Source organism: Kangsaoukella pontilimi (assembly GCF_009830125.1).
Classification (GTDB): Bacteria; Pseudomonadota; Alphaproteobacteria; order Rhodobacterales; family Rhodobacteraceae; genus Kangsaoukella; species Kangsaoukella pontilimi.
In genome coordinates this window covers 52,889-109,376 of the sequence record NZ_WUPT01000001.1, presented here as the reverse complement: position 1 = coordinate 109,376, position 56,488 = coordinate 52,889, and the positions used below count along the sequence as shown (strand labels likewise).

55 protein-coding genes and 1 pseudogene (2 of these 56 cut by a window edge) are annotated in these 56,488 nt (G+C 63.2%); 28 read left to right on the top strand and 28 right to left on the bottom strand.

What is annotated here, in order from left to right; translation table 11 throughout:
- The 7 genes from GQ651_RS00630 to GQ651_RS00600 form a co-directional block, all read right to left on the bottom strand.
- Positions 1-591: the 5' portion of a tetratricopeptide repeat protein gene (locus GQ651_RS00630; RefSeq protein WP_160762286.1), read on the bottom strand. The gene continues 399 nt to the left of window position 1, outside the view; the window shows 591 of its 990 coding nt (coding positions 1-591); its start codon is at positions 589-591; the stop codon falls past the left edge of the window.
- 108 nt (positions 592-699) lie between these two features.
- Positions 700-1,293, bottom strand: a complete 594-nt coding sequence (fdh3B, locus tag GQ651_RS00625; protein WP_160762285.1) for a formate dehydrogenase FDH3 subunit beta — start codon at positions 1,291-1,293, stop codon at positions 700-702.
- A 15-nt stretch (positions 1,294-1,308) separates the two neighbouring features.
- On the bottom strand, positions 1,309-4,293 hold the full coding sequence (locus tag GQ651_RS00620; protein ID WP_160762284.1) for a formate dehydrogenase subunit alpha: 2,985 nt from the start codon (positions 4,291-4,293) through the stop codon (positions 1,309-1,311).
- A 94-nt stretch (positions 4,294-4,387) separates the two neighbouring features.
- Positions 4,388-4,576, bottom strand: coding sequence for a twin-arginine translocation pathway signal protein (locus GQ651_RS00615; RefSeq protein ID WP_160762283.1), 189 nt, complete (start codon positions 4,574-4,576; stop codon positions 4,388-4,390).
- A 44-nt stretch (positions 4,577-4,620) separates the two neighbouring features.
- Positions 4,621-5,238 (bottom strand): TorD/DmsD family molecular chaperone, encoded by a 618-nt coding sequence (locus tag GQ651_RS00610; RefSeq protein WP_319637268.1) that lies wholly within the window; start codon positions 5,236-5,238, stop codon positions 4,621-4,623.
- Between the two features lie 104 nt (positions 5,239-5,342).
- Entirely contained in the window at positions 5,343-5,960 is a 618-nt protein-coding gene (locus GQ651_RS00605; RefSeq protein WP_160762281.1) for a DUF3306 domain-containing protein, read from the bottom strand.
- On the bottom strand, positions 5,957-6,541 hold the full coding sequence (locus GQ651_RS00600; protein WP_160762280.1) for a DUF3305 domain-containing protein: 585 nt from the start codon (positions 6,539-6,541) through the stop codon (positions 5,957-5,959). The genes GQ651_RS00605 and GQ651_RS00600 overlap by 4 nt, the downstream gene beginning before the upstream one ends.
- Before the next feature lie 92 nt (positions 6,542-6,633).
- Between GQ651_RS00600 and GQ651_RS00595 the strand changes: the two genes are divergently transcribed.
- Entirely contained in the window at positions 6,634-8,610 is a 1,977-nt protein-coding gene (locus tag GQ651_RS00595) for a 4Fe-4S binding protein (RefSeq protein WP_160762279.1), read from the top strand.
- A gap of 195 nt (positions 8,611-8,805) precedes the next feature.
- Here GQ651_RS00595 and ggpS read toward each other — a convergent pair whose 3' ends face one another.
- From ggpS to GQ651_RS00580, 3 genes are read right to left on the bottom strand one after another with little or no spacing between them, the layout of a single operon-like run.
- The gene (ggpS, locus tag GQ651_RS00590) at positions 8,806-10,311 is read right to left on the bottom strand and encodes a glucosylglycerol-phosphate synthase (RefSeq protein WP_160762278.1); all 1,506 of its coding nucleotides are present in this window, start codon (positions 10,309-10,311) and stop codon (positions 8,806-8,808) included.
- 21 nt (positions 10,312-10,332) lie between these two features.
- Positions 10,333-11,109 carry an HAD family hydrolase gene (locus tag GQ651_RS00585; RefSeq protein WP_160762277.1) on the bottom strand — a complete coding sequence of 259 codons (777 nt, stop codon included), beginning with the start codon at positions 11,107-11,109 and terminating at the stop codon, positions 10,333-10,335.
- Positions 11,106-12,182 (bottom strand): NAD(P)H-dependent glycerol-3-phosphate dehydrogenase, encoded by a 1,077-nt coding sequence (locus GQ651_RS00580; protein WP_160763898.1) that lies wholly within the window; start codon positions 12,180-12,182, stop codon positions 11,106-11,108. Before GQ651_RS00580 ends, GQ651_RS00585 begins: the two co-directional genes overlap by 4 nt.
- A 260-nt stretch (positions 12,183-12,442) precedes the next feature.
- Between GQ651_RS00580 and GQ651_RS00575 the strand changes: the two genes are divergently transcribed.
- From GQ651_RS00575 to GQ651_RS00560, 4 genes are all read left to right on the top strand, one after another.
- Positions 12,443-13,501 carry a UTP--glucose-1-phosphate uridylyltransferase gene (locus GQ651_RS00575; RefSeq protein WP_319637267.1) on the top strand — a complete coding sequence of 353 codons (1,059 nt, stop codon included), beginning with the start codon at positions 12,443-12,445 and terminating at the stop codon, positions 13,499-13,501.
- Positions 13,502-13,592: 91 nt separating this feature from the next.
- Entirely contained in the window at positions 13,593-14,360 is a 768-nt protein-coding gene (locus GQ651_RS00570) for a FadR/GntR family transcriptional regulator (protein ID WP_160762276.1), read from the top strand.
- A gap of 309 nt (positions 14,361-14,669) precedes the next feature.
- On the top strand, positions 14,670-16,325 hold the full coding sequence (gene ettA, locus GQ651_RS00565) for an energy-dependent translational throttle protein EttA (RefSeq protein WP_160762275.1): 1,656 nt from the start codon (positions 14,670-14,672) through the stop codon (positions 16,323-16,325).
- 425 nt (positions 16,326-16,750) lie between these two features.
- Positions 16,751-17,125 carry a hypothetical protein gene (locus tag GQ651_RS00560; RefSeq protein ID WP_160762274.1) on the top strand — a complete coding sequence of 125 codons (375 nt, stop codon included), beginning with the start codon at positions 16,751-16,753 and terminating at the stop codon, positions 17,123-17,125.
- On the opposite strand, the gene GQ651_RS00555 is transcribed toward GQ651_RS00560, so the two are convergent.
- A complete protein-coding gene (locus GQ651_RS00555) occupies positions 17,126-17,749 on the bottom strand; it encodes an ImuA family protein (RefSeq protein ID WP_160762273.1) in 624 nt (207 codons plus the stop codon).
- A 101-nt stretch (positions 17,750-17,850) separates the two neighbouring features.
- On the opposite strand from GQ651_RS00555, the gene GQ651_RS00550 reads away from it, so the two are divergent.
- The 5 genes from GQ651_RS00550 (at position 17,851) to GQ651_RS00530 (ending at position 21,246) form a co-directional block, all read left to right on the top strand.
- Entirely contained in the window at positions 17,851-18,897 is a 1,047-nt protein-coding gene (locus tag GQ651_RS00550) for an aldo/keto reductase (protein ID WP_160762272.1), read from the top strand.
- A 69-nt stretch (positions 18,898-18,966) separates the two neighbouring features.
- Positions 18,967-19,314, top strand: coding sequence for a hypothetical protein (locus GQ651_RS00545; protein WP_160762271.1), 348 nt, complete (start codon positions 18,967-18,969; stop codon positions 19,312-19,314).
- Complete coding sequence (locus GQ651_RS00540; protein WP_227257915.1) at positions 19,302-19,841, top strand: lipocalin family protein; 540 nt, start codon at positions 19,302-19,304, stop codon at positions 19,839-19,841. Before GQ651_RS00545 ends, GQ651_RS00540 begins: the two co-directional genes overlap by 13 nt.
- Complete coding sequence (locus GQ651_RS00535) at positions 19,838-20,350, top strand: 3-hydroxyacyl-CoA dehydrogenase NAD-binding domain-containing protein (protein WP_160762270.1); 513 nt, start codon at positions 19,838-19,840, stop codon at positions 20,348-20,350. Before GQ651_RS00540 ends, GQ651_RS00535 begins: the two co-directional genes overlap by 4 nt.
- A gap of 8 nt (positions 20,351-20,358) precedes the next feature.
- Positions 20,359-21,246: a DMT family transporter gene (locus GQ651_RS00530; RefSeq protein ID WP_160762269.1), complete on the top strand. Its 888-nt coding sequence runs from the start codon at positions 20,359-20,361 to the stop codon at positions 21,244-21,246.
- Here GQ651_RS00530 and GQ651_RS00525 read toward each other — a convergent pair.
- Together GQ651_RS00525 and GQ651_RS00520 are read right to left on the bottom strand one after the other, a co-directional pair.
- Positions 21,243-21,911 (bottom strand): NUDIX hydrolase, encoded by a 669-nt coding sequence (locus tag GQ651_RS00525; protein ID WP_160762268.1) that lies wholly within the window; start codon positions 21,909-21,911, stop codon positions 21,243-21,245. The genes GQ651_RS00530 and GQ651_RS00525 overlap by 4 nt on opposite strands.
- 1 nt (position 21,912) lies before the next feature.
- Entirely contained in the window at positions 21,913-22,341 is a 429-nt protein-coding gene (locus GQ651_RS00520) for a DUF983 domain-containing protein (RefSeq protein ID WP_227257914.1), read from the bottom strand.
- A 165-nt stretch (positions 22,342-22,506) separates the two neighbouring features.
- Between GQ651_RS00520 and GQ651_RS00515 the strand changes: the two genes are divergently transcribed.
- Genes GQ651_RS00515 through GQ651_RS00500 form a run of 4 tightly spaced genes read left to right on the top strand, consistent with a single transcriptional unit; the run spans position 22,507 to position 24,480 of the window.
- A complete protein-coding gene (locus tag GQ651_RS00515; protein ID WP_160762267.1) occupies positions 22,507-23,004 on the top strand; it encodes an EF-hand domain-containing protein in 498 nt (165 codons plus the stop codon).
- Between the two features lie 54 nt (positions 23,005-23,058).
- On the top strand, positions 23,059-23,658 hold the full coding sequence (locus GQ651_RS00510; protein ID WP_160762266.1) for a sigma-70 family RNA polymerase sigma factor: 600 nt from the start codon (positions 23,059-23,061) through the stop codon (positions 23,656-23,658).
- A complete protein-coding gene (locus tag GQ651_RS00505; RefSeq protein ID WP_160762265.1) occupies positions 23,651-24,004 on the top strand; it encodes an anti-sigma factor in 354 nt (117 codons plus the stop codon). Before GQ651_RS00510 ends, GQ651_RS00505 begins: the two co-directional genes overlap by 8 nt.
- Positions 24,001-24,480, top strand: coding sequence for a periplasmic heavy metal sensor (locus GQ651_RS00500; RefSeq protein ID WP_160762264.1), 480 nt, complete (start codon positions 24,001-24,003; stop codon positions 24,478-24,480). Before GQ651_RS00505 ends, GQ651_RS00500 begins: the two co-directional genes overlap by 4 nt.
- A gap of 15 nt (positions 24,481-24,495) precedes the next feature.
- Here the strand turns inward: GQ651_RS00500 and GQ651_RS00495 are convergent, their stop codons facing one another.
- Positions 24,496-25,896: a diguanylate cyclase gene (locus GQ651_RS00495; RefSeq protein ID WP_160762263.1), complete on the bottom strand. Its 1,401-nt coding sequence runs from the start codon at positions 25,894-25,896 to the stop codon at positions 24,496-24,498.
- 85 nt (positions 25,897-25,981) lie between these two features.
- Here GQ651_RS00495 and GQ651_RS00490 point away from each other — a divergent pair, with 85 nt between their 5' ends.
- Positions 25,982-26,269 carry a DUF3572 domain-containing protein gene (locus GQ651_RS00490; protein ID WP_160762262.1) on the top strand — a complete coding sequence of 96 codons (288 nt, stop codon included), beginning with the start codon at positions 25,982-25,984 and terminating at the stop codon, positions 26,267-26,269.
- A gap of 6 nt (positions 26,270-26,275) precedes the next feature.
- Here GQ651_RS00490 and phaZ read toward each other — a convergent pair whose 3' ends face one another.
- Positions 26,276-27,541: a polyhydroxyalkanoate depolymerase gene (phaZ, locus tag GQ651_RS00485; RefSeq protein WP_160762261.1), complete on the bottom strand. Its 1,266-nt coding sequence runs from the start codon at positions 27,539-27,541 to the stop codon at positions 26,276-26,278.
- A gap of 131 nt (positions 27,542-27,672) precedes the next feature.
- Here phaZ and phaC point away from each other — a divergent pair, with 131 nt between their 5' ends.
- Both phaC and GQ651_RS00475 read left to right on the top strand, forming a co-directional pair.
- Positions 27,673-29,472, top strand: coding sequence for a class I poly(R)-hydroxyalkanoic acid synthase (gene phaC / locus GQ651_RS00480; RefSeq protein ID WP_160762260.1), 1,800 nt, complete (start codon positions 27,673-27,675; stop codon positions 29,470-29,472).
- A 141-nt stretch (positions 29,473-29,613) separates the two neighbouring features.
- Positions 29,614-30,057, top strand: coding sequence for a Phasin (locus GQ651_RS00475; RefSeq protein WP_160762259.1), 444 nt, complete (start codon positions 29,614-29,616; stop codon positions 30,055-30,057).
- 76 nt (positions 30,058-30,133) lie between these two features.
- On the opposite strand, the gene GQ651_RS00470 is transcribed toward GQ651_RS00475, so the two are convergent.
- The 8 genes and pseudogenes from GQ651_RS00470 to GQ651_RS00435 all read right to left on the bottom strand — a co-directional run bounded on the left by GQ651_RS00470 (position 30,134) and on the right by GQ651_RS00435 (position 40,716).
- Positions 30,134-30,514, bottom strand: coding sequence for a response regulator (locus GQ651_RS00470; protein ID WP_160762258.1), 381 nt, complete (start codon positions 30,512-30,514; stop codon positions 30,134-30,136).
- Positions 30,492-33,977 carry a chemotaxis protein CheB gene (locus GQ651_RS00465; protein ID WP_160762257.1) on the bottom strand — a complete coding sequence of 1,162 codons (3,486 nt, stop codon included), beginning with the start codon at positions 33,975-33,977 and terminating at the stop codon, positions 30,492-30,494. Before GQ651_RS00465 ends, GQ651_RS00470 begins: the two co-directional genes overlap by 23 nt.
- A gap of 111 nt (positions 33,978-34,088) precedes the next feature.
- A pseudogene (locus GQ651_RS00460) lies at positions 34,089-34,934 on the bottom strand (ABC transporter permease); the annotation flags it as partial.
- A 13-nt stretch (positions 34,935-34,947) separates the two neighbouring features.
- A complete protein-coding gene (locus tag GQ651_RS00455; RefSeq protein WP_160762255.1) occupies positions 34,948-36,684 on the bottom strand; it encodes an ABC transporter permease in 1,737 nt (578 codons plus the stop codon).
- Positions 36,684-36,971 (bottom strand): DUF1330 domain-containing protein, encoded by a 288-nt coding sequence (locus GQ651_RS00450; protein WP_160762254.1) that lies wholly within the window; start codon positions 36,969-36,971, stop codon positions 36,684-36,686. The genes GQ651_RS00455 and GQ651_RS00450 overlap by 1 nt, the downstream gene beginning before the upstream one ends.
- Positions 36,972-37,028: 57 nt before the next feature.
- A complete protein-coding gene (locus tag GQ651_RS00445) occupies positions 37,029-38,144 on the bottom strand; it encodes an extracellular solute-binding protein (RefSeq protein WP_160762253.1) in 1,116 nt (371 codons plus the stop codon).
- A 108-nt stretch (positions 38,145-38,252) separates the two neighbouring features.
- A complete protein-coding gene (locus GQ651_RS00440) occupies positions 38,253-39,344 on the bottom strand; it encodes an ABC transporter ATP-binding protein (protein ID WP_227257913.1) in 1,092 nt (363 codons plus the stop codon).
- Positions 39,345-39,501: 157 nt separating this feature from the next.
- A complete protein-coding gene (locus tag GQ651_RS00435) occupies positions 39,502-40,716 on the bottom strand; it encodes an aminopeptidase P family protein (protein WP_160762251.1) in 1,215 nt (404 codons plus the stop codon).
- A 188-nt stretch (positions 40,717-40,904) separates the two neighbouring features.
- Between GQ651_RS00435 and GQ651_RS00430 the strand changes: the two genes are divergently transcribed.
- The 9 genes from GQ651_RS00430 (at position 40,905) to GQ651_RS00390 (ending at position 49,135) form a co-directional block, all read left to right on the top strand.
- On the top strand, positions 40,905-42,089 hold the full coding sequence (locus tag GQ651_RS00430) for a M24 family metallopeptidase (RefSeq protein WP_160762250.1): 1,185 nt from the start codon (positions 40,905-40,907) through the stop codon (positions 42,087-42,089).
- Between the two features lie 130 nt (positions 42,090-42,219).
- A complete protein-coding gene (locus GQ651_RS00425; protein WP_160762249.1) occupies positions 42,220-43,644 on the top strand; it encodes a cytochrome ubiquinol oxidase subunit I in 1,425 nt (474 codons plus the stop codon).
- Positions 43,645-43,649: 5 nt separating this feature from the next.
- A complete protein-coding gene (gene cydB / locus GQ651_RS00420; RefSeq protein ID WP_160763894.1) occupies positions 43,650-44,657 on the top strand; it encodes a cytochrome d ubiquinol oxidase subunit II in 1,008 nt (335 codons plus the stop codon).
- Positions 44,657-44,761, top strand: coding sequence for a DUF2474 domain-containing protein (locus GQ651_RS00415; RefSeq protein ID WP_160762248.1), 105 nt, complete (start codon positions 44,657-44,659; stop codon positions 44,759-44,761). The genes cydB and GQ651_RS00415 overlap by 1 nt, the downstream gene beginning before the upstream one ends.
- Positions 44,762-44,810: 49 nt before the next feature.
- On the top strand, positions 44,811-46,253 hold the full coding sequence (gene hydA / locus GQ651_RS00410; protein ID WP_160762247.1) for a dihydropyrimidinase: 1,443 nt from the start codon (positions 44,811-44,813) through the stop codon (positions 46,251-46,253).
- Entirely contained in the window at positions 46,250-46,639 is a 390-nt protein-coding gene (locus GQ651_RS00405; protein ID WP_227257912.1) for a VOC family protein, read from the top strand. The genes hydA and GQ651_RS00405 overlap by 4 nt, the downstream gene beginning before the upstream one ends.
- Positions 46,636-47,310 carry an aspartate/glutamate racemase family protein gene (locus tag GQ651_RS00400; protein WP_160762246.1) on the top strand — a complete coding sequence of 225 codons (675 nt, stop codon included), beginning with the start codon at positions 46,636-46,638 and terminating at the stop codon, positions 47,308-47,310. The genes GQ651_RS00405 and GQ651_RS00400 overlap by 4 nt, the downstream gene beginning before the upstream one ends.
- Complete coding sequence (locus tag GQ651_RS00395; RefSeq protein WP_160762245.1) at positions 47,303-48,214, top strand: dihydrodipicolinate synthase family protein; 912 nt, start codon at positions 47,303-47,305, stop codon at positions 48,212-48,214. The genes GQ651_RS00400 and GQ651_RS00395 overlap by 8 nt, the downstream gene beginning before the upstream one ends.
- Positions 48,215-48,325: 111 nt before the next feature.
- On the top strand, positions 48,326-49,135 hold the full coding sequence (locus GQ651_RS00390; RefSeq protein ID WP_160762244.1) for a division plane positioning ATPase MipZ: 810 nt from the start codon (positions 48,326-48,328) through the stop codon (positions 49,133-49,135).
- Here GQ651_RS00390 and GQ651_RS00385 read toward each other — a convergent pair.
- Positions 49,119-49,496 (bottom strand): hypothetical protein, encoded by a 378-nt coding sequence (locus tag GQ651_RS00385; RefSeq protein WP_160762243.1) that lies wholly within the window; start codon positions 49,494-49,496, stop codon positions 49,119-49,121. The two genes, GQ651_RS00390 and GQ651_RS00385, sit on opposite strands and share 17 nt — an antisense overlap.
- Before the next feature lie 347 nt (positions 49,497-49,843).
- Between GQ651_RS00385 and cueR the strand changes: the two genes are divergently transcribed.
- Both cueR and GQ651_RS00375 read left to right on the top strand, forming a co-directional pair.
- Positions 49,844-50,227, top strand: coding sequence for a Cu(I)-responsive transcriptional regulator (gene cueR, locus GQ651_RS00380; RefSeq protein ID WP_160762242.1), 384 nt, complete (start codon positions 49,844-49,846; stop codon positions 50,225-50,227).
- A 67-nt stretch (positions 50,228-50,294) separates the two neighbouring features.
- Positions 50,295-51,563, top strand: a complete 1,269-nt coding sequence (locus tag GQ651_RS00375) for a glycerate kinase type-2 family protein (RefSeq protein ID WP_160762241.1) — start codon at positions 50,295-50,297, stop codon at positions 51,561-51,563.
- Positions 51,564-51,573: 10 nt separating this feature from the next.
- On the opposite strand, the gene GQ651_RS00370 is transcribed toward GQ651_RS00375, so the two are convergent.
- The 4 genes from GQ651_RS00370 to GQ651_RS00355 form a co-directional block, all read right to left on the bottom strand.
- Complete coding sequence (locus tag GQ651_RS00370) at positions 51,574-53,541, bottom strand: tripartite tricarboxylate transporter permease (RefSeq protein WP_160762240.1); 1,968 nt, start codon at positions 53,539-53,541, stop codon at positions 51,574-51,576.
- A 111-nt stretch (positions 53,542-53,652) separates the two neighbouring features.
- A complete protein-coding gene (locus GQ651_RS00365) occupies positions 53,653-54,603 on the bottom strand; it encodes a tripartite tricarboxylate transporter substrate binding protein (protein WP_160762239.1) in 951 nt (316 codons plus the stop codon).
- Positions 54,604-54,743: 140 nt separating this feature from the next.
- A complete protein-coding gene (locus tag GQ651_RS00360) occupies positions 54,744-55,670 on the bottom strand; it encodes a hydroxyacid dehydrogenase (protein WP_160762238.1) in 927 nt (308 codons plus the stop codon).
- A gap of 5 nt (positions 55,671-55,675) precedes the next feature.
- On the bottom strand, positions 55,676-56,488 hold the 3' portion of the coding sequence (locus GQ651_RS00355) for a UxaA family hydrolase (RefSeq protein WP_160762237.1). Its footprint extends 369 nt past the window's final position; only the last 813 of its 1,182 coding nucleotides appear in the window; its start codon lies off the right edge, out of view — the gene reads right to left on this strand; it ends in the stop codon at positions 55,676-55,678.

The following is a 56,488-nucleotide window of genomic DNA, read 5'->3' as shown; positions in this document are numbered from 1 at the left end:
GGCATGTTCAAGCGCATGCGCGGGCGCGTCGTCGGCCTGCATCCATCGGGCGACATTGTGCTCCACCCGCGCCAGTTCGGCACCTTCCGCAAGGCTGCGCGCCTTGCCAAGGATCTCTCCCGCGCTTTGGCGATTGCCACCGTGCCGCTGAATCGTCGCCAGTGTCGTCAGCAGGTCCACATGCGCCGGCTCGCTGTCCATGTGCGCGACCAGCATCAGGCCGCGCTGAACCGAGCAGTCCGCAAGATCGAGCCGGTGGCGCGAATAGTGAATGACGCCGAGAACAGAATAGATATGCGCGCGTTCGACAGGAAAAGCGTCTTCGGGCAGGGCGCCCTCGACTCTCAGCGCCTCTTGCATGGACAGGTCGAAATCGCCGCGCCATTTCGCCTGCCAGGAAAGACACATCAGCGCGAGACCGCGTTGCGTAATAGCTCGTTGGGATTTCTCGCCCTTCAGGATCGCAAGCGCGCGTTTGGCGTACTCAACGCTTTGCGTCCGGCGGCACCACCGCGACGTCCATGCGACCCGCGTCAGCAAGGCGGGGTCGCCGAATGTCAGCGCATTGTCAGGTTCCGCCTTCTGGTCCATCCGGGGCTTTGACGAGTGTTCAGATGCTACTTAATCAAGAGCGCCCCGGCCTGAGCCGGAGCGCCCAATGTCACAACGCACGCACGGCGCCACAGCAAAGGTGCGGGATCAGCCGCCCTTCTGGCCGTAGGCGGTGCCCCAGCCCCATGCGCCCGAGCCGAAGCCGCGGGCCACCACGCGCTCGCGGTAGATATCCGACACGTCGTCGCCATCGCCCGCCAGAAGCGCCTTGGTGGCGCACATTTCGGCGCAGATCGGCAGCTTGCCTTCCGCGATCCGGTTGCGGCCGTACTTGTTGAACTCGACCTGCGTCATGTCCTCTTCCGGGCCGCCGTTGCAGAAGGTGCACTTGTCCATCTTGCCACGGCTGCCGAAATTGCCGGCCTGCGGGAACTGCGGCGCACCGAAGGGGCACGCATAGAAGCAGTAGCCGCAGCCGATGCAGAGGTCCTTCGAGTGAAGGACCACCCCGTCGGCGGTCTGGTAGAAACAGTCGACCGGGCAGACCGCCATGCAGGGCGCGTCCGAGCAGTGCATGCACGCGACTGAGATCGAGCGCTCGCCCGGCGAGCCGTCATTGATGGTGACGACGCGGCGACGGTTGATGCCCCATGGCACCTCGTGCTCGTTCTTGCACGCGGTGACGCAGGCGTTGCATTCGATGCACCGTTCGGCGTCGACGAGGAACTTTGCTCTAGCCATTCTTCAATCCTCCCCTCAGGCCGCAGTGATCTTGCAGAGCGTGGCCTTGGTCTCCTGCATCTGCGTCACGGAGTCGTAGCCATAGGTCTGTGCGGTGTTGCAGCTTTCGCCAAGGACGTATGGGTCCGCCCCTGCCGGATATTTGTGTCTCCAGTCCTCGCCCTGGAAATGCCCGCCGAAGTGGAAGGGCATGAAGGCGACGCCTTCGGCGACCCGCTCGGTCAGCATGGCCATAACCTTGACCTTGCCGCCTTCGGGGCCTTCGACCCAGACCTGAGCCCCATCCCGAATACCGATGTTGTTCGCGGTGCGCGGGTTGATCTCGACGAACATGTCCTGCTGAAGCTCGGCCAGCCACGGGTTCGACCGGGTCTCGTCCCCGCCGCCCTCGTATTCGACCAGACGGCCCGAGGTCAGGATGATCGGGTAGTCCTGGCTGAAGTCGTTCTGCTGGATCGATGCGTACATGGTGGGCACGCGCCAGAAGGTCTTGTCGTCGTAGGTCGGGTAATCCGCCACCAGATCGCGCCGGTTCGAGTAGAGCGGCTCGCGGTGCGTCGGCACCGGGTCGGGGAAGGTCCAGACCACGGCGCGGGCCTTGGCGTTGCCGAAGGGCGCGCATTCGTGGGCAATCGCCACCCGCTGGATGCCTCCGGAAAGGTCGGTCTTCCAGTTGACGCCGCCGATCTTCGGCTGCCAATCCGACGGGTATGGCCCCTGCTGGGACTGTTCACCGACCTCTGCCGTGCCCTCGCGGACATAACCGGCGACGCGCTCGATCGAGGCCCGCTCTTCAGCAGTCAGATCGGCATCCCAGCCCAGGTCCTGCAGCATCTGCATGGTGAACTCGGGATAGCCGTCCTGGATTTCCGAACCCTGGCTGTAGACGCCTTCGGCGAGAAGGTTGTCGCCGTCCCGCTCGACGCCGAAGCGCGCCCGGAACGTCAGACCACCCTTCGAGACCGGCAGCGACATGTCGTAGAGGTTCGCCGTGCCCGGATGGTTCATCTCAGGCGTGCCCCAGCAGGGCCACGGCATCCCGTAGTAGTCGCCATCGGCAGGACCGCCATTCGCCCGGAGCGTCGTCCGGTCGAAGGTGTGCTGGTTGGCCATGTGCAGGCGCATCCGCTCGGGCGACTGGCCGGTATAGCCAATCGTCCACATGCCGCGGTTGAACTCGCGGGTGATGTCCTCGATCTTCGGCTCGGGGCCACGGTCGGTCTCGACCACCTCGATATTGCGGAAGAACTTGTCATCAAAGCCGAACTTCCGGGCGAACATCGCCATGATGTTGTGGTCCGGACGGCTCTCGAACAGGGGCTCCACGACCGTCTCGCGCCACTGGAGCGAGCGGTTGGACGCGGTGACCGAGCCATAGGTCTCGAACTGCGTGCACGCCGGCAGCAGGTAGGCGCCGTCGGTCCGGTCATGCAAAATCGCCGAGACGGTCGGATACGGGTCCACCACGACCAGAAGGTCGAGTTTTTCCATCGCCGTCTTCATTTCCGGCAGACGGGTCTGTGAGTTGGGCGCATGGCCCCAGAGCACCATCGCCCGCGTGTTGTCGGGCTGCTGAAGGGCCTCGCGGTCTTCCAGAACACCGTCGATCCAGCGGCTGACCGGGATGCCGCGCTCGTTCATCATCAGGCGGTCTGCACCATCGGTGCCGGCACCTTCCATCACGTCGAAGCGGCCCTTGAGCCAGTCGAGATCCTCTTCCCAGACGCGCGCCCAGTGGGCCCACGAGCCCGGCGCAAGACCGTAGTAGCCCGGCAGGGTGTCGGCGAGGACGCCAAGGTCCGTCGCACCCTGCACGTTGTCATGGCCGCGGAAGATGTTCGTGCCACCACCCGAGGTGCCCATGTTGCCGAGCGCAAGCTGCAGCACGCAATAGGCGCGGGTGTTGTTGTTGCCGTTGGTGTGCTGGGTGCCGCCCATGCACCAGATCACGGTGCCGGGTCGGTTGTTCGCCATCGTGCGCGCGACGCGCTCGAGCTGGCTGCCCGGCACCCCGGTCACACGCTCGGTTTCCTCTGGCGTCCAGCGGGCGACCTCTTCCTTGATCTGGTCCATGCCCCAGACGCGGGTGCGGATGAATTCCTTGTCCTCCCACCCGTTCTCGAAGATGTGCCAGAGAATGCCCCAGATCAGCGCAACGTCCGAGCCCGGCCGGAAGCGGACATACTCGTCGGCATGGGCCGCGGTCCGCGTGAAGCGCGGGTCGCAGACGATCAGGGGCGCGTTGTTCTGCTCTTTCGCGCGCAGAACGTGCAGGAGAGACACGGGATGCGCTTCGGCAGGGTTGCCGCCGATGATGAAGATCGCGCGGCTGTTGTGGATGTCGTTGTAGCTGTTGGTCATGGCGCCGTAGCCCCATGTGTTCGCCACACCGGCAACCGTCGTCGAGTGACAGATACGCGCCTGATGGTCGATGTTGTTCGTGCCCCAGTAGGCGGCAAACTTGCGATACAGGTAGGCCTGCTCGTTGTTGTGCTTGGCCGAGCCGAGCCAGTAGACCGAGTCGGGGCCGCTTTCCTCGCGGATCGACAGCATCTGGTCGCCGATCTCGTCGATGGCCTGCTCCCAGGAGACGCGCTTCCACTCGCCGCCTTCCAGCTTCATCGGATACTTCAGGCGACGCTCGCCATGGGCGTGCTCGCGGACAGCCGCGCCCTTGGCGCAGTGGGCGCCCAGGTTGAAGGGGCTGTCCCAAGCCGGTTCCTGACCGGTCCAGACGCCGTTTTCGACCTCGGCCAGAACGGTACAGCCGACCGAGCAGTGGGTGCAGACCGACTTGACGATCTCGACCCGGCCCTGTGCCGCTGCCTGAGCTGCCGCCGGGGCGACGCGCCCGCCAACGGTCGCCAGCGCTGCGAGGCCACCTACGGCCAGACCCGAGCCGCGGAGGAATCCGCGGCGGTCCACCTTCTTCTCACCAACCTGGGAAAGGATCGACCGGGACCGTATCGCCGACGCCCCGCCTGTCTTTTTCCTGAGCATATTCCTGTCTCCCTATTGCCCGGCCCGTTGCCTCGCCGGGACTTTTCGTCCGAGGGCGGACGTCGTCACGCCCCCTTGCGAAATCTCCGCTGTCTCAGAATCGCGCTGTATCGAGGTACTGCTTGACGTGACCCGTCTTTTTCATACCGAGGCTTGTCGGCGCCTCTTCGGCGGCGGCTTCAGTCGCGCCCGTGGCCATCGCCACGGCGGCAACCGGCGCAGCCGTGCCCGCAAGTTTCAGGAAGTCCCTTCGGCTGCTCTTCTGCTTCTTTTCGTCTTCCAAGGTGATCCTCCCTTTCTATCGTCTTGGCGACGCCGCGTCCGGCGTCAGGTGTCCATCCTGAAGGCTTCGATCTCGATCTCCATGAAGGCGCGGCCGATCTTGCCGACAGGCGCATAGAAGACCGAGTTCTCGGCGGCTTCGAGGTCGGTAAAGAAATGTCCCGCCCATGTGGCGAGATGTGTGTTGAAGAAGGCGTGCTGATCGTCGAGCGACAGCGGGTCGCCATAGGCGCCACGGATCAGACCCGCCATCATCTCGCAGAGCGTGGCGATGTGATCCTCCGGCTCTTTCACGTCGGGGTTCCGCTCGATCCCGAGCTGGGCCATGTGCCCGCGCAGCCGCGCCAGCGGCTTCTCGTTCAGGAAACCGGTCAGGTAATAGCTGGCATAGGGCAGAAGCTCGCCGCGTCCGAGACCGATGAAAAGCGTGTTGTATTCGCGTTCGACGCCCGAAGGCGCCGCAGAGGCCGCCACCTTTGCCAGGGCGGCCACGCCCTGCCCGAGGTCAGAGCCGTCTCCACCCAGTTTCGAGGCGCTTTCAAGCGTCGCGGTGTCGGGCGGTCCTGCCAGAAGACGTGCGAGCATGGCATAGAGGTCTGCGCGAAGAAGATCTTCCTCGGCAATCTGCACATCAAGCCCGGCCGTTTGGCTCTTTTGGCTCACTCGCGGTTCCCAGTATTCCGTTGCACACATTCACGCTACGGCAAGTTTTTTGTCTGGGCAAATAAATTTTCCAATCCGGCGCCTGTGGAACGTGCGCCCCGCTCTCAGGTTCGAAAGCGCATCCGTTGGGGGCGGGCCGGCGCGGGTTCACGAGCCTCCGCAGGCGCTTCCGTCGGTGCCGGATGGCCTGTGCCTTCGGGCGCGGCATGAGGCGCGTCTTCATGGGTCTCGGCCCCGGCGGCCACGGCATCATCTGTCGTCTCGTCAACGACGCTCGCCGAATCTGTTTCAGAGTCCGTCGATTCGGGCTCCGGCCTCAGGAATCCGCGCCCGACCTGATAGGCGGTCTTGAGGATCTTCAATGTCTCTTCAGGCGAGTTGAAATCCTCATCGTAGTCATTCAGCCCGTCGACATTCGCCAGAACGGGATTGCTGCGCCAGAGACGTCGAAGCGCACGTTTGCGAATCAGATCGGGTACGCCCGCCCGCATGAAGCCCGAGAAATCGTCCCCCGCCCCGAGCGTGTCGGGATCGGGCAAGCCAAGCCGCGCAAGGACCACGTCCTCTGGCTCATCCTCAAACGGTTCCGGCATGGCCCCGACGGCAGCATCGTCACTTCCGACCGCCTCAGGCATAGGCTTTTCTTCGACCCGCGCCTCTTCGGCAACGGCCCTTTTCCTTTTGCTCCAACGGGATAGAAGGCTGTCGTCGTCGCCGCTCATTTCGACGCTCCGGGCTTCAGGCCGGCCGGAGCGCGATAGACGTCCGACTCCTGGCGGATTCGCGGATCGCCCTTGCCGTCCTGCGTCAGGTCCACCCGAGCCCTGTCGCGCCGGCGTTTCTTGAATTCGGTTTCCCTGTAATGCGCCTCGCAGAAATCTCGGATCATAGCGACAAGCGCATCGGGCATCGCCACCGGCTCGACCAGCACCTCGGCGCTATCGGTGTAATCGCCCGCGATGTCCGCCGATGCCGTCACGACATGGACGTCGACTCCATGCTCGTTTTCCACATGCGCGCCCTTGTCGAGAACGACGAAGATCGACGGAGGCGTCATCATCAGTGACGTGCGGTATGAGCCCACCTCGGTCGCGTGAAGCTCCAGCCGCGCGACAGCGGCGAGGTATTCGGTATGGCCGTTTTCCTCGCGAAGAACGCGCCAGCCCGCCTCGGTGGCGCCGGGAATCAGCGCAACCGCTTTCCACGCCCATTTGGCCCAGCGCGTGACACCCGGGCTGCGGCGCAGAACGACGCCGAGCGGGATCACGATCTCCTTGGAAGCGATGTCGGTCGTTTTGCTCATGACATGACTAAACGCAGCTTGTTTGCCATTGTCAAAACAACTGACCAGTATGCCGCCGCAAGGTCGGGATTCGGAGGGAGGAGTCCGAGGTCATGGCGAAGATCGAACGGGTTATTCTGTGTTCCTGCGAAAGCACGATGGAGACCGATCCCGAAAGCGCGTCGGCGGCGCTGGCCGGGGCCAGCGTCCTCCGCGCAACGCGGGCCTGCACTGGCGATACGGACGTCGCGGCCAAGGCGCTGGCCGAAGACGGAACGACCCTGATCGCCTGCGGCCAGATGGCAGGCTTTTTCGAGGAGTTGGCCGATGAGCTGGGTGCGGGCGACCGCCTCGCCACGGCCGATATCCGCGACCGGGCCGGCTGGACGGCGGATGGCCGCGCCTTCGCCAAGCAGGCCGCGCTTCTGGCAGAGGCCGCCCTGCCCCGCCCGGCCACGCCGCTGCGCGACATCGACTCCTCGGGCACCTGCCTGATCCTCGGCGCGCCCGACGTCGTGCTCGACGCGGCCGAAGTGCTGTCCGACACGCTGGCCGTAACAGCGCTTCTGGACAGCGCGCCAGACGACATGGTGCCCACCGACCTCTTCGACGTGGCGCTCGGACGGCTGAAATCTGCGAGCGGCTCTCTCGGCCGGTTCGAGGTCGTCGTGGACGGCTATCGCCAGATGCTCCCCGGCGGACGGGGTGCCGCGCGCTTCGGCGATGCCGCGGACGGCGCCCGGTCGGGCTGCGACATCATTCTCGATCTCCGGGGCCAAGGCCCGCTCTTTCCCGCCGATCACAAGCGCGACGGCTATGTTCGCGCCGATCCAGGCGACCCGCGCCGCGTGCAGACGGCGATCGCCGAGGCGCGCGACCTGCAGGGCACGTTCGAGAAACCGATCTACATCCGCTACGACGCGTCGATCTGCGCGCATTCACGAGCCTCGCAACAGGGCTGCGACCGTTGTCTGACGGTCTGCCCGACCGGCGCAATCGTGCCGGCAGGCGACCACGTCAGCATCGACCCCGACATTTGCGCCGGCTGCGGTGCCTGCGCGGCGGTCTGCCCGTCCGGCGCCGCAAGCTATGACGATCCGCCGGTCAGCCACCTCTTCGCACGGCTTCGGACACTGGCGTCGGCGTATCGCAAGGCGGGTGGTTCCGGCGCGCCTAGGGTGCTATTCCACGACGCCGAGCATGGTGCCGAACTGATCCGCCTTTCCGCACGCTTCGGCCGCGGTCTGCCTGCTGACGTGATCCCGGTCGAGGTCCCGAACATCGAGGGCGTCGGTCATGCCGAACTGCTGGCGGCGCTCGGCGTGGGCTTTGCAACCGCGACGGTTCTGGCCGGGCCCCGGAGCGACCTGTCGGTGCCCAACCGGGAAATCGCGCTGGCCAACGCAATTCTGGAAAACGACACGCAGATTTCACTGGTTGAACCGGCCGAGCCCGACGCGCTCGAAGCCGCACTTTATGACGAGGGGCCCGCGGCCCCGCTGGACGCCGAGCCTATCCTGCCGCTCGGCGGACGGCGCGAGGTGACCCGTATCGCTGCAGCAGCGATGACCAAGAGCGAAACGCCGATTCCGCTGCCCGATGGCGCCCCATACGGCGCGATTGCCGTGGACACCGACGCCTGTACGCTCTGCCTCGCCTGCGTTTCGCTCTGCCCCGTCGGCGCGCTCGGCGACAGCGCGGATCGACCGCAATTGCGTTTCCAGGAGGCCGCGTGTCTGCAATGCGGTATCTGCGCCTCCACATGCCCGGAGAATGCAATCAGCCTCGTGCCGCAACTCGATACCTCGAAAGCGGCTCTGGAATTCCGCGTCCTGAACGAGGAAGAGCCTTTCGAGTGTATCGAATGCGGTAAGGCTTTCGGCGTCCGATCGACGATAGAGAGGATCGTTGAAAAGCTGAGTGGCCAGCACTGGATGTACACGAATTCCGACAACACGCGACTGATCCAGATGTGCGACGATTGCCGTATCACAGCACAGTATCACCAAGAGGCGTCACCCTTCCGAATGGGTGACCGGCCACGCGTCAGAACGACGGAAGACGAGATCGCGGAACGCGACAAGAACTGAAGGGGCCAGAGGGGCGCTGCCCCTCCGGACCTCCCCGGAGTATTTTTCAACAGAAGAAGCGAAAATTTAAGTCAAATTGTCTTCGCCTGTTCTGATATATCCCGGGGGTGAATTGGCCAGAGGCCAAGAGGGGGCAGCGCCCCCTCTTTCCCGCGATTGCGCAAGCAAGCGCAAATCTACTGAAGCGCCCAGTCGTCAGGCGGCTTCGGGCTTCGGCGACGGGCTGCCGCCGACCTTGCCCAGAACTTCGTCGATGGATCGGCCCCAGGCCCCGACGTCGTATTTCTCGACCGCCTTCTTGAGCTCGGCCATCCGCGCACGCTGCTCGTCCTCGCCCATGCGCAGGCCGCGAAGGATCGCCTCGTCCATCGAACGGTTCGAAAACGGGTTGGCGATCACAGCCGACCCCAGTTCGACCGCCGCGCCGGCGAATTCCGACAGAACCAGAACGCCAGCGCCGTCCGTTCTTGCCGAGACGTATTCCTTGCACACAAGGTTCATCCCGTCCGCAAGCGGTGTGATCCATGCGACGTCGGCGGCCCGGTAATAGGCCACCAGCTCCGCGAATGGGATCGGTCTGCTGATCAGGCTGATCGGTTGCCAGTCGAGTCGCCCGAAACGGCCGTTGATCCGGCCTGCCGTCTCTTCGATGGCGGCCTGCACCTCGGCATAGACGGTCATGTTCCGGTTGGCACTGACCGATACATGCATGAGCCGCACCTTGCCGTGCAGTTCGGGATTGGCTTCGAGTACACGCTCAAAGCTCTGCATCTGTTCGACGCCGCCCTTGGTGTAATCCGTTCGGCCGACCGACAGGATGAGCTGCGCATCGCCCATTTCCTTACGGATGCGGGCGACCTGATTTGCCGTCTCGTCAGTTGCTGCGCGTTCCGCGATATAAGCGGTGTCGACACCGACCGATGCGGTGTTCACGATCACATCCCGGCCTTTCCACGACAGACGCGTCGGCACTGTGCGTTCGGTCAGGGCAGTGCCTTCCGAAATCAGATCTTCCGAGACGCGCACCCGTTCCGTCACGTCGACATCCGTCAGGGACCGCGCAACCTGTACGAAATTCGCCGCGTAGCGCGGGATATGGAACCCGACCGCGTCGCATGCGAGAAGGCTTTCCGTGATTTCCTTCCGCCACGGCAGCACGTTGAAGATATCCGGCGGCGGGAAAGGCGTGTGGTGAAAGAAGGCGATCTTCACATCCGGCCGCATCTGCCGCAGATAGCCCGGCACCAGCCAGAGATTGTAGTCGTGGACCCAGACGAGGGCTCCCTCGGCGGCTTCGGATGCGGCGGCCTCGGCGAAGGACCAGTTCACTTGCCGGAAATTCGGCCAGTCGACGGGGTCGTAATTATAGCGCTCCTTGAAGCCGTGCAGGATCGGCCAGAATGCTTCTTTCGATGTGACGTGGTAGAACTGCTTGACCTGATTTTCGGTCAGGGGCAGGCGCGACACCGAATACTTGCCGTAATCATCCTCGATTTCGACGACGCGGTCGAAGCCCGGATTGGCGGTGTCCTCGGCCTGCTTCCAAGCCACCCAGGCGCCGTGATCGACCTTGCCGAAGAATGACTTCAGGGTTGGGACGATACCGTTCGGGCTCTTGTTCTCGCGGAACTCGATTTTTCCGTCGAGCTCAACCTCCTCATAGGGCTGGCGGTGGTAAACGATGACCAGATCGGATGACATGGGGGCTCCTTTCTGTGGGTGTCAGGGTGTGGGGTGCAGATTGAAGGCGCGCACGGCGTCAAGGATTCCGGCAGCGCCCACAGGTTCTGCGCGATGCACCTTATCATGGCCTTCCAGCGCGGCCAGAAGCGGAGCTTCTGATCCGCCGACGGCCACGGCCGGCAGGCCACAGGTCAGCATCGAGAAATCGTTCATCGTGTCGCCGGCGGCAAGAACACGGTCGGGCGAAAGATCAAGATGCTCAACAAGGCGCAACAGAGACGGCCCTTTGCTGACGCCCTTCGGCAGAACATCGAAATACTTGTCGTCCGAGACGAGCGTGTCGAAGCCCAGTTCAGCGACCAGATCATGCGTCGCGTCCTCGAAGGTCTCGGGATCGTAGTAATAGCTCACGCGGTAGCGGAAGGATGTCGGCTGCAACTCAAGACCCCGCACATCCTTGAGGGCGTCCCTCACACGCGGTCCGGAATCGCCCCAGCGATGAGCGATATCCTCTTCAAGCGGCCCGATCGGAGCGATACGCCCGTCCGTTGTAACATGCGCAATCGTGGTACCGACATCGCCGACGACGAACTCGGGCCAGGGCAGACCATTCTCGGAACACATCTCAAGAATGAACTCCGGGTCTCGCCCGGTGACGAAGATCAGCCCGATACTGGACCTGTTGGCTTCTATCCAGTCGTAGAGGGTGCGGCGGTCGTCGTCCGTGCCGCCCAGGAACGTTCCGTCCAGGTCGGTAGCGAGTACGAAGTCGGTTTCGGAAATCGGTCGTCCGGTGATCGATTGCTGTAGGGTCACGCAAACCTCTCGGTCAGTTTGATAAGGGCGGCATCGGCCGCCGGATGGTCGAAGGACAGGTCCATCGCACGCGGCTCGGCCTCGATGGGACGCGACCAGAGCGCAGTGAATGTCTCGGCGAGGTCCCCGCCTTCATGAAGGATTTTCCGCACCGCCTCCGCGATGGGCATTGAGACGCCGACACGGCGCGCGAGATCGGTGATGGACCGGGCGTTCATTTCGCCCTCCACCACGACAGGTTGACCGTCGAAACAGTCTTCACGCTTCACCCCGCGGCCAAGCTGCGTACCGAGCGACATGTTGCGCGACGTCTCGGATGAACAGGTGAGGGTCAGATCGCCGATGCCAGACAAGCCCGTCACGGTCTCGCGACGGCCTCCCAGCGCTTCGGCGAGACTCTTCATCTCGTCCAATCCGCGCGTGATGAGTGCAGCACGGGTATTCTCGGCAAAGCCCGCACCCGTCATCATCCCGCAAGCAATCGCGATGACGTTCTTGACTGCCCCGCCAATCTCGACGCCGATGAGGTCATCAGAGACATACCCTCTGAACGCACCGTCGGACAAAGAGACAGCAAAGCGCGCCGCAGGGCTTTCCGCAGGCGAAAGCCGGTCCGCATAACGGAAGTCGAAGGCAACGGTTGCCGCCGTCGGATGGCCGAGCGCCGTTTCACGGGCGAAGGTCGGGCCGGACACGGCGCCTACCGGGCGCGATCCCAGTTCTTCCTCCGCAACCTGCGTCATCAAGAGGCCCGTATCGGCCTCGATCCCCTTTGCGCAGATGGCGACGGGAATGTCTTCGGCCGCCCACTCCGCGACCGCCCGCGCCACAGAGCGCACCGAGCGCGACGGAACGACGATCATGGCCGCTTCGGCACCATCCAGCGCCTCGCTGATTTCGGTGGTCGCCGTCAGCCGTTCCGGCAAGGGCACGCCCGGCAGGTAGACGGCATTCTCGCGCTTCTCATTAATATCAAGCGCCACATCGTCGCGCCGACCCCACAGCCGCACGTCCGCGCCACCTCGAGCGAGGACCGCCGCGAGCGCCGTTCCCCACGAGCCCGAACCAAGCACCGCAACCGTTTGAAAGGGCGCCGACCGTGTCTGTCCGGCCCGCCCGTTTTTTTGTTCCCAAGACACTCGAATTCTCCTGCATTGCAGCAATCGCGTCCGCTTATCCAACCCGACCGCTGGCTAAGGGTTCCGGACAAGTTGACGCATCCCGTGCGCGAGGACAGAGCGCGCCGTGAAGGAATATCTCGAAAATAAGTTGAAAATGCTAATTTGAAGCGGCGCTCTCTAATCGAACTGCACCTTTCCCGGGCAGTCTGCTCATGATTTCAGCAGTTCCAGATGCTCATTGGAATAAATTGCCGCATCGCGGAAACAAAAGCCCAACCGGACCGTTAAGCCGTGAACGTTTCGTTAGCGGAGGGGCCAGTAAGACGGCTTCGACGCCGGGAACCCATGAAGAAAAAGAAGAGAGAGAGCATCACATGTCGAGAAAAGTGAGAACCGCAATTTTCCCCGTCGCAGGACTTGGAACGCGCTTTCTGCCGGCCACCAAGGCAACGCCGAAGGAGCTTCTGCCGGTGATCGACACGCCTCTCATCCAGTATGCGATCAACGAAGCCGTAGAAGCCGGGGTCGAGCGCATGGTTTTCGTAAGCCATCCGTCGAAGAGCGCGATTGAGCGCCACGTTATGGACGACGCCCGTCTGCGGTCGGAACTTCATGCCAAGGGCAAGGACGAGATGGCGCAGGAATTGCGCGAGAACTCGTTCACGACACCCGAAGATGATGTCGTATTCACAATGCAGCATGAGCCGCTTGGACTGGGTCATGCGGTGCTGTGTGCTGCCAAGCTCGCGCTGCCGGGGCCTGTTGCCGTCATCCTTCCCGACGACCTCATCCTTGGCGAACGCGGCGCCCTTTCCGAACTGACGCATGCCTACCAGGAGCTCGACGCGGGCCATCTGGTCGCGACCATGGAAGTTGCCGAGCAGGACGTGAACAAATACGGCGTTCTCGACATCACCGAGCGTCGCGGTCCCGCTGTTCTGGCCCGCGGCATGGTCGAAAAGCCCGACCCGCAGGATGCGCCATCGCGGGAGGCCGTCGTGGGACGCTACGTACTCGACGAGGCGATTTTTGAAGCGCTCAGAACGCAGGAGCCGGGCGCCGGCGGCGAAATCCAGCTGACCGACGCGATCGCCCGCAGCGCCGAAGCCTGCGGTGGCCTCGCAGGTTATCGCTTCTCGGGGCAGCGTTTCGATTGCGGCTCCAAGGCCGGCATGCTCTCGGCCACGCTTTACCTTGCGGCATCGGATCCGGAATACGCTGAAGTCCTTGCGGATTTCGTCGCAAGCCAACGCATGCCATCGGCCGCCTGATTTCCCCACAGGAAATCGCACCTCTCGCGCACGCACGGGCTTGAAGACGCAGCAGAGCCGCCAGTAAACTGCGTGCCGAGAGGAACGCGCGATGCCTTTTGAGCGAATTCAGCCAGAAAAGCTGTCCAACTCGGTCGTCAAACAGATCGAGCAGCTGATCTTACGCGGCATCCTTCGCCCGGGTGAGCGCCTGCCGTCCGAGCGTGACCTGTCCGAAAAACTGGGTGTTTCACGCCCTTCGTTACGAGACGCCGTGGGTGAGCTGCAGCGAAACGGTCTTCTGATCAGCCGGGCCAATAGCGGGATATTCGTGGCCGATGTTCTCGGCTCTGCATTTTCGCCTGCGCTGCAGCGGCTGTTTTCGACGCATGAAGAAGCTGTCTTCGACTACATCGCCTTTCGCCGCGACATGGAGGGGCTTGCGGCCGAACGGGCGGCGCGCCTCGGCTCCGACACGGATCTGCAGCTGATCAATTCGATCTTCGAGAAAATGGCGAGCGCCCACGCCAAGAGGGACCCCTCGGACGAGGCCCGTCTTGACGCCGATTTTCACCTGTCGATCATCGAGGCCAGTCATAACGTCGTTATGCTGCACATGATGCGTTCGATGTACGAACTGCTCCGGGCCGGGGTTTTCTACAACCGCAAGATCATGTTCCAGCAGCGTACGACCCGCGAAGCGCTGCTCGACCAGCATCGTGCCATCAATACTGCGCTTCTGGCTCGTGAGGGGGCAGAAGCACGACGTGCGGTTGAAGCGCATCTGGATTTCATTGCGCAGGCTCTGAGCGATCACCTGAAAGCCGAGAAGAACGAAAGCATCGCGCGGAAGCGCCTGGCGCACGAACAGGCACGCTAGAGCAGCAGCGGCACTCATTCACGGGTGTCGGCATGAGTATTTCGGCCAAGAAGAAGGAGCAGGAACGCAGCGCATTCGCAGCCGCGCCCTGCCGAAGGTCACACTGCCTTCTCCTTGGACGGTCATCGGCGCTCCCGCCTGTACCGTGACAACAATTTGACTCAAATTGTCTTTCTTCTTGGTTAAAATACTCAAGGTAGCTGCCTGACAGCAGTCTTGCCTTTCGGCAGGCGCATTGCCGGTCTCCGATTGCACTGTATCGACCCTGACGTTACATGCATCACACTCAGGATCGCGCAGGGGTTTCCGATGGCCAGCTATCAATATGTCTACCACATGGACGGTGTCTCCAAGACCTATCCGGGCGGCAAGAAGACCTTCGAGAATATCCGGCTCTCATTCCTGCCCGGCGTCAAGATCGGCGTCGTGGGCGTCAACGGCGCGGGTAAGTCAACTCTGCTCCGCATCATGGCCGGACTGGACAAGGATTTCTCCGGCGAGGCATGGGCCGCCGAGGGTGCAAAGGTCGGGTATCTGCCGCAGGAGCCGGAACTGGATCAGACGCTGACCGTCCGCGAGAACGTTATGCTGGGCGTGGCCGCAAAGAAGGAAAAGCTCGATCGGTTCAACGAACTGGCGATGAACTATTCCGACGAGACCGCCGAAGAGATGGCCGCGCTTCAGGACGAAATCGACAGCCAGAACCTCTGGGATCTCGACAGCCAGATCGACGTCGCGATGGAGGCGCTCCGCTGCCCGCCGGACGACGCCGATGTCACGACGCTGTCGGGCGGCGAAAAGCGCCGCGTTGCGCTCTGCAAGCTCCTGCTGGAAGCGCCAGAGATGCTGCTTCTGGATGAGCCGACCAACCATCTCGACGCCGAGACGATCGCATGGCTGCAGCAGCATCTGATCGACTACAAGGGCACGATCCTGATCGTCACCCACGACCGCTACTTCCTCGACGACATCACCGGATGGATTCTCGAACTCGACCGGGGTCGAGGCATCCCTTACGAGGGCAATTACTCGGCCTGGCTGGAACAAAAGGCCAAGCGGTTGGAGCAAGAGGCGCGCGAGGACAAGTCGCGCCAGAAGACGCTCGAGCGCGAGCTTGAATGGATTCGTCAGGGCGCGAAGGCGCGTCAGGCCAAGCAGAAGGCCCGCATTAACGCCTATAACGAACTGGCCAATCAGTCGGAGCGGGAAAAGCTTAGCCGCGCCCAGATCATCATCCCGTCCGGCCCGCGCCTCGGATCGAAGGTGATCGAGGTCGAGGGTCTGAAAAAGGCAATGGGCGACAAATTGTTGATCGAGGACCTGAGCTTCAGCCTGCCTCCCGGCGGCATTGTCGGTGTGATCGGCCCGAACGGCGCGGGTAAGACGACGCTCTTCCGGATGCTCACAGGGCAGGAACAGCCCGATGGCGGCAGCGTCGAGTACGGCGACACGGTGCAGCTTTCCTATGTGGATCAGTCGCGCGACGCGCTCGACCCCAACGCCACCGTCTGGGAAGAGATCTCGGATGGCGGCGAGGTGATCCAGCTTGGCGATGCCCAGATGAACAGCCGCGCCTATTGCTCGGCCTTCAACTTCAAGGGCGGCGACCAGCAGAAAAAGGTCGGCCTTCTCTCGGGCGGTGAGCGCAACCGCGTGCACATGGCCAAACTCCTGAAGTCCGGAGGCAACGTCCTTCTGCTCGACGAACCGACTAACGACCTCGACGTGGAAACGCTCCGCGCGCTCGAAGACGCGCTGGTCGATTTCGCGGGCTGCGCCGTGGTCATCAGCCACGACCGCTTCTTCCTCGACCGGATCTGCACCCACATCCTCGCCTTCGAAGGCGAGGCCCATGTGGAGTGGTTCCAGGGCAACTTCGAGGATTACGAGGAAGACAAAAAGCGTCGGCTTGGCCCCGACGCCCTTGAGCCAAAGCGGATCAAGCACAAGAAGTTCACACGCTGAGGCCATCGCGGGCCTTCCAAGCACCTTTGCTGAGTCCTTTTGTCAGCGCGTCGGAGAGGGACCGAATGCGGTCTTCTTTCCGGTCGCGCCGGCAAGACTGACCAAGAAACCGCGATTTTTCTGAACAAATCGAAACCTTTTGCATCTCTGGGCGTTAATTCCCCAGCAAAGGAGAAGACCGATGCAACGCGACCCCAAAGACGACCGTCATCGCCGGCAGGAGCCCGCACCACGCGATGCCCGAAAGGGAACGCCGCGCGACTGGACCTTCGATGACTGGGCGATGATCTGAGGGGCTGCGCGGCGTAAGGCACCACCGCGCAAGTTTCTCCGCTCTGATCGATCCCCCGCCAAGCCTCTGGTGCCCGCGTTCTTCGTTTCTTCCTACTTCCCAAACATCCCGATCCGCGCATATCCTTTGCGCCATGACCGCTTTCGACAGATCCGACGGCATTGCCGCTCTTGTCGCCGCCGCGCTGATGCTGGCGGTCGGCGCGATCGGTCTTCTGGAATATGCCGGGGCGCACCCGTTCTGGTCTGGCAAGGTAGCGTATATCGGCGTTCCTCTGGGACTGATCCTCGCCTGGGCAATCCGGCGGATCGGGCTCAGTCGCGGAATGCGGCTGGGGCTTTACCTGTTGGGAACGGTCGTGCTGGTCGCGGCTGCGTCCTGGGGCAAGTCGCAGTTCGCGGCCTCTTTCGCCGAGGACAGGTTCGCCGGTCAGGTCTGGTATTTCGGCTGGATCGGTGCGGCCATGTTCGCGACCGCGCTTCTGGCACGACTTCTTTCGCGAAACTGATCAGCCCGTCACCGGCGCGGCGTCCAGCGTCAGGCCCCTATCACCCCGCCGAACCAGCCAGCTTTTCTCGGGCTCTGTCCGGGCACGGCGGCGCTCCAACTGCCAGGCCTCGCGCCCGTCACCGCCGTGGCGTGCCACAAACGACCAGCGGCTTTCCACCCCCGGCGCACCGCCCTTGCCGGGCGTCAGGACAAGACCCAGAGGGGCCGTCCCCCGCTCGGCCCCGGTCTCGGCGGCAAGGTGCAGGCGGCGGATGGCGGTTAGCCCCGGCGGCCCTGGCAGGTCGGCGACGACGAGCGGCACCGCGCCTGCGCGGAGCGCCTCTTCCGCGGACCAGAGCACGTCTTCGGCCCGTTTCGGTGTGACGAAGAGAAAGCGCGACGGGTCGGCCAACGCCAGCATCCCATCGGGGTTCAGCCGCCCCGGCTCCCATGCGGGACGTATCCAGAGAACCGGGCCGGTCAGCCGTCCCGCGATCTGAACCGCAAGGGTTCGCCGGGCCGACCCGCAAAGCTCATGCGCCCGCGCCCGATCGAGGCCGAGATCGTCCAGAAAGGCCACGCGCGCCCTGTCGGGACGATGGCTTTGACGGCTCAGAAGATGGGCGGCAGTGCTGGCAGGCATGGTGTTTTTCTATCATGTTCTCTTTTTGTTCTCAATCCCCGACTTGCCATTTGTCCCCTCACCCCTATTCCTCTGACCCAAAGACAAAAGGACTTTCCCACATGAAACGCACCACGCTCGGCCGGACCGGCATCGAGGTCTCGGAATATTGCCTCGGCACCATGACATGGGGCACGCAGACCCCCGAAGACGACGCGCACGCGCAGATCGAGCGCTCGTATGATGCCGGCATCGACTTCATGGACACCGCCGAAATGTATCCGGTGAACCCGGTTCTGGCCGAAACGGTGGGCAACACCGAAACGATCATCGGCAACTGGGTGGCCAAGAGCGGACGGCGCAAGGACTGGATCATCGCGACCAAGCATTCCGGCAAGAACGGCGGCTTCGTCCGTGACGGTCGCGGCATCCACCCCGATACGATCCGGGGCGCGGTCGAAGGCTCGCTCAAGCGGCTTCAGACGGACTATATCGACGTCTACCAGTTTCACTGGCCCAATCGTGGCTCGTACCACTTCCGGCAAAACTGGGACTTCGATCCGTCCGGGCAGCCGTCCAAGGGCGAGATCGTCGACGAGATGCACGGTGTCATGCAGGCGCTGAAAGAGATGGTGGACGAGGGCAAGATCCGCGCCTTCGGTCTGTCCAATGACAGCGCCTGGGGCACGATGCAGTGGCTTGGCGCGGCGGCCAAAACCGGCGGGCCGCGCGTCGCCACGATGCAGAACGAGTATTCGCTGCTTTGCCGTCACTACGACACCGATATGGCCGAGCTTGCGGTGCATGAAGACGTGACGCTTCTTGCCTTCTCGCCTCTGGCCGCCGGGTTCCTGACCGGCAAATACCAGAACGACAACATCCCCGAAGGCTCGCGCATGTCGCTCAACGCCGAGATGGGCGGGCGGAAATCGGCGCGGGTCTTCGACGCGACCGCCGCCTATCTGGACATCGCAAGACGGCACGGATTGGACCCGGTCCATCTTGCGCTGCAATGGACCCGCACGCGGCCGTTCCCGACGATCCCGATTTTCGGCGCCACGACGATGGATCAGCTCGAAATCACGCTGAAGGCACCCGAGGTCACGCTGACCGAAGAGGTGCTGGATGAGGTATCGAAGGCACACCGCGCACATCCGATCCCCTACTGATCACGCGACGCTTGCCCGGACGTTCGGCGCTCCCTAACGTCCGGCCAACTGATCAGTGAGGAGGACAGGATGCCGGCGTTCGCCCGGTTCGCAGCGATGATGTGTTCGGTCCTTGTCCTTGGTAGCTGTCAGGAAGACGGCGTGGCCTCCCGGCCCGACGTTCCCCGCGTCCCCCCAATGGTGACCGAGGCGCGCACCCAGTGCGAACGCGACGGTGGCACGTGGGCTCTTCGGGGCAGCGCGCTCTTCACCTGCTACCGGCCTACAAGCGACGCCAACAAATCCTGTTCCTCGGGCAATGACTGCGAAGGGCTGTGCCTCGCGCGTTCGCGCACCTGCGCGCCGATCACACCGTTTCTTGGCTGTCACGAGGTTCTGACCGACGGCGGCACGAGGGCCACGCGATGCGTGAACTGATGCGCCTTGTTGCCGGTCTCAGTCTGACCGCCCTGCTCGCGGGATGCGCGGCTTTTCCGTCCTACCGCGACCAGGACGTTCCTATGACGTCCATGGCGGTGTTCGACCCCTCGGAATATACCGGGCTCTGGTACGAAGTTGCGAGCTTCGAGGCACCCTTCCAGCGCGGTTGCGAGAATACGCGCGCGCTCTATACGCAGCGCGATGACGGGACGCTCGGCGTCCTGAACCGCTGCGAGAAGGACGGCCAGACCGTTCGGATCGAGGGTGACGCCTGGGTCGTAGGACCGGGGCGGCTTAAGGTGAGCCTGTCGGGTGTGCCCTTCGCCGCCGATTACTGGGTGCTCTGGGTCGATGACGCCTACCGTACCGCGGTTGTCGGCACGCCTTCCGGCCGCGCGGGCTGGATCCTGAACCGCGAGCCCACGATCCCCTCTGACCGGTTGGCCGCGGCGCGCGAAGTTCTTGCGTTCAACGGCTACGACCTGAGCGCCCTCAAAGCGACGCCGCAGGAGCTGACGGAATGAGCCGGACGGTCGCCATTCTTGGCCTTGGACGCGCCGGGGGCGAATGGGCGCGCGACATGCTTGACGCCGGCTGGCGCGTGCGGGTCTTCGACCCCGAACCGCAGCCCTCGGGTCTTTCTGGCCTCAAACCCAAGAGCTTCGAGCGGACCGGCACGATTTCCGGCTGCGTGGCCGCGGCGGATTGGGTCATCGTCGCGGTGCCGGATCGGCTGGAACTGATGCAGAAGATCATTCAACGCGCGCAGGCCGAGGCGCCCGAGACGGCGATTGTCGCCGTTCTGTCGGAAACCCATGAGGTGGACGCCATCCAGGGCTGCGCGATCCGGCCCGGACGGGTCATCCACGTGCGCCGTCAGGACGGAGGCGGCTTCGATCTGAACGTCACGCAGCGAAACGACGATGCGTTCCGCCGTGACGCGGTTCTCGCCCTTTCGGCGCTCTCGGCGGTCCGTACCATTGGCGCGGACTACGTCCCCCCGATCCCCCGCGACTTTGCCGCCAGCGCCTGACACTTCCGATGGAACTCTGGATTATCTTCTCGGTCGTCGCGGCGGCGGCGCAATCGGTCCGCTTCGCCATACAGAAAACGCTTGCGGCCGATACGCTTGGCCCGGCCGCTGCGACGTGGGCGCGGTTCCTCTGGTCTGCACCCCTCGTCGCCATCGGTCTCTGGGCCTATCTGACGGCGACCGGTCAAACCTTGCCCGACCTGTCGCTGGAATTCTGGGTATTCGGCGCCTCGGGCGGGCTGTTCCAGATCCTTGCCACGATCTGCACCGTTGCCCTGTTCCGGCGGCGCGCTTTTTCCGTCGGCATCACCTTCAAGAAAACCGAAGTGATGCTGACGGCGCTGGCCGGGCTCGTGATCCTGGGCGATGTCATCTCGACGACCGGCGCGGCGGCGATTGCCGTCGGGTTTGTCGCGGTCCTGCTTCTGTCCAGCCCGCCCGAGGGCGGCAGCCCCTTCAATGCGGGCGCGGCGCTCGGCCTGTTGTCCGGCGTTTTCTTCGCTCTGGCCGCGGTCACTTATCGCGGAGCGACTCTGTCGATCGAGGATGCCGACCTGATCGTGACAGCCGGCACGACGCTGACCATGATCACGTTCCTGCAGACCGTCATGCTCGGCGTTTGGCTGGCCTTCCGGCAGCCAGGGCAGATCACCGAAACGCTGAAGAGCTGGCGGCGCTCCGGGCTGGTGGGCGTCTTCTCGATGATCGGCAGCTTCTCGTGGTTCGCGGCCTTCAGCCTTCAGAATGCGGCCTACGTGTTTGCCGTCGGGCAGATAGAGCTCTTGTTCTCGCTTCTGATCGGGCGGCTGATCTGGGGCGAGCGGCCCGAGCGGCGCGAGAGTGTTGGCATGGCGCTGCTGACCCTGTCCATCGTGACGGTCGCCGCGGTCGGCTAAAGCCAGATCACGTCCGACGACAGGCTGTCCGCCCGGACAAAGGGCACCCGCTCGGGCGCATCGAGGCTCGGCAGATGGCGCGACAGTTCGGCCAGCACCAGTTCGGTCACGAAGGCCGTGTCGAGCGCCCTGACCTCGGATAACGGCACCCAAGTGAGATGGGACAGTTCATCGCTGGCCTGAGGCAACGCGTCTGGGTCGTCGGCAAGGGCTTCGGCGGGGGCGAGGAAGAAGCGCGCATCAAAGCGGCGGGGCCGGCCCGGTGGCGTCACGGCGCGGAAGAAGAAGCGCAACGCGCTGGCAGAGGGCGCACCGCCGAAACCGGACCACGCCCCACCCTGCCCGTCCGTGTCCGTGACAGCGAAGCGGTGTCCGGTTTCTTCCCAGACCTCCCGGATTGCGGCGACGGCAAGCGCCTCGGGCGAGGCGTCGGTTGCGTGAAGCGTCAGGCGCTTGCGGCAGACAGTGTCGAGCGGCGTGCCCAATGCCACCCTCCCGTCTTCCGCGTCCACGGCGCCGCCGGGGAACACGAACTTGTTCGGCATGAAAATCGCGCCCTTGCCGCGCTGCCCCATCAAGACCTTGGGCGCGCGGGCGGCATCCCTCACAATGATGACGGTCGCGGCATCCCTGACGGGCACGTCTTGGTGCGCGCCACCTGTCATCTCAGCTTTCGCGGAAGCCGTGCATGCGCTTGGCCCATTGCAGGCCGACAATCGCACCCTTCAGCCTCGGCAACAGGTAGAGAGACAACGCAACGCATCCAACAGTGAAGACACTGGCGAGAACCATCGGCTCGGGTCGGAAGGTGGTGAAAGCCCAGATGATTGCGGGCGCCATGATGTGGCCCACGATCAGGATGGTCAGATAGGCGGGGCCATCATCGGCACGGTGGGCGTCGAGACGCTCGTCGCAAACGGGACAGGTTCCCCGCACCCTGAGATACGAGCTCATCATCGGGCCCTTGCCGCAATTCGGGCACTTGCGTCGCCACCCGCGCAGCATCGAGCCGCGCACGTCGCGCTCTGCCTCGTCCGAGACGGACTCGGCCTTCTGGATACCTTCGTCGAACATTTCATCACTCGCCTGTGCCATGTCCCTCTACATGGATCGGAGCGTGCGACAGATGAATGGCGCGAAACGTCCTTGCGGCGGGATGTCGCGCCGAACAGGGCAGATTCTTTTTTCGACGGAAAGGCGGGCGGCGTCCGTTTGAAGATGCATGGACGGGCAAGACGCCCATGAGAAAGGAAAAACACCATGGACAAGACAACCGTTAAGCTGATCGCAGCCGCCGCGCTGATCGGGCTGGGAACCCAGGTCGCCATCGCACAGGACGGGCGCGGAGGCGGGCCGCGCATGGATTTCGCGACGCTTGATGCGGACGGCAATGGCCAGATCGAGGAAAGCGATCTCGATGCGCTTCGCGCTGAACGCTTTGCAGCGCTCGACACAGATGGCGACGGTGCAATCAGCGAAGCCGAATTCGTTGCACATGCCGCCGAGCGTGCCGGCGAACGCGCCGCCGAGATGTTCTCACGGCTGGACGCCGACGGCGACGGCATGGTCTCGCGCGACGCCGTCGAGGCGCGTCAGGGCCGCGGAATGGGCGAGCGGCTTCTGAGGCGCGCCGATGCCGACAATTCGGGCGGGGTCAGCGAAGAGGAGTTCGACGCCGCGATGGAGCACTTCGCCGAGCGCCGCGGCGGTGGCCACGAAGGCCGGGGCGACCGCTGGGGCAAGGGGCACCGGAACTGACGACGGGCACGGCGCCGGATTGCCAGATGGTGTGTCCGGCGCTACCCAAACCGGGTGAACAGCGCTTCATCTCCACGACCGGACCCATGGGCCGACACGCCGGATGCCGCGCTTCTGGTGCGGGTCGGGCATGGCGACCCGCAGGCGGCGCGGGCGCTGGCCGGGCGGCTGGCGCCCCGGCTCTTTCGCCACGTGTCCCGGATGACCGGCGATGCCGCCGAGGCCGAGGACATCGTGCAAGAGACCTTGCTCAGGCTCTGGCGGATGGCGCCGGAGTGGCGGCAGGAAGGGGCGCAGGTCTCGACATGGGCGTTTCGCGTCGCGATCAACCTGGCGACAGACCGTTTGCGGGCAAGACGGCCTCAAGTGCCACTCGACAGCGTGGCCGAGCCGGTTGCCGACCTGACAGACGCGGTCCGCCGGATGACCGACGCCGAACGTCTGGCCGCACTCGACCGGGCGATGGCGCGCCTTCCCGAGAGGCAGCGGATCGCCGTGTCGCTCCGTCATATCGAGGAAATGAGCAATCCCGAGATTGCCGAGATCATGGACATCACCGTCGAGGCCGTCGAAAGTCTGACGGCCCGCGGCAAGCGGGCCCTGGCCGAGGCGCTCAAGGGACAGAAGGACGCATTGGGGTATCAGGATGACTGACGACAAACGGGATGATCCAGGTCTCGACCTGTTGTTTCAGACGGCGCGACAGGCACCGGCCGCCGTTCCTGACGGGCTGTGGAACCGGATCGCGGCCGATATCGACGGGCTTCCGTCCGCCACACCGACCGCTTCGCGCCCTGCCCCGCGCCGTCGCCTGTTCGAATGGCTCACAGCCGCAGGCAGCCTGACGGCGGCCACCGCCGTGGGTGTCGTCATCGGCCTGAACAGCGGCACCGGTCTCCCGGCCGGGCTGTCGTTCGTCGATACGGAAAGCTATGACCTCTCCGCCTTCATCGCCGGCGCGGACCCGAGCGTCTTCTATCTTGGCGAGGACAGCGAATGAGCGCGCCTGGTATGCCCGAAAAACCGCATCGCCGCTGGATGTGGCCACTGCTGGTGGTGTCTCTTGCGCTGAACCTTCTCGTGGCCGGGGTCATTATCGGTGCGCTGATGCGGGGCGACGGAGAACGTCCACCGGGTGCGGCGCGCTCGCTGATCGGTGAGCCTTTCGTTCGGGCTTTGGACGAGGACGATCGGCGGGCCTTCCTGCGCGAAATGGTCGGAAACCGGGATCGTCTGCGCGCGAACCGGGCCGACCTGCGCGCGCGCCTTGAGGCGCTTCTCTCCGCCATCGCCGCCGAGGATTTCGACCGCGCACGGGTCGCGGCAATCCTGGCCGAACAGCGCCAGCTTGCGGTCAGGCGTCAGGACATCGGCGAGACGCTACTCCTGGACCGTCTTGAAGGGATGAGCGTCGAAGAACGTCGCGGTTACGCCGAACGCCTTGAAAGAGCGTTCCGCCGCCGGCCCCGCGACTGAGGGGGCAGCACCGGCTCAGACGGCGACCTGCACCTGATTTCGGCCAAGAGCCTTCGCGCGATAAAGCGCCCGGTCGGCGCGCGAGATCAGGTCGGACAGGATGCCGTCGCCAAGCCCGATTGCGGGTGCGGTCAGGCGCCGTTCGCCGCGAAGCCGCTCGATCATGCGCGCGTCCCCCATGCTCAGACCAAGGCTGACCGTCACGGCGACCTCGCTTCCATCATCCAGCTTGATCGGGGACCGTCCGACGCGATTGCGGAGACGATCCGCCGCGTGGCGCGCCTGGGCGAGATTGCTTTCGGCAAGCACGATGAGGAATTCCTCGCCCCCCAAACGGGCGACAAGGTCCACCGCGCGGGTTTGTTGGCAAAGCTGGTCCGCCACCTTTCTGAGGACCATGTCGCCCACCGCGTGGCCGTAGGTGTCATTGATCGCCTTGAAATGGTCGATATCCGCGATCATCAGCGCAAAGGCCTGATCCGCCGCGCGGTCGGAGACGAGATCGGCCAGATAGGCCTCGGCATAGCGCCGATTGTAGAGACCGGTGAGAGAGTCCCGCACCGCGAGCTCCACGCTCGCCTCGGTCGAGCGCCGAAGCGTGTCCTTGACCCCCTTCAACGCCAGCACTCGTTCGAGCCTGAGCGCGATCTCTTCGCGGGCCACATCGAGCGGCACCGCGTCCGTCGCCCCATTGTCCAGCGCCTGCACCGCCGCCAGATCGTCGTCGGGATCATGCAGCACGACGATACCGGCATGGCGGGTATGAACGCGCGCCCGCAGCTCGGGCAGAAGCTGCCGAACGGGCGCCGTCGAGAACGTGCCGCTCCAATCCAGAACGAACGCTTCCACCTGCCGGGTCTGTGCATCGGCGGACAGAACCTCACGGCGGCCGCAACGTTCTTGACGCACCCCGGGCAGGTCCGGCCAGTCGATCATTGAGGGCTCAGCGTTTTCCGATACGAGGACAAGCCGCTTTTGCCGCTCGAAAGTGGCCGCACTTTCCGCGAAGCCGAACTGCATCGACGCGACGCGACGGCGGCGCAGTTCGCGGAATGGCTCCGCGCTTCGGATCACGCTCCGCAGTCGGGCCAGGAAATGGCCCGCGTCGATTGGATAGCGCAGTACCTCTGTCGCGCCAGCCTGCAGCGCGGCCAGCCGTTGGGCTGGCGCGGTGTCGCGGCTCAGGACGAGGATCGGCGGCGCGGAGGCCCCTGTCTTCGTCCGGATCGCCGGGATCAGTGCAACGGCGTCCTCGACACCGGGCCCAAGCAGAACAGCGTCGGGGGGTAGTTCCAGCAATGCGTCTGTCTCGGAAGAGGCGCCGACCGAGACATCATAGTGTCCCGCCGTCAGAAGGGACGAGAGCAGCATTCGCGCGACCGAGCTGTCCTCGATAATGGCCACACGGCTGGTCATGGATCGCCTCAATTTATTTACAATTGTTCTCTGTCGCTTCAGTCTTCGCTTATAAGGGTTAACAAAGCCTTTCCGGAGCCATGCCATGACGCCGCTATCGCGGGATTCGGCCGAACTTCTCGCCATCGAGGCGCTGTCTTGGCTGCTCGGCCAGGACGATCTCGTGACAGTGTTCATGGGCTCAACCGGCGCTGGCGCAGATGACCTGAAGTCGCGCGCGCAGGACCCGGAATTCCTGGCCTCGGTTCTGGATTTTCTTCTGATGGACGACGCCTGGATCACCGGCTTTTGCCGTGATCTGAACTACAAACCCGAATTCCCGATGCGCGCCCGCGCGGCGTTGCCGGGCGGTGCCGCCGTCAACTGGACCTGAGGCCGGTCAGGCGGATTTACGGTCCTTCGCCGGCGCGGCCTTGGGCGCGTTGTCGTCGATGAAGTTCAGAACGAGCGGGCGGATATTGTTGCGCCAGCTCTTGCCGGCAAAAATACCGTAGTGGCCCGCGCCCGGCTCGAGATGCGCGGCCTTTTTCGACTTCGGCAAGCCGGTCAGCAGGTCCAGCGCGGCAAGGCACTGGCCCGGTGCGCTGATGTCATCGCGCTCGCCCTCGACGATCTTGACCGCGACGTCCGTGATCGCGGCGATATCCACCTTTTTGCCAGCGACGGTGAAATCGTTCCGCGCGATCTCGCGGTTCTTGAAGACCCGCTCGACTGTCGAGAGATAGAACTCGGCGGTCATGTCCATCACGGCCAGGTATTCATCATAGAACCGGTTGTGCTTGTCATGGTCGCCCGCCTGGTTCTTGGCGACGCGAATGATCTGCTCGACGAAGGCCGTGGTATGGGTCTCGGCGTTCATCGACATGAACGACGCAAGCTGCTGCATCCCCGGATAGACCTTGCGGCCCACGCCGGCATATTTGAAGCCGACCCGCTGCAGGATGAACTGTTCAAGCTGGCCCATGGTCACGCGGCGACCGAAGTCGGTCACATCGGTGGGCGCGGCATCAGGGTCGATCGGACCGCCGATCAGGGTCAGGGTCCTCGGCTGCGCCTTGGGCTTTTCGGCGCCCAAGTATGCCGTTGCCGCCAGCGCAAGCGGTGCGGGCTGACAGACAGCGATCACGTTCAGGTCGGGGCCGAGATGCTCCATGAAATCGGCGAGATAGAGGGTGTAGTCCTCGATATCGAACTTGCCTTCGGACACCGGGATGTCGCGGGCGTTGTGCCAGTCCGTGATCCAGACCTCGGCATCCGGCAGGAGGCTCTGCACGGTGGAGCGCAGAAGCGTGGCGTAGTGACCCGACATCGGCGCGACCAGCATGATCCGCCGAGGCTTTTCGGGCCGCCCCTGAACGCGGAAGCGGATCAGGTCGCCGAACGGGCGTGCGATTTCGGTCTCGACGCTCACGATGTGATCGCGGCCATCCGAGCCAACGACGGCGTCAATTCCCCAGTCCGGCTTTACGATCATGCGCGAGAAGGTGCGTTCGGTGACTTCGCCCCAGGCCGCCATCATGCGGAAAGAGGGATGCGGCACCGTCCCCCAGATGGGATAGGACGCCATTGCCTGAGCGGTGGCGCCGGCCCACTGGTTCGTAATCCGGATCGTCTCCATGAGGTCGTAGGTCATCATGTAGCGCATTAGTCGATCCTCATGGTCAGGCCGGCGGGCCAAAACGTCGCTTTGCCCTATGCGCTCTCGACGGATAAGGTCAATAACAACGGGCATTCACATCGAATGCTGCACCTGCAAAGTAAGCCTTAAGCCCTGAAATGACAACAGAAGAAACCAATTCCCCGCCCGAACTGGACCGCATGAACGAGAATCTTGCGAAGATCGAAGAGCTGTCGCAGCGCCTCGTCGCGGCCATTTCGCAGAAGAAACACCATCATCCGGGCCTCGAGGGCCCCGGGCAGGATCTCTATGTCCGGGCGGCTGCGGCCTACATGGCCGAAATGATGTCGAATCCGTCGAAGCTGATCGAGCATCAGATCGGCTATTGGGGCAAGGCGCTGAAGCATTACGTCGATGCGCAGCACATGCTGGCGCAGGGCAAGCTGACCCCGCCCGAGGACAACAGCCCGACCGACCGCCGCTTCAAGAACCCGCTTTGGGAAACGCATCCCTACTTCAACTATCTGAAGCAACAGTATCTATTTTCGTCCGAGGCGATCTTTGAGGCAGTGGACGACCTTGAAGGGCTGGACGACAAGGACAAGGCGCGCGTGCGCTATTTCACACGCCAGATCGTCGACATGATGAGCCCGTCCAACTTCCTGGGCACCAACCCCGAAGCGCTGGCCAAGGCGGTCGAGACCGAGGGCCAGTCTCTGGTCGACGGCCTTGAAAATCTCGTCCGCGATATCGAGGCGAACGACGGCGACCTTCTCGTTACGCTGGCCGACAAGGACGCGTTCCGGGTGGGCGAAAATATCGCGACCTCTGAAGGATCGGTCGTTTATCGCAACGACCTGTTCGAACTGATCCAATACGCGCCCAAGACCGACACTGTCGCCAAGACGCCGCTGATCATCTTTCCGCCCTGGATCAACAAGTTCTACATCCTGGACCTCAAGCCCCAGAACAGCCTGATCAAGTGGATCGTCGAACAGGGCTACACGCTGTTTGTCGTCAGCTGGAAGAACCCGGACGCATCCTACAAGGACTACGGCCTCTCCGACTATGTCGAGAAGGGCTATCTGACCGCGATCGAAGAAGTGAAGGCGATCACTGGCGAGGATCAGGTCAACGCCATCGGGTATTGCATCGCCGGCACGACGCTGTCGCTGACGCTGGCTTTGATGGAAAAGCGCGGCGACAAGTCTGTCAAATCCGCAACCCTTTTCACGACGCTGACCGATTTCGACGATCAGGGCGAGTTCACCGCGTTCCTGTCCGACGACTTTATCGACGCGATCGAGGAAGAGGTCTCGGAAAATGGTATTCTCGACAAGTTCATCATGTCCCGGACGTTCAGCTTCCTGCGCTCGAACGACCTTGTCTATCAGCCCGCGATCCGCAGCTATATGATGGGCGAGGCACCGCCAGCCTTCGACCTGCTCTACTGGAACGGCGACGGCACGAACCTTCCCGCCTGCATGGCGATGGACTACCTGCGCGGGCTTTGCCAGGAAAACCGCTTCGCGAAGGGCGGGTTCGAGATGTTCGGCGAGACGCTGAAGATCAGCGACGTCAAGGTCCCGGTCTGCGCCATTGCCTGCGAGACGGACCATATCGCGGCGTGGACGTCGAGCTATGCGGGCGTCCAGGAGATGGGCAGCCGCTCGAAGACGTTCATCCTGTCCGAGTCGGGTCATATCGCCGGCATCGTCAATCCGCCGTCCAAGAAGAAGTACGGCCATTACACCAACGGCGACTGGTCGGGCACGCCGGCAGACTGGCGCAAGGCTGCGGAGTTTCACGAGGGATCGTGGTGGCCCCGTTGGGAGGAATGGCTGGGCAAGCGGTCGGGTCGTCAGGTCAAAGCCCGCATCCCGGGCAAGGCCAAGGGCTATCCGGTGTTGGGCCCTGCGCCCGGGAAATACGTCTCGGAAACGCCTAAAAAGGCCTAACTGTCTGATTTATTCAGAAAGAATTTTTTTGCTGCAGTGCAGCAAAGGGGTTGATTTGCTGCGCTGCAGCATGTATATCCTTTTGCAGACGCAGAAAGCGGGTCCTCCCCGCAAACACGTTAGACAAATTGGAGAGAGACCATGGCCAAGACCAACGACTACACCAAACTGATGAAAGACATGATGGGTGCCTTCCCGGTCGACACGACCGCGATGCAGGACGCCTTCAAAACCCAGGCTGCCTTTGCCGACAAGATGTCGAAAGTTGTTCTCGACGCTGCTGAAAAGTCGACCGAGATTTCGGCTTCGTGGACCAAAGCGACCATCGGCAAGTTCGGCGTTGTCACCAACGTCAAGGACGATCCGGCGGACTACACCAAAGCCATGACCGACTTCGCTTCGGCTCAGGCTGAAATGAGTGCCGAGTCGATGGCTGCCTTCGCCGAAGTCGCCAAGAAAGTTCAGATGGAAACCGTCGAACTGATGCTGGCCGCTGGCAAGGACATGGGCGACGAAGCCACCAAAGCCGTCAAGAAGGCCACCGACGACATGACCGCCGCCGCCAAGAAGGCGACCGCGAAGTAATTCTCAGGTTTCTGATTGCCAACGTCCTCCCTGTTGGCATCATCCTGACTGGCGGGCCCCCGGGCCCGCCATTTTTTTATGCTTTGCCGTTATCCGCAATGCGCACCAGGGCGTTCCGAATATCTTCATGGCTGGTCGGCTTTTCGAGAAAGTCGAACGCCTGCAGACGCTCGGACAACTCGCCCTTGTTATAGCCCGAGGCAAAAAGAACGCGCGTTCCCTGCTCCCTGAGAGATATCCCGAGTTCAGACGTGCGCTCGCCGTTTCCGAGATTGACGTCGAGCAGCGCGAAATCCGGCACGCCCTTTTCAAGCTCGCGCTCGGCTGCGCGCAGCGTATGCGCCACACGAACATCCGAGAATCCGAGATCGCGCAGGTGCTCGGAGATTTCCAGAGCCACGATAATCTCGTCTTCGACGTAGAGGATCGAACGGTCAGAGAAAATCGTAGACAACATCTTCATTAACCACATTCAGTTCTTCGTAAGGTACCGACAAAGTGACTTTCAGGCCGCTCTCCTGCCAGTCGAACACTACGTCACCATGCAGGCTTCCGGTGATTGTCGAGGCGATGAGCTGACTGCCGAAGCCGGAGCGCTCGCGCTTGGGAACGGGCGGTCCGTCGCTTTCCGTCCAGGTGAAGACCACCTTGTCATCGTTGCCGTCATCCAGCCGGAACCAGTGCAACGACACGCGCCCGGCATCTGTCGAGAACGCGCCATACTTGGCGGCGTTTGTCGCAAGCTCGTGGATGGCCATACCAATGGCAAGACAGGCGCGCGCATTCATCTTCAGAGGCGGCCCCTTCAGCGAAACGCGATCTTCGCCGTAGATGTCGCGCGTTTCCGGCCCGATCAGCGCGTAGATATCGGCGGCGCGCCAGTTCTCTTCGGTCAACACCTTGTGCGTGTGGGCAAGCGCATTGATCCGCGAGGCGAGCGTGTCCAGAACCGCCATGTCGGTCGTCGCATCCCGACGCGCCCGCGATACCAGTGCAAGCACATTAGCCAGCATATTCTTCACGCGGTGCTGCAGCTCCTGCATCACGCGCTTCAATTCGGCCGACATCTCGGTCTGTTCGGTGATATCGCGGAAGTTCACACCCACGGCGACGGTCTCGCCCTTGTTCTGAACCGGATACCAGTCGGTCAGGAACAGCCGCCTCTCGCTGCCACTGGCGGGTGTTCTGCCTTCCATCCGACGCGCGAGAACGGGCGAGCCGGTCTCCATGACGATCCCGAAGGCGTCATCCACCTGTGCGGCCAGATCGGGCACCACGTCCCGCATGTGCCGGCCGACATGGCTGTCCACGCCGAGGCCATTGATCTCGGCCATGCGCTGATTGATCCGCAGATAGGTGCCGTCGGTACCCAAAAGGGCCATGGCCTGCGGGCTGACATAGTAAAGCTGTTCGATCTCGGCGAGACGGCGCTGGCTTGAACTGCGCTCGGACTCGGCAGTGTGAAGCGCGCGTCTCAGCGCCGTCACATCGGTCATCGTACAGACGACACCACCCCGTGTCGGGCCTCCCTCACCCGTGTAGGGCTCGATATCCAGCAGGAACTGTTTCTCACCGCCCACCGACGAGATCTCTTCTTCAATCGGGACCTTCGACTCAAGGACCTGACGGCACATCCGGGTCAGCATGACCATGTCGACATCACTGCCGATATCGTCGATGCGCCGCCCCCGGTCGCTGTCCACGAAACGGAAGGCGTTGCGCGATTCGGGCGTGAAGAACCTCAACCGCAGCTCGTCGTCGAGGAAGATCGTGATGATCCGGGTCGAACGCATCAGGTTCGCCATGTCCTGATTGGCGTCTCGCAGTTCCGCGATCTTGACTTGAAGTTCTTCGTTTGTGGTCGAGAGCTCTTCGTTCGCCGACTGAAGCTCTTCGTTCATCGACATCATTTCTTCGTTCGAGCTTTTCAGCTCTTCGTTCGATGTCTCGAGCTCTTCGATGGTGGTCCGAATGGTCTCGCGCGCGCGCTCAAGTTCGAGTTCGAGCTCCTGCACGTAGTCGCCCGTATCGGCGCTCTGGCGCTGCATGACGATCGGGCGATCAGCATGGGCGTCGAGCCTGTCGTCGATCACGATCAGACGCGAGCCGTCTTCGAGCTGCGCAAGGCCTAGAACGATCCGAACCTCCTGCCCGTCGATCTCGCCCCGATACTCGACCTCTTTGACGTCGCTGCCGCCATCGGCTTTGACGATCAGACGTCTAAGGCTGGATTCCAGCTCAGGGATGATGAGCTGGGTAATCACCATCCGCGTGGAACCCGGTTTGATTCGGAGATATTTCGACGCGCGGTCTGAGGTATAATGCAGCCGGCCGGAACCGTCGGTCAGGACGAAGGGCGGCGAGAAGCGCGAAATCAGAGGATGCGCCAGAGGATCGCGGTAAAGCGTCTCGGCTTCGAGTTCAGCCGTCATGTCAGGCGCAACGACGGCGGTCGTATTCTGAATTGGGAAGTTCAGCCGCCGCGACGGACCCTGACGCCGCTGGAAGATACGATTGCGCTGATCGACCGTGATGAACAGGTCGTCGATGATCCGGGGCGTCTCGCTCGGGCCGAGGAACAGATAGCCGCCCTCTTTCAGCGCATAGTGGAAGACGGTTATCGCGAAGTCCTGCAACTCGTTGTCGAAGTAGATTGTCACGTTCCGGCAGGACACCAGATCGATCCGTGAAAAGGGCGGATCCTTGATAATGCTCTGGTTCGAAAACCGCACCATTTCGCGGAGCTTCGGCGTAGCCTCATAGCCGTCGGGCGTCACGGTGAAATACCGCGCCAGCAGCGCCTCGGGCACTTCGTCGATAATTGAGTTGGGGAAATGCCCCTTGCGCGCCATGCGGAGCGCATCTTCATCGATATCGGTGGCAAAGATCGCCACCTGCGCGTCACCGTCGGTGCGCTCCAGCTCCTCGGCGATGAGCATCGCGATGGAAAAGGCTTCCTGTCCCGTCGAGCAGCCCGGAACCCAGACGCGGATCTCGTCGCTGGCTCCCTTGTTCTGCACGATCTTCCGGATCACCTCGGTTTGCAGAGAATCGAATGCCGGCGGGTCACGGAAGAAGCTGGTGACGTTGATCAGGAGGTCGCGGAAAAGCTTCGCCGCCTCGCTCTTGTTCGAAATAAGCTCTTTCAGATAGGCATTTGGCTCGCTCAGGCCCAGAACGGACATGCGCACGGCGATCCGGCGCAGGAAGGTCGCGTGCTTGTACTGCCCGAAATCGTGGCCGGTGCGGTAGCGGATATGCTTGGCCACACGCTGCAGAAACTCGGCGTCAGACAGGACAGATGGCTTCAGGTCGCTCCGGATCGAGAAGTAATCGCTGATGACGTCATACATGTCCTGCGTCGGCAGGACGATGTCGTCGGCGCCCGTCTCAATGGCGCTGTTGGGCATCCCGTTATACTCTGCCTGGCTCGGGTCCTGAACGAAGACAAGGCCGCCGGCCTCTTTCACTGCCCGGATGCCGATGCTGCCGTCAGACCCTGTACCGCTCAGAACAATGGCCACGCCGCGGGGCCCGACATCCGACGCAAGGCTTTCGAAAAACTTGTCGATCGGGCGCCGCAGACCGCGCGGCGTCGACATCTTGGTCAGCCGGAGCCGGCCCTCATCGATCGTCATGAACGCGCCGGGCGGGATCAGGTAAATGTGGCCCGGTTCGACTTTGGTGCCGTCCTCCGCCGTTGCGACGGGGGTCTCGGTCCGCTTGGCCAGAAGCTCGGGTAGAAGGCTTTCGTGATCGGGATCCAGGTGCTGAACGAGGATGAGCGCCAGAGAATGCTTGGGCGGCAGGGACGCCAACAGACTTTGGAACGCCTCCAACCCTCCGGCGGAAGCGCCAACTCCTACTACCAGCGGCCCTCCATCGTTAAGACGGAGATCACCGTATGTATCGTCAGGCATCTCGTTTCGGTCCCCGGCGCACCGGTCATTCGTCGACGGCACTTACCGAAGATTGCACCACAATGACGAGAAAATCTATGCCCTATGACACACTCTGGTTGAAACCCGGCGTCAACCCGGTGACATGCCGCGCAGTTTTTCAGAGCGTCTGCGAAGGATCTCGATCGTTGCGAGAAGCAGAATGGAGAGCGTCACCAGAATCGTCGCAACGGCCAGGATCGTCGGGCTGATCTGCTCGCGCAGGCCGGTGAACATCTGCCAGGGCAGCGTCTTCTGACCTGCGGAGCCCACGAACAGAACCACGACGACCTCGTCGAACGACGTAATGAAGGCGAACAGTCCACCCGAGATCACTCCCGGCAGGATCAGCGGCATCTGCACCTTGAAGAAGGTGGTTACCGGATCGGCACCCAGGTTGGCCGATGCGCGTGTGAGCGAGCGATCGAAGCCGACCAGCGTGGCCGTCACAGTGATGATGACGAAAGGAATGCCAAGCGCCGCGTGGGCCAGCACGACGCCCCAGTAAGTGCCCTGCAGACCGACCCGGCTGTAGAAGAAATACATGCCGGCGGCCGAGATGATGAGCGGTACGATCATGGGCGAAATCAGGATCGCCATGATGGCGCGCCGGAAGGGAACGTGCGGCTGGCTGAGGCCGATGGCCGCCAGCGTGCCGAAGGACACCGACAGGATCGTCGCCATCGGCGCGATCCGGACCGAGTTCCAGAGCGCCTGCTGCCATTCCGAATTGGTGAAGAAGTCTTCGTAATGCTTCATCGAATAGCCTTCAGGGCTGAGCGACAGCATTTCTGGCGTGAAGGTGAAGAAGTCTTCGGCGTTGAAGCTGAGCGGGATGATGACCGCGATGGGCGCGATCAGGAAGAAGAAGATCAGCCCGCAGATCACGCGAAAGCCGTAGTACCAGGCTTTCTGTCCGACGGTGGCGTATGGGGGAAGTCCTGACATGTTCTTACCCTCCCAGCTTGACGTTATCGATGCCGACGATGCGGTCGTAGGTCCAGTAAAGGATCAGAACCGCCGCCAGAAGGATCGAACCCAGCGCCGCAGCCAGCCCCCAGTTCAGCGAGGACGAGATGTGGTACGCGATCCGGTTCGAGATGAAGACACCCGTGGTGCCGCCAACCAGTTCCGGCGTGATGTAGTAGCCGATGGCCAGAATGAAGACGAGGATCGAGCCTGCGCCGATGCCCGGTACCGAGTTCGGGAAATAGACCCTCCAGAAGGCGGTCCAGTCGGTCGCACCAAGGGATTTGGCGGCGCGGACATAGGCCGGCGGAATGGTCTTCATCACCGAATAGAGCGGCAGGATCATGAAGGGCAGCAGGATATGCGTCATCGCGATGATGGTGCCCGTCTGGTTGTTGATCATCACCAATCGGTTCGCGTCATCCACCAGACCGATCCAGACGAGAATGTCGTTGATCACCCCTTGTTGCTGTAGCAGCACCTTCCACGCGCTGGTTCTGACCAGAAGCGACGTCCAGAAGGGCAGGAGCACAAGGATCATAAGCACGTTCGCGGTGCGAAGCGGCAGGTTCGCAAGAAGGAAGGCGATGGGATAACCCAGGAGGATGCAGGATAGCGTGATCGCCATCGACATTATCAGTGTCCGCTGGAAGAGCAGGATGTAGATCTGCTCGTCTTCGGGGCGTGACTGGATGCCATCGGGCGTCAACTGAAGGTCGATGGAGTTCAGGAAATACCCCATCGTGTAGCGATCGGAATAGGTCTGAAGCGTGCGCCAGACCTCCGGGTCGCCCCAATCGTCGTCCTCTTCGATGAAGGCTGCGCGGTAGTCGACCACCGGCAGGCTGTCGACATTGGCCAGTGCGGCCTGAAGCTCGGCGGCACCCGGGCCGGAATAGCCCTCAATTCCCGCGCGGAGCGACTGGTCCTGAAGATCGAGGCCAAGGGCGGCAAAGACTGCTTCCCAGGGCTCTTCCTCAGCGACGACGTCTTCTTCCACTAGCGCGGTGAGAATGGCGAAGGCCGTATATTCGCGCGTCGTGCGCGGCAGGATGCTTGCGATGGTGGCCGAAGGCGCAAAGCCGATCTCGCCATCCTTCGGCTCGTCGGTCAGAGCGGCCATGCGCGCGCGCTCGGCCGCAAGCAGGTCGCCCGCCGCGGCGCCGTCGCCCGCATTCATCATGGCGTACCAGAAATCCGCCTCTTCCCAGAGCTCGTTCTGGTCTTCGAACACGTCCTGATAAAGCTCGCCGATGTCGTCCAGACCGCGCCCGGTGGAGCGGAAGGTCGACGAAATACCGGTTTGCTCGTAATTGAGGCGCGTGCCGAGCTGGGTGTGTTCCTTCGCCTCGGCGGCGACAAAAAGATCGAAGAAGAGCGCGCGGAACACGTCCGGGGACGGCAGTTCTTCGGTCGCGCTGTCCCACTCATCGAGCGCCTCGACCGTTGCGGGAAGCGTGTCTTCGACGATCGCGTTTTCGACCGAACGGAACAGCATGTCCGCGATCGGCGCGATAAAGGTGATCAGAATGAAAAGCAGAAGCGGCGCGATGAGCAGAAGCGCGCGGGTCTTCTCGCGGCGAAGCGCGCGATTGAGCGACCGCTTCAGCGGCGTTCCGTCCGCCGCCAGAACCGGGCCGTTGTCGGCGCGGTCAGCATTTCGAATGGCGTTGTCCGGGGTGGCGCCGGTGACTTGATCGGGTCCGGTTGCGTCGGTCATCAGACACCCTCCACGACGATAATGACACTGTCGGCTGTGCGACGGCGGATCTCGGCGACCTCTTGGTATCCGGGATCGTTATAGGCCGCGAGAGCGGCCTCATAGCTGGGGAATTCGATCAGGACATGCCGTTGATAGGTCTCGCCTTCGGGCACCTCTGACTGTCCGCCGCGGATGATGAATTCTCCGCCCAGCGCCTTCAGGATCGGTGTGTCCCGCTCGACATATTCCTTGTAGGCTTCGGGGTCTTTCACAGTGATGTGCCCCATTATGTAGCCTTTAGGCATGTGTGTTCCCCCGTCGGTGGCTGCGGGGCCGTGAAGCCCCGCAGTAGGTCGTTATGATTATTGGGCCAGCCAGGCCTGGAACTTCGCGTCGAGATCGTCGCGATAGTCCGCCCACCACTCGTAGTTGTAGAGCAGCGTGTTAGTGGCGTTTGCCGGATCGGTCGGCATGTGCGGCGCCATCTCGATGCCGAGGTCAGCGTGCTGACCGACAAGCGGGGCCGAAGACGCACGCGCCGGGCCGTAGGAAATGTACTTGGCCTGGTCGGCCAGACGCTGCGTGTCAGTCGCGAAGCGGACGAAGTCCATCGCGCGCGCCAGACGATCTTCGGGCAGGTCGGCAGGAATGATCCAGCCGTCAAGGTCGAACACCTGCATGTCCCAGAGCATTTCGACCGGCTGGTTCTGCTCTTCGATCACGCTGAACAGACGGCCGTTATAGGTCGTGCCCATGATGACTTCGCCATCGGCCAGAAGCTGCGGGGTGTCGGCACCGGCCGACCACCAGACAACGCTGTCCTTGATGGTGTCGAGCTTGGCGAAGGCGCGGTCCTGGCCCTCTTCGGTCTCAAGCACGTCGTAGATGTCTTCCTTGGCGACACCATCGCAGTACAGAGCCCATTCCATGTTGTTGATCGGACGGCGCTCGAGGCTGCGCTGACCCGGATAGGTTTCCGTGTCGAAGAAGGCGCAGATCGAGTCAGGCTTCGGGGCACCTTCGGGAAGAAGGTCCGAGCGGTAGCCGGCAGTCGTCGAGTAGACGATCTGCGGGATGAAGCAATCCGAAACAAGAAGATCGCCGAAGTCGTCCGACGCGTCCGAGCCGTCATCGCCCTGGGCGAGCATCTCGTCATGGTCGATTTCCATGGCAAGACCTTCGTCGCAGAGACGGATGGCATCCGAGGCCACCACGTCGACCACGTCCCAGGTCACGTTGCCGGCTTCCGCCATGGCGCGGAGCTTGGCAACGGCTTCGTTCGAGCTCGAATCCCAAACCGCGGTCACGCCGGGGTTCATTTCGAGATAAGGCTCGACATAAGCGCGCTGCTGGCTTTCCTGATAGGCACCGCCCCAGGAAACGAGCGTCATTTCATCGGCCATATGGCCGCCGGCAAAGGCACCGCCAGCCGAAACGGCCAGGGCAGTCGTTGCCAGCAAAGAAGTCGTCAGTTTCATGTTTTACTCCCATGTCCCGAACTTGATAACTGAAAGGTCCAGCCTCGGGACAGGCCACGAACCTTTCTTAGCGTCACTTCCCGGCGAGCCCGGGAAGCCTGCGTTTGCTCAGGCGTCCAGCGCCCGGCAATCCTGTGGCAACCAGCCGATCTTGACATGTTCACCGGCATTGAGCCGGACCTGATCGGCGCGGTTGCGTGTTTTCACGAAAAAGTCGTCCCGACCGGCGACCCGAAGTCGCGTGCGGAAGACATCGCCCATATAGATGAACTCGAGCACTTCGGCGTCGAGCGTGTGAGCGTCGGGGCCGAGTTCGGGGTTGAATTCCACCCGCTCGGGGCGAATCGAAATCGTCGTTCTTTCACCCGGCTGCGAGACGTTGACCGGCTTGGCGTCGATCAGAGCGCCATTGTCGAGTCGCACGGTACAGCGGTCGCCCTGAATCTGCTCGACCTTGCCGGAAAGCGCGTTGTTCTCACCGATGAACTGGGCAACGAATGCGTTTTCCGGCTCTTCATAGAGTGTGTCGGGCGGCGCAAGCTGCTGAATGCGGCCATCGTCGAAAACGGCCACGCGGTCCGACATCGTCAACGCTTCGGTCTGGTCGTGGGTCACGTAGACTGTGGTGATCCCGAGACTGTGGGCCAGATTGGTGATCTCGAACTGCATGTGTTCGCGAAGCTGTTTGTCGAGAGCGCCGAGCGGCTCGTCCATAAGGACAAGCTCGGGCTCGAACACCAGCGCGCGGGCAAGCGCGATCCGCTGCTGTTGCCCACCAGACAATTGCGCCGGACGACGGCCGCCAAAAGCGCCCATCTGCACCATGTCGAGGGCGCGTTTGACTTTTTCCTCGCGGGTCGACTTGTCGAGCTTCCGCACTTCCAGCGGAAAGGCGAGATTCTCGGCCACGGTCATATGCGGGAACAGAGCATAGTTCTGGAAGACCATGCCGATCCCGCGCTTATGCGGCGGAATGTTGTTGATGGGATTGCCGTCGAGCAGGATTTCCCCGTGCGTCGCGGTCTCGAAACCGGCCAGCATCATCAGGCAGGTCGTCTTGCCCGACCCCGAGGGCCCGAGCATCGTCAGGAACTCGCCCTTTCCGATGGACAGGTTCAGGTCCTTCACGACAAGCGTTTCACCGTCGTAGCTTTTCTGGACTCGGTCGAAAACGACAAAGCCGCTGGGTCCACTATCCAAAGCCAAGGCATCCCCACTGTTTGTGCCGCATGGTGATCAAACCCATGCGGTCATGTTTCTTTTCCTCGCGCGCATTTCAACAGTGTAGGCGCTTGGGTGCAACCCATTCGTCAAAACCGGCATTTTGGGCGCCGATTTCGGCATCGGCGCCCCCAAATCAGGCAGAGATCGCATTATGTGCCGGTCCGTACGGGAAACCGGTGATATTTTCGGCACCATCGCGGCCAACCACGAGAATGTCATGTTCTCGGTAGCCGCCCGCGCCGGCCTGCCCTTCGGGCACCCAGAGCATCGGCTCCATCGACACGACCATGCCTTCTTCCAGGACGGTATCGATATCCTCGCGCAGCTCCAGCCCGGCCTCGCGTCCGTAATAGTGGCTGAGGATGCCGAAGGAGTGCCCGTAACCGAAGGACCGGTACTGCAACAGCCCCTCATCCGCGAAGAAGCGGTTGATTTCATGGCATATTCCCGAACAGGTCGCCCCAGGCTTGATCAGCGAGATGCCAAGCTCATGCGCCGCGACATTTGCCTCCCAGAGACGCAGCGTGTCCTTGTCGGGCTCGCCCAGGAAAAGCGAGCGTTCAAGGGCCGTGTAATAGCCCGAGATCATGGGAAACGTGTTCAGGCTGAGCAGGTCTCCGGCGGCAAGGCGACGGCCCGTCACAGGGTTATGCGCCCCATCGGTGTTCAGCCCCGACTGAAACCAGACCCAGGTGTCGCGATACTCGGCATCGGGGTGTGCGTCGGCAATCGCGGCCTCCATCGCGTCGCGCCCGGCCATGGCGACGTCGATCTCGCGAACACCGGGTCGGATCGCCGCATGAATCGCTTCGCCGCCGATATCGGCCACCCGCGCGCCATCGCGGATGAGCGCGATTTCGGCGGGCGACTTTACCATCCGGAGCGACATCGCATCGGGCGCCACGTCGATCAGTTCCGGCCGGCCGAGCATGTCGTCCAGCGTCCCGCGGGCCTGCAGGGTCAGGTGATCGCCCTCGATTCCCAATCGCTTCACATCCCCGAGCAGATGGGCAACGGCCCGCCAGAAGTTGTTCCGCTTCCAGTCAGTATAGATGACATTGTCGCCATGGGACCGGCGCCATGGCTGACCGGCGTCGATATTGGCCGACACGGTCGTGCAGCGGTCCTGCGTGATGACGCAGCCATAGGGGCGACCGAAGCTGCAATAGAGAAAGCCCGAATAATAGGCGATGTTGTGCATCGAAGTCATCAGCACCGCCGGAATGTCCCGGCGTGCCATCACCGCGCGGAGCTTGGCGAGGCGGTCATCATATTCGGATTGCGCGAAAGGCAGCGGGGCCTTGTCGCCGTTTTCGCAGACGAAAAATTCAGGGCGTTCCGTGGTCATTGGCGTATCTCCCAAGGCGGACCGGTCCGGGGTCCGCGATATTGCCCCGGCGTACAGGGCCAATATCTCCCGGACCCGGGTCACACCCGGGGCAGCGACGCCATCGCTGCGGGTGGCCGCAGATTAGCACCGGCACCTGCTTGCGCAAGCGTCTTGACGCGACGGCGCTCTCCGGCGACTGATCGCATATGGCACCGATTGATCTCCCCTTCACGCTCGCTGAATACACCCGACGCCTGACCAACGTGCGCGCCGAGATGGCACGCCGCGGGCTTGACGTTCTCTTCGTCGAAGATCCGTCGAACATCGCCTGGCTGACGGGCTATGACGGCTGGTCCTTCTATGTCCATCAGGGCGTCATCGTGACCCACGAGCATGATCCGTTCTGGTGGGGCCGGCGGCAGGATTCGAACGGCGCGCTCCGCACCGTCTGGATGTCGTCCGACCACGTGCTGTCCTATGCGGATCACTTCGTACAGTCGACCGAACGGCACCCGATGCAGGATCTGGCCGGCCATCTGCTGGACATGAGCCTGGGACGCGCGCGGATCGGCGTCGAGATGGACAACTACTATTTCTCGGCCAAGGCCTATACGTCGCTGGTCGCCGCGCTGCCGGACGCCGACATCCTGGACGCGACCGCGCTGGTGAACTGGCAGCGGGGCGTCAAATCCGAGGCCGAAATCGACTACATGCGCCGCGCCGCGCGCATTTCCGAGCGGCTGGTCGATCTTGCCCGTGAGCGTATCGAACCGGGACTGCCCAAGAACATGCTGGTGGCCGATATCATGGCCGAGGCCATTCGCGGCAATGGCGAGGACTGGGGCGACTATGCCGCCATCGTGCCGCTGCTGCCGTCGGGTACCGACGCCGCCGCGCCGCATCTGACCTGGGACGGGCGGCCGTTCCGGAAGGGCGAGGCGACGTTCTTCGAATTGTCGGGCTGCTATCACCGCTATCACGCGCCCTTCTGCAGAACGGTGTTCCTGGGCGAGCCGCCAGAGACCATCAAGCGCGCCGAGGCGGCGCTGGTCGAGGGTCTGGAAGCGGGCCTCGCCGCCGCCCGACCGGGCAACCGCGCCTGCGACGTGGCCAACGCCCTCGCCGCGCCCTTGGAAAAAGCAGGGATCGAAAGGGGCGCGCGCTGCGGATACCCGATCGGGCTGTCCTATCCGCCCGACTGGGGCGAACGCACGATATCGTTCCGCGCCGAAGACGAGACACTGCTTGAAGCGGGAATGACGTTTCATTTCATGCCGGGCCTCTGGATGAAGGATTGGGGGCTGGAGATCACCGAATCCATCGTCATCCGGGAGGACGGACCGGCAGAGTGTCTCTGCGACCGTCCCCGCGAGTTGTTCGTCAAACCCTGACAGGCCGGAACCGACTTCGGATCACCCGTCGCGCCAGTTTGTCGCGCGGCAGGTGGGCGCGCGACATGCCGCCCGCTCGGATTCGGGACGGTTTGCCCTATCTCTCGGGAAACAAGTCAGGGTTTTCCAAATGTTGGATGGATTTTCGGCCGAACATCTGGCCAGATTTCAATTCGCCTTCACGGTCTCGTTTCACATCATCTTCCCGTCCTTCTCTATCGGGCTGGCCAGCTATCTTGCCGTTCTGAACGGCCTCTGGCTCTGGAAGAAAGACGAGGTCTATCTCAGGCTTTTCGAGTTCTGGAAAAAGATCTTCGCTGTCGCCTTCGGGATGGGCGTCGTCTCGGGCATCGTGATGTCCTACCAGTTCGGTACCAACTGGTCTGTCTTCTCGGACAGGGCCGGGCCGGTGATAGGGCCGCTGATGGCCTACGAGGTGCTGACTGCCTTTTTCCTGGAGGCGGGTTTCCTCGGCATCATGCTCTTTGGCCGGAACCGTGTGGGACCGGGCCTGCACATGACCGCAACCGCGATGGTCGCCATCGGGACGCTGATTTCCGCCACGTGGATTCTAAGCGTGAACAGCTGGATGCAGACGCCCGCTGGCTTCGCCATCAACGAGCAGGGTCAGTTCGTACCCGAAGACTGGTGGGAAATCGTCTTCAACCCGTCCTTCCCCTACAGGCTTGTCCACATGACGCTGGCAGCATTCCTGACCACGGCCTTCGCCGTGGGCGCGGTCGGCGCGCTGCATCTTCTGCGTGACCGCAGCAACCGCGAGGCGCGCACCATGTTCTCGATGGCGATGTGGATGGCGGCGATCGTGACGCCGATCCAGATCGTCGCGGGCGACCTGCATGGTTTGAACACCTACGAGTACCAGCCGCAGAAAGTGATGGCGATGGAAGGCCATTTCGACAGCTACCCCGAAGGTGCACCGCTGATCCTGTTCGGCATCGTGGACGAGGCCAACAAGGAGGTCGACTACGCCATTGAGATTCCGAAATTGTCATCGCTCATCCTGAAGCACGATCTGAATGCGCCAATGGACGGACTCGACACGATTCCGGACGAAGATGAGCCGCCGGTGGCCATCGTCTTCTACAGTTTCCGCATCATGATCGGCATCGGCATGGCGATGCTGGCGGTCGGGGTCTGGAGCCTCTGGGCGCGCTGGCGCGGGCGGCTGGACAGCTCGGTCTGGCTGCACCGGTCGGTTCTTGCAATGGGACCGTCGGGTTTTGTCGCCGTGCTCGCAGGCTGGATCACGACCGAGGTGGGCCGCCAGCCGTTCACGGTCTACGGGCTGATGCGGACGTCTGAATCGCTCGCACCGGTCGAGGCTCCGGCAGTCGCTGCGTCGCTCATCGCCTTCATCATCGTTTATTTCTTCGTCTTCGGCGCGGGGACCTTCTATATCCTGCGGCTGATGAACAAAGGGCCGGGCAACGCGCCGCCGCTCCGCTCGGAAGGGCCCAGTCGGACAGCCGGCATCACGCCCGCCTACCAGATGCGCGAATCCGGCAAACTGCCGCAAACCACGCCGGGAGAATGACCATGATGGCCGCATTCGATCTTCCCTTCATCTGGGCCGGTATCATCGCCTTTGCGGTACTGGTCTATGTCATCCTCGACGGTTTCGACCTTGGCATCGGCATTCTTTTCCCGATGCTCCGGACCGATGGCGACCGCGATGTCGCGATGAATTCCATCGCACCCGTCTGGGACGGAAACGAGACATGGCTGGTCCTTGGCGGCGGCGGGCTCTTCGCGGTTTTTCCGCTGGCCTATGCGGTGGTCATGCCGGCGCTCTACATGCCGATAATCCTGATGCTTCTGGCGCTTGTCTTCCGGGGCGTGAGCTTCGAATACCGGTGGCGCACCAAGCGCTGGCGGGGCGTCTGGGACGCTGCGTTCTTCGGCGGGTCGGTCATAGCCGCGTTCTGTCAGGGCATCGCCCTTGGCGCGCTGGTGCAGGGGATCGAGATTGAGGGCCGCGCCTATGCCGGTGGCTGGTGGGACTGGCTGACGCCGTTCACCGTCCTGACCGGTGCGGCCGTCACCGTGGGCTACGCGCTTCTGGGCGCGACATGGCTGGTGATGAAGACCGAAGGACACACGGCGATCCAGATGCGTGGCTATGCAATGTGGCTGGGGGCCGCGACGCTCGGCTTCATCGGTCTGGTCAGCATCCTGACGCCGTTCCAGGACCCGGTCTATTTCGAACGCTGGTTCGCGGGGCGCACGGCGATCTGGTCCGTCATCGTTCCCGCGCTTGTGGCTGTCGCAGCCTGGGTGATGTTCCACGGGTTGAGACGCGGTCATGACGTCTCGCCGTTCGTTGCGGCTCTGGCGTTTTTCACGCTCAGCTTCATCGGGATCGGGATCAGCTTCTATCCCATGATCGTGCCGCCGTCGCTGACCATTCAGGATGCGGCAGCGCCGGATTCCTCGCTCGCCTTCGCGCTTGTGGGGGCGGTGATCCTCGTGCCGATCATTCTGGCCTATACCGCCTACGCCTATTGGGTGTTTCGCGGCAAGGTCGACCCGACCGAGGGGTATCACTGATGCCGGAGGGTCTGAAACGCCTAGCGTGGTTCGTCGGCCTCTGGCTTGCCGGGGTCGGCGTGATCACGGTGGTCGCCATGGCGATCCGGGCGGTGATCCTCTGAGCCGTCGCGCGCTCTTGCGGGGCGAGCGCGCCCCTGCTCTAGTCCGGACATGTCCCGCTATGACCTGATCCTGACCTCCGCCCGCGTCCTGACCGCAACCCATGACGGAATTGCCGATATCGGCATCCGCGACGGCAAGATCGCAGCGCTTGGCGACTTGTCGGGCGCCGAGACGGGCGACCGTCGCGATCTGACCGGCAAGGTCGTCACGCCCGGCGGCGTCGATGTGCACTGCCATATCGAACAGATGTCCGGCATGGGGCTGATGAATGCCGACACGTTCGAGACCGCGACAAGATCGGCGGCCATCGGCGGCACCACCTCGGTCATCAGTTTCGCCGCGCAGGCACGGGGCCAGCGCCTGAGCGACGCGATGTCCGACTATGCTTCGGCTGCATGTCGGGGCGCAATGATCGACCATGCGTTTCACATGATCGTAGCCGACATGTCCGTGCCCTCGGTCGCGGAGGATATGCGCCGCCTGATCGGAGAGGGCCATCGCTCGATCAAAGTCTTCACGACCTACAACATTCAGCTTTCCGATCGGGAAATCTGTGAGGTCATCGGAATCGCCCGTGAGGCCGGTGCGCTGGTCTGCATCCATGCCGAGAATGACGGCCTGATCGGCTGGACCAAGGAGCGTCTGGTTGCAGCGGGCAAACACGCGCCCCGTTACCACGCCGTATCGCATCCCCGTCTGGCCGAGATCGAGGCGGTCGAGCGCATGATCCGCTTTGCCGAGTTCTTCGCCACTCCGCTTATGCTGTTTCACATCTCGACGCGCGAGGCGCTTGACGCCATCCGCGCCGCGAAGGCGCGCGGAGTGCCGGTCTGGGCCGAGACCTGTCCGCATTACCTGATGATGGCCGCCGACTTTCTGGACCGCGACGGCATCGAGGGCGCCAAGTGGATGTGCTCGCCCCCGCAACGCGCGACCGACGATCAGGTGGCGCTTTGGGAGGGGCTTGGCGATGGCACGCTGTCGCTCGTGTCCTCTGACCACGCGCCCTACCGCTTCGACGAAACCGGCAAGCTGTCGCAAGGACGCGATGTCGATTTCTCGAAGATCGCCAATGGCCTGCCGGGGCTGGAAGTCAGGATGCCGCTTCTCTTCGATGAGATCGTCTCGAAAGGCCGCCTGCCCGCGACCGAGTTCGCGAGGCTGACCGCGACCGAACCGGCGCGGCTTTACGGGCTATCCGGCAAAGGCGACATCGCGGAGGGTTTCGACGCCGATCTCGTAGTCTGGGGCCCCTACGTACAAGTGACCTACGGCCCGGACGATCTGAACGATAACGTGGGCTATAACCCGTGGGAGGGCCGGACGGTCACCGGATGGCCGGAGATGACGCTGCTTCGTGGCAAAGTTGTTGCCGAGGCAGGAGCGGTTAGGGCCGAGCCCGGCACGGGCCGCTGGATCGACCGGCCCGCTATTGGCGCGGCGACCGACCGCTCACCGGCCCCGGAATACACCGAAGCGACCATGCCATGATGCCGCCGCCGTCGCTGCCGAAGCTTGCGATCACCTTCCTCTACTACAAGGACCTTGCACGGGCCGAGGCGTTCTACCGCGAGACGCTTGGTCTGCCTCTGGTCATCGACCAGGGATGGGCCAAGATCCTGCGCCTGGCCGGGGGCGCGCATGTTGGTCTGGTGGACGAGGCGCGCGGCATGAACGACTGGCAAGCCGAGAAATGCGTGCAGCTTTGCCTTCGCGTGCCGGATGTGGATGCGTGGTACGGCTGGTCGCAAAAGGCGGGGCTGAGTGGCCTTTCAAAGCTCTTTCAGAATGACGAGATCGGCATCCGCGCCTTTGTCTTCACCGATCCCGAAGGCTATCAGATCGAGGTGCAATCCGCGACGAGGCCCGGCGCGTGACGCTCTACGTGATCAATCCGAACTCGACCCAAGCCGTGACCGACGGGATCGACCGCGCCATCCGGCTTTTGCGATCTTGGGGCTATCCCATCGAATGCCTGACGCTGGCAGAGGGGCCTCCGGGGATCGAAAGCGACGCCCATGTAGCCGGGGTCGTCGCCCCGCTCACCGCGCGCATGGCCGGGCTGACCGATGCGACCGGCTTCGTGATCGCCTGTTTCAGCGACCCGGGCGTTTCGGACCTGCGCAAGACCCATGCCCGTCCCGTCATCGGCATACGCGAGGCTGCTGTCACTGACGCGCTGACCCTGGGCGAGCGCTTCGGCGTCATCGCGATCGGCGAGCCGTCGGTGCGCCGCCATCTTGCTGCCTTCGATGCGATGGGCGTGTCGTCCCGTCTGGCAGGCGACCGTCCGCTCGGGCTGTCCGTCACCGACCTTGCCGACGCGGCCCGGACGCTGGATCGCATGATCGAGGTCGGCCGCGCGCTCTGCGATGAGGACGGTGCCGATGTGCTGATCATGGGATGCGCAGGTATGGCCCAGTATCGCGCGCGCATAGAAGAGGAAACCGGCCTGCCTGTGGTCGAGCCTTGCCAATCCGCCGTTGCCAAGGCACTTGGTCGAATTACGCTTGGACTGACACACAGAACGGGGATGACCCATGCTTGACGAAACAGCCAAAGGTGTCTTCACCATCGCCGCAACGCCCTTCCTGCCTGATGGTGCGCTCGACACGCAAAGCCTTGACCGGATGGTGGATTTCTACCTCGAGAAGGGCGCGACCGGCCTGACCATCCTCGGCATGATGGGTGAGGCCGGCAAGCTGACGGCGGCCGAGTCGGCAAGCGTTATCGAAACCGTCTGTGCCCGCGCGAATGTGCCGGTCGTGGTCGGCGTGTCGGCAGCGGGTTTCGCGGCCATCGAAGCGCTGACCGCCGTCGCCATGGACAAAGGCGCAGCGGGTGTGATGGTGGCCCCTCCCGGCAGTCTCCGGACCGACAAGGAGATCCTCGGCTACTACCGGACAGTGGGCGAACGGCTGGGCGATGTGCCGTGGGTTCTGCAGGACTTTCCCCTTGTCACCGGCGTCAAGATCGACACCGATATCATCCTGAAAATCGTGGAAGAATGCCCGCGCTGCGTGATGCTGAAGCATGAGGATTGGCCGGGGTTGGAGAAGATCTCGGCGCTTCGGAAAGCGAGCGACGCAGGCGCGCGCCGGATTTCTATCCTCTGCGGCAATGGCGGGCAGTTCCTGCTGGAGGAAATGCTGCGCGGGGCCGACGGCGCCATGACTGGTTTTGCCTACCCCGAGATGATGGCCGATGTCGTGCGCCTGATGAGCGCCGGCGACGAAACGGCTGCACGCGATTTGTTTGACGCCTATCTCCCGCTTGTGCGCTACGAGAGCCAGCCGGGCCTGGGCCTTGCGATCCGCAAGCACATCCTTGCGAAACGCGGCGCCATTGCCCATCCGACGGTGCGCGCGCCGGGTCCGAAACTGTCCGCCGACACACTGGCCGAGGTTGAGACGCTGATCGCGCGGCAAGAGGCGCGGCTCGCCGGTCTCTGAGGGCGCAAATTTCCCAACGGTCAGGGAAAACCCGCGCTTTTCTTGAAGGCCAACACAACATATAGTGTCACCAATCGGCCCGGGGACAGGGCCGCAATATCAGAGGCAAGAGTGGCCCACATCATAGTTGTCGGGAACGAGAAGGGCGGCGCGGGCAAGTCGACCGTGTCGATGCATATCGCGACGGCTCTGGTCCGTATGGGGCACGCGGTGGGTGTTCTGGACCTCGACCTTCGCCAGAAAAGCTTCGGGCGGTATGTCGAGAACCGCCGCGCCTTCAACGAGCGCGAGGGGCTGGACCTGCCCTGCCCGATCTACCGCGAGTTGCCGAATATCCGCCCCGAAACGCTGGGCCCCGGCGAGAACGTCTACGACCAGCGACTTTCCGCGGCGGTCACGGGCCTTGAGCGCGAGGTCGATTTCATCCTGATCGACTGCCCCGGCTCGCACACGCGCCTGAGCCAGGTCGGCCATTCGCTGGCGGATACACTCGTCACGCCTTTGAATGACAGTTTCGTGGATTTCGACCTTCTGGCCCGGATCGACCCCGCCACGAACCGCATCCTCGGACCTTCGGTCTATTCCGAGATGGTCTGGAACGCCCGGCAGCTCAGGGCGCAGGCGGGCCTGGAGCCCATCGACTGGGTGGTGGTCCGCAACCGGGTCGGCGCGCAGCAGATGCACAACAAGAAGAAGATGCAGGATGCCGTATCGGCCCTGGCCAAGCGGATCGGATTCCGGGTGGCGCCGGGATTTTCCGAGCGGGTGATCTTTCGTGAGCTGTTTCCGCGCGGTCTGACCCTTCTCGACCTGCGCGATATCGGCATTCACAACCTGAACCTGTCGAACGTCGCCGCACGGCAGGAACTCAGAGAGTTGGTGAAAGAGCTGAAACTGCCCGGCGTTACCGTGGATTTCTGACTGCGCGCGACGGGTCGGCACCGAGCGCGCCCGCAAAGCTCAGACGCGAACGACGGCGGCGCTCCGCCTCGTCAGAGCGGCGAAGCTCATCCTGCGAGGCAAGCGGTTGGAAGGCCCGCGAGGCGCGTTTGGAAACCGGCTTCGTTTGCGTCAGGTTGTGCCCACCTTCGGTAGCCGCGTTCCGTCTTTCGATCAGAACAGTAGCGCCAGCCATCGCAAACAGCCCAAAGGACAGAAGAAGGCAGGCCGAGAAAGCCGATGCGCCATATCCATAGGCCGCGGCGGCGCTCACGTATGTCCGCAAGCAAATGCCAGTCAGCAACACAACGACACCGGCCAGAAGCCAGCTGCGCGCTGTCATGGAGTTATGAACACGTCGAACCGCCAAAGGTCACAATCCCGATACCGCCCCCAATGTGAAGGATCATCCTGCAACAGGGCAGGAACGTGACCGTTTGACGGAAGATTGTCTTTCATTTCGTGACAGTCTGTGCGCGAACCGGGCCAAACCGGGCGAGACGTGGCAGGATTGTGACCGCGAAATCTACGCCCGAAGACAAGAAATCGTCTGTTATCTGTTGTTTTTGATATATTTTCACCTCCCCTTTCGTGGAGGCGAATTGAGGCAACCATACCAGCGCGATGGACAGGAGTTCTTTTCGATGGTTTTCTGAACATTCCAGTTCAAGGAATGTTGGCGGGACGACCATGAACATCTCGAAAGCCTCAGTGGCAGCGGGCCTTCCGGTGAAGACCGTGCGTTATTATGCTGATATCGGTCTGGTCGAGGCTGCGGGGCGCTCTGAGACGGGCTATCGCACCTATGACGAGGCCGCGATCCGTAAGCTCGTCTTTGTTCGGCGGGCAAGAGAGTTCGGATTTTCCATAGACGAGTGCCGCGAGCTTCTGGGGCTCTATTCCGACCGCAACCGGACCAGCGCGGATGTCAAGAAACTGGCCAGCCACCGGCTTGACGAGATCGAGCGGAAACAGGCGGAACTGCAATCGCTCCATGACGAGCTTTCGCATCTTGTCCGGTCCTGCGCGGGTGACGACAGACCGGACTGCCCGATCATGGATTATCTTTCGTGACGGGTGCGGGTGCCCGCACCGGAAATTCGCACTGGCGCCGCGTGCAGGTTCGTGCAGATTGCGTTTCATGACACAGACTGACGACACGGCCTTCCTGACCCGGCTTTTCGACGCCGCAGTCCGTGCCGCCGATCCGCGCGCGGCTTTGGCGACCCATCTCCCCGACAAACCCAAGGGACGCACCGTCGTTATCGGCGCGGGCAAGGGCGCGGCCCAGATGGCGGCGGCCTTTGAAGACCTTTGGGGCGAGCCTGTCGATGGCGTCGTGGTGACACGATACGGCTATTCCGCTCCGACACGCCGCATTCGAGTGATTGAGGCGGCGCATCCTGTCCCCGATCCCGCCGGAGTTCAGGCAACCGCAGAGCTTTTCGAGGCCGTGGCGGACCTTACCGAAGACGATCTTGTCGTGGCGCTGATCTGCGGTGGCGGCTCGGCGCTTTTGCCCGCACCGGCGGGCGATCTGACGCTCGAGGATGAAATCGCGCTCAACCGGGCGCTTCTGGCATCGGGCGCGCCCATTGGTGCCATGAACGCCATTCGGAAGCAGGTCAGCCGGATTAAGGGCGGGCGCTTGGCGGCTGCAGCGCACCCTGCGCGGGTGGTCAGCCTGATCGTCTCGGACGTGCCCGGGGATGCGCCGGCCGAGGTCGCCTCCGGCCCGACCGTCCCCTGCCCCCGCGACCGAGCATTGGCGCTAAGGCTGGTCGAGACCTACGGCATCGCCCTGCCCGACTCGATCCGGCGCCATCTGGACACAGCGCCCGAAGACGCGCCAGCACCCAATGCCGCCACCTTTGCGCGCGACCGCGTTTCAGTCATCGCCTCGGCGTCACTGTCGCTCGATGCGGCGGCAGAAGCGGCCCGCGCGGAAGGCATCCCGGCCGTGATCCTGTCCGACGCGATCGAGGGCGAGGCCGCCGATGTGGGCCGCGTCCACGCTGCCATCGCGCGTGAGGTGGTCCTGCGCAACCGTCCCTTCATCCGGCCGGTCGTTATCTTTTCCGGGGGTGAGACGACCGTCACTCTTTCGGGCGACGGCGGGCGTGGTGGCCGCAATACCGAGTTCCTGCTGTCCTTGGCGCTGGCCATCGACGGAACCGACGGCATCGTCGCCATGGCCGCCGATACCGACGGGATAGACGGGTCCGAGGACAATGCGGGCGCCTTCGCCGACGGGCAGACTGCGGCCCTGATCCGCAGGGCCGGTCACGACCCCGCCGCGCTTTTGGCCTCGCATGATGCGTGGGGCGCTTTCGATGCGGCCGGTCAGCTTTTCGTGCCCGGCCCGACCGGCACGAATGTCAACGACTTCCGCGCGATCCTTATCCGCTGAGCGGACGCGTCTAGTAGAGCATCCCCTGCGGCAGCGGCACCGACAGCGCTTCGCGGAAGGCCACCGAGAACAGCAGGATCACGACCGCGACGCTGACCGCCTGAATGGTCCAGGCACGCGCGCTCTGGCTTTCGAATTGGGAAATGACGATAAGGGCGAGGCCCATCAGGATGCCTGCCGTAGCGAAGCCGAGGATCGGCACGAGAAAGGCCGCCCCCATCATTACTGCCGGCACGGCGATCCGGCGCGGCCATGACCCTTCGGTCGTCTCTTCGGTCACGCGGCCCGTCAGGAAAAGCAGGATCAGCGCGAGGATGCAGAGCGCCAGCATCCCCGTTGCGATTGTGCGCGGGAAGACGCCCGCATCGGGATTGAGGTCGAAGGACAGCCAAAGCGCCCCTGCCGCAACGACGCCCATCGCGCCGATGGCAAGCGCGTCTCGCGCCACGGCGGCGCTGTCGGCGCGCGGCGCAAGCTCGGCGCGGACCCGGTCCTTGGCCATGGCGGCGCGGATGCGCGGCCAGAACGGGTAGATGAAGCTGAGGCAGGTCAGAGCGATGATCACCATGGACAGCGGCCGCCCGAAGAACTGCCCCCAGAGGTCGCCGATGGCCGACCCAATGGTCCAGCTCTGGACAAAACCCTGCTCGGCGATCCGCCCGAGGATCAGCCCGAGCACGATCGGCGAGACGGAAAACCCGCGCCGCTTGGCCACCCAGCCGATGACGCCGAGCACGACCATGATCATGACGTCCGACAGGTTGTTCCGGATCGCATAGGTCCCGATCACCGTCATGAAGGCCACGATGGGCACCAACACCGATTTCGGTGCCTTGACGATGGCGCCATAGGCAAAGCGCCCGATCAGCAGCCCGACAGGCAGCATCAGGACCGTGGCGAGGAAGAGGCCGAACATGAAGGTGTAGACGATGTCCGAGCCTGCCGAGAACAGGGACGGCCCGGTGCGCACGCCCTGAACCAGAAGCGCGCCGAGGATCACGGCGTCGGGCGGCGTGCCGGGGATACCCAGCACCAGCGTCGGGATGAAGCCGCCGCCGACGGTCGCGTTATTGGCCGATTCCGTCGCGACGATGCCGCCGGGGTTCCCCTCGCCATAAGGTGTGTCGCCCTTGCCCACGCGGCGCGCCTCGGAATAGGCGACAAGACCCGCGATGGACCCTCCGGCCCCCGGCAGAGCGCCGACGAGCGTGCCGATCAGCGAGCTTCTGGCAACGTTGAATTTTTCGCGCATCATGACGCTGATCGCCTCGGGAAGCCGGAAGCCGCGTGTGCCCTCAGCCTCCTGCAGGTGCCGTTCGGGCTTGGCGACGAGATCGATCAGGACCGGTACGCAATAGAGACCGATCAGTGCCGAGACGACCTCGACCCCACCCAGAAGGGTCTGCGAGCCGAAGGTATAGCGGACCTCGGCGCTGGTCTCGGATATTCCGATCATGGCGATCAGAATGCCCAGGCCCGCGCCGATCATGCCCTTCAGGAAATCGCCCGTGCTGAGCGCGGCGATCAGCGACAGACCGAAGATCGCCAGCCAGAAATATTCGACCGGTCCGAAGGCCAGAGCCGCCTTCGCGAGGGGCGGCGCGAGTAGGAGAAGCGCCAGCGCGCCCACAAGTCCGCCCACCACAGAGGCGAGACAGGCGACGGATACGGCAAGGTCGCCGTCGCCGCGCTTGGCCATCGGGTAGCCGTCGAATGTCGTGGCGATTGCCGAGGGCGTACCGGGGGTGTTCAGAAGGATCGCGGCATAGGCGCCGCCGTAGATGGCGCCCGTATAGATCGCGCCCAGCAGGATCAGCGCGCTTTCCGGAGCGAGCGAGAATGTGATCGGCACCAGCACCGCGACCGCCATGGTGGCCGTCAGGCCGGGGATTGAGCCAATGATGGTCCCTGCCGCCACGCCGAACAGCGCGAAAATAACGTTGAGCGGAGACAATGCCGACAGGATATACTCGAACATCTGGCGCGCCTTTCCGGACAGGGAACCGATGGCCGGCGCGGAACGCCGGCGAAGTCTGGCGACCGGCGCGCCGGTTTCTGGCGCGCCGGTCGGTGTTGATATCGGGTTTGGTTACTCGATTACGCCGGCTTCGCGGGCCGCCGTGAGATAGCCTTCGCTCTTCTCGGCCATGAAGGCGTCCATGTCAGCGCCATAGCCCACGTCGAGAAGCGCGAAACCGCCATCGATCATCTTTTTCTGGAAGGCAGGATCGGCGTTGATCTTGGCAATCGCGTCGGACACCTGCTGACGGACCTCTTCCGAGGCGCTGTTCGGAACGGCGATGCCGCGATAGGCGCCAGAGACCATGTCATAGCCAAGCTCACGGAAGGTCGGCACGTCCGGGAAGGCCGGATGACGCTCTTCCATGGCCACGGCCAGCATCCGGACCTGGTCGCCCTGCGCTGCGCCTACAGTGGTATAGCCCCAGGCAGCCTTGACCTGCTGGCCGAGAAGCGCGGTGACCGATGCGCCGGTGCCCTGGAACGAGACATAGGTCGTGTCGATCCCGGCCAGCGCGTCGAATTGGACCTGCGCCAGATGGTTCGCAGTGCCCTTCCCCGACCCCGAGAAGGTCACGGCATTCGGGTTGGCCTTGGCATCGGCAATCAGATCATCCAGCGACTGATACGGGCTGTCGGCGTGAACGACGATAGCGTCGGGCGTATAGTGGAACATGTAGACCGCCGTGATGTCCTCGGTCTGGAAGCCCACGTCACCCTGATGCGGTTTGACGATGATATGGGGCAGGTTGATGCCCATGATCTTCGAGCCATCGCCAGCCATTCCGTTGAGCTGCGACCAGCCCACGGCGCCACCGCCGCCCGGCTGATAGGAAATCACCAGCTCTTCACCGTAAAGCTCCGAGAAATGGGGCTGCTGAAAACGCGCGGTGATGTCCGACTCGCCGCCTGGGCCGAAAGGGATGATGTAGTCGACGCTTCCCGACGGGAAGTCCTGCGCCTGCGAGATGCCGGCGACGGCGCCAAAGGCTGCAGCCAGCAGCAGAGTTCTTCTTTTCATGATCTTTCCTCCTCTTAGATCGTTCTTAATTGCTTTTTTGGTGACCCCTTTGCAGGGCGTTCGTGTTTTCTTTCGCCCAAGGGCCGGCGCTCGGCCCCGGCCATGGGTTACAGTGCCGAGCCTAGCCGCATCGCTTGGCGCTATGCCAGCCCAAGAACGCGTTTGACATTTGCCACGGTAACCTCGCTGACCCGCACGTTGCTCTCGGAGGTGACCCCAGCGATATGCGGGGTCAGGATCAGGTTCGGGCAACCGTCGAACACTGCGGCGGCAGCGGCGGACAGCGGCTCGTCCTCGAACACGTCGAGCGCGGCGCCCGCGAGGCGTCCCGCTTTCAGCGCAAACGCGAGCGCGGCCTCATCAACGACGCCTCCCCGCGCCGTATTGATGAGGACCGCGTCGGACCGTATCGCCGACAGCGCCTCTGCACCGATCAGGCCGCGGGTCTCGGGTGTCAGTGGGACGTGGAGCGAGATCACATCCGACCGCGACAGCACCTCCCCTGCTGCAACGCGGTCGGCCATGTCCCATGCCTCGTGATCTCTAGGCAGCATGGGATCGCTTGCGATGACGCCCATGCCGAGAGCCCTGGCCCGGCGCGCCACCTCCTGCGCGATCATGCCGAAACCGATCAGGCCCATCGTCCGGCCCGCGATTTCGCGGCCCTGCGCGCGGCCGCGCGGCCACGCGCCCGACAGCATCTCGGCCTTCAGGTCATAGGCATCCCGCAAAAGGACAAACGCCATCGCGATAACATATTCCGCGACCGAGGCGGCATTGGCGCCCGTTGCCGGGCAGACTTCGACCCCGCGGGCCTTGCAGCCGGCGAGGTCGATATTGTCCAGACCGACCCCCAGCCGTCCCACCACCTTCAGCGAAGGGGCGGCATCCAGAAGCTCGGCATCGACCTGCGTACGGTTCCGGACGATCAGGCCGTCGGCGTCGGAAAGGCGCGCAATCAGTGCGGGCCTGTCATCCACGAGGCTAGGGTCATAGTCGACATTGGCGGCGTCTCCAAACGCCGCCAATGCTGTTTCATCCATGAACTCGGAGATGACGATCCGCACCGTGCTTACGCACTCCGATAGAGTTTGGTCATCGAGAACTCGCGGTGACCAAGGGCTTCGGCAGCCGTGTACCGGCCGTTCGCAGTACGGCAGATCATTTCGATCAGCGCATCACCGGCCTCGTCGATGGTCTGCTCGCGGCGGAGGATGCCCGAGACGTCCACGTCCACATGCTCGCCCATGGTCCGGACCGTCCGCGGGTTCGCGGTGATCTTGATCACGGGGACGATCGGGTTGCCGACCACGTTGCCCTGACCTGTCGGGAAGGTGTGGATGACGGCGCCACCGGCAGCCATCAGCGTCACACATTCGGCCGCGGCCGAGGACGAGTCCATGAAGTAGAGACCCGGACCCGAATTGGGCGCTTCTGCGGCATCGAGAATGTCGATGAACTGCGAGGTGCGGCCGATCTTTTCCAGGTTGCCGAGGGCTTTTTCTTCGATGGTGGTCAGGCCGCCTTCGATGTTGCCTTTGGTCGGCTGGCTGTCCGAGAGGTCATCGGTCTGGTGCGCGAAGATGACGTCGTCCTGATAGGCCTTCCACATCTTGTACCAGCGCTCGCCCACTTCTTCGTTGATCGCGCGCTTCTGGCAGATGTGCTCGGCGCCCGTGATTTCCGAGGTCTCGCCGAAGAAGCCGGTGATGCCTTCGGGCAGAAGCTTGTCGTACATGTTGCCCACGGTCGGGCACGAGCCGAGACCGGTGGTCGTGTCGCTCTCGCCGCATTTGGTCGAGACCCAGAGCTCGGAGATCGAGCACTCTTCACGCTGGTATTCCGACGCCATGTGCACGAATTCCTTGGCGGCCCAGCTTGCAGC

Bases quoted from the DNA above. Each gene is read 5' to 3' on its own strand.
- fdh3B (WP_160762285.1), bottom strand. From the start codon at position 1,293: ATGGCTAGAGCAAAGTTCCTCGTCGACGCCGAACGGTGCATCGAATGC.
- GQ651_RS00620 (WP_160762284.1), bottom strand. From the start codon at position 4,293: ATGCTCAGGAAAAAGACAGGCGGGGCGTCGGCGATACGGTCCCGGTCG.
- GQ651_RS00605 (WP_160762281.1), bottom strand. From the start codon at position 5,960: ATGAGCGGCGACGACGACAGCCTTCTATCCCGTTGGAGCAAAAGGAAA.
- GQ651_RS00600 (WP_160762280.1), bottom strand. From the start codon at position 6,541: ATGAGCAAAACGACCGACATCGCTTCCAAGGAGATCGTGATCCCGCTC.
- GQ651_RS00595 (WP_160762279.1), top strand. From the start codon at position 6,634: ATGGCGAAGATCGAACGGGTTATTCTGTGTTCCTGCGAAAGCACGATG.
- ggpS (WP_160762278.1), bottom strand. From the start codon at position 10,311: ATGTCATCCGATCTGGTCATCGTTTACCACCGCCAGCCCTATGAGGAG.
- GQ651_RS00575 (WP_319637267.1), top strand. From the start codon at position 12,443: ATGATTTCAGCAGTTCCAGATGCTCATTGGAATAAATTGCCGCATCGC.
- GQ651_RS00570 (WP_160762276.1), top strand. From the start codon at position 13,593: ATGCCTTTTGAGCGAATTCAGCCAGAAAAGCTGTCCAACTCGGTCGTC.
- ettA (WP_160762275.1), top strand. From the start codon at position 14,670: ATGGCCAGCTATCAATATGTCTACCACATGGACGGTGTCTCCAAGACC.
- GQ651_RS00560 (WP_160762274.1), top strand. From the start codon at position 16,751: ATGACCGCTTTCGACAGATCCGACGGCATTGCCGCTCTTGTCGCCGCC.
- GQ651_RS00555 (WP_160762273.1), bottom strand. From the start codon at position 17,749: ATGCCTGCCAGCACTGCCGCCCATCTTCTGAGCCGTCAAAGCCATCGT.
- GQ651_RS00550 (WP_160762272.1), top strand. From the start codon at position 17,851: ATGAAACGCACCACGCTCGGCCGGACCGGCATCGAGGTCTCGGAATAT.
- GQ651_RS00545 (WP_160762271.1), top strand. From the start codon at position 18,967: ATGCCGGCGTTCGCCCGGTTCGCAGCGATGATGTGTTCGGTCCTTGTC.
- GQ651_RS00540 (WP_227257915.1), top strand. From the start codon at position 19,302: ATGCGTGAACTGATGCGCCTTGTTGCCGGTCTCAGTCTGACCGCCCTG.
- GQ651_RS00535 (WP_160762270.1), top strand. From the start codon at position 19,838: ATGAGCCGGACGGTCGCCATTCTTGGCCTTGGACGCGCCGGGGGCGAA.
- GQ651_RS00530 (WP_160762269.1), top strand. From the start codon at position 20,359: ATGGAACTCTGGATTATCTTCTCGGTCGTCGCGGCGGCGGCGCAATCG.
- GQ651_RS00525 (WP_160762268.1), bottom strand. From the start codon at position 21,911: ATGACAGGTGGCGCGCACCAAGACGTGCCCGTCAGGGATGCCGCGACC.
- GQ651_RS00520 (WP_227257914.1), bottom strand. From the start codon at position 22,341: ATGGCACAGGCGAGTGATGAAATGTTCGACGAAGGTATCCAGAAGGCC.
- GQ651_RS00515 (WP_160762267.1), top strand. From the start codon at position 22,507: ATGGACAAGACAACCGTTAAGCTGATCGCAGCCGCCGCGCTGATCGGG.
- GQ651_RS00505 (WP_160762265.1), top strand. From the start codon at position 23,651: ATGACTGACGACAAACGGGATGATCCAGGTCTCGACCTGTTGTTTCAG.
- GQ651_RS00500 (WP_160762264.1), top strand. From the start codon at position 24,001: ATGAGCGCGCCTGGTATGCCCGAAAAACCGCATCGCCGCTGGATGTGG.
- GQ651_RS00495 (WP_160762263.1), bottom strand. From the start codon at position 25,896: ATGACCAGCCGTGTGGCCATTATCGAGGACAGCTCGGTCGCGCGAATG.
- GQ651_RS00490 (WP_160762262.1), top strand. From the start codon at position 25,982: ATGACGCCGCTATCGCGGGATTCGGCCGAACTTCTCGCCATCGAGGCG.
- phaZ (WP_160762261.1), bottom strand. From the start codon at position 27,541: ATGCGCTACATGATGACCTACGACCTCATGGAGACGATCCGGATTACG.
- phaC (WP_160762260.1), top strand. From the start codon at position 27,673: ATGACAACAGAAGAAACCAATTCCCCGCCCGAACTGGACCGCATGAAC.
- GQ651_RS00475 (WP_160762259.1), top strand. From the start codon at position 29,614: ATGGCCAAGACCAACGACTACACCAAACTGATGAAAGACATGATGGGT.
- GQ651_RS00470 (WP_160762258.1), bottom strand. From the start codon at position 30,514: ATGTTGTCTACGATTTTCTCTGACCGTTCGATCCTCTACGTCGAAGAC.
- GQ651_RS00465 (WP_160762257.1), bottom strand. From the start codon at position 33,977: ATGCCTGACGATACATACGGTGATCTCCGTCTTAACGATGGAGGGCCG.
- GQ651_RS00455 (WP_160762255.1), bottom strand. From the start codon at position 36,684: ATGACCGACGCAACCGGACCCGATCAAGTCACCGGCGCCACCCCGGAC.
- GQ651_RS00450 (WP_160762254.1), bottom strand. From the start codon at position 36,971: ATGCCTAAAGGCTACATAATGGGGCACATCACTGTGAAAGACCCCGAA.
- GQ651_RS00445 (WP_160762253.1), bottom strand. From the start codon at position 38,144: ATGAAACTGACGACTTCTTTGCTGGCAACGACTGCCCTGGCCGTTTCG.
- GQ651_RS00435 (WP_160762251.1), bottom strand. From the start codon at position 40,716: ATGACCACGGAACGCCCTGAATTTTTCGTCTGCGAAAACGGCGACAAG.
- GQ651_RS00430 (WP_160762250.1), top strand. From the start codon at position 40,905: ATGGCACCGATTGATCTCCCCTTCACGCTCGCTGAATACACCCGACGC.
- GQ651_RS00425 (WP_160762249.1), top strand. From the start codon at position 42,220: ATGTTGGATGGATTTTCGGCCGAACATCTGGCCAGATTTCAATTCGCC.
- cydB (WP_160763894.1), top strand. From the start codon at position 43,650: ATGGCCGCATTCGATCTTCCCTTCATCTGGGCCGGTATCATCGCCTTT.
- GQ651_RS00415 (WP_160762248.1), top strand. From the start codon at position 44,657: ATGCCGGAGGGTCTGAAACGCCTAGCGTGGTTCGTCGGCCTCTGGCTT.
- hydA (WP_160762247.1), top strand. From the start codon at position 44,811: ATGTCCCGCTATGACCTGATCCTGACCTCCGCCCGCGTCCTGACCGCA.
- GQ651_RS00405 (WP_227257912.1), top strand. From the start codon at position 46,250: ATGATGCCGCCGCCGTCGCTGCCGAAGCTTGCGATCACCTTCCTCTAC.
- GQ651_RS00395 (WP_160762245.1), top strand. From the start codon at position 47,303: ATGCTTGACGAAACAGCCAAAGGTGTCTTCACCATCGCCGCAACGCCC.
- GQ651_RS00385 (WP_160762243.1), bottom strand. From the start codon at position 49,496: ATGACAGCGCGCAGCTGGCTTCTGGCCGGTGTCGTTGTGTTGCTGACT.
- cueR (WP_160762242.1), top strand. From the start codon at position 49,844: ATGAACATCTCGAAAGCCTCAGTGGCAGCGGGCCTTCCGGTGAAGACC.
- GQ651_RS00375 (WP_160762241.1), top strand. From the start codon at position 50,295: ATGACACAGACTGACGACACGGCCTTCCTGACCCGGCTTTTCGACGCC.
- GQ651_RS00370 (WP_160762240.1), bottom strand. From the start codon at position 53,541: ATGTTCGAGTATATCCTGTCGGCATTGTCTCCGCTCAACGTTATTTTC.
- GQ651_RS00365 (WP_160762239.1), bottom strand. From the start codon at position 54,603: ATGAAAAGAAGAACTCTGCTGCTGGCTGCAGCCTTTGGCGCCGTCGCC.